This is a genomic window from bacterium (assembly GCA_016708315.1).
Classification (GTDB): Bacteria; Zixibacteria; MSB-5A5; order CAIYYT01; family CAIYYT01; genus JADJGC01.
Genome location: JADJGC010000024.1, coordinates 230,685 through 288,355 on the forward strand (window position 1 = coordinate 230,685; position 57,671 = coordinate 288,355).

At 51.5% G+C, this 57,671-nt stretch carries 38 protein-coding genes (2 of these 38 cut by a window edge); 21 read left to right on the forward strand and 17 right to left on the reverse strand.

The window, feature by feature from the left end; translation table 11 throughout:
* The 8 genes from IPH59_17110 to IPH59_17145 all read left to right on the forward strand — a co-directional run.
* Positions 1–787, forward strand: the 3' portion of a protein-coding gene (locus IPH59_17110) for a hypothetical protein (protein ID MBK7093406.1). It extends 80 nt beyond the left edge of the window; only the last 787 of its 867 coding nucleotides appear in the window; the start codon falls outside the window, past its left edge; the stop codon is at positions 785–787.
* Positions 788–889: 102 nt separating this feature from the next.
* Positions 890–2,161: a hypothetical protein gene (locus IPH59_17115; GenBank protein ID MBK7093407.1), complete on the forward strand. Its 1,272-nt coding sequence runs from the start codon at positions 890–892 to the stop codon at positions 2,159–2,161.
* Positions 2,162–2,591: 430 nt separating this feature from the next.
* Positions 2,592–2,972, forward strand: a complete 381-nt coding sequence (locus IPH59_17120) for a hypothetical protein (GenBank protein MBK7093408.1) — start codon at positions 2,592–2,594, stop codon at positions 2,970–2,972.
* 42 nt (positions 2,973–3,014) lie between these two features.
* On the forward strand, positions 3,015–3,584 hold the full coding sequence (locus tag IPH59_17125; GenBank protein ID MBK7093409.1) for a hypothetical protein: 570 nt from the start codon (positions 3,015–3,017) through the stop codon (positions 3,582–3,584).
* Positions 3,585–3,664: 80 nt separating this feature from the next.
* Positions 3,665–4,723, forward strand: coding sequence for a hypothetical protein (locus IPH59_17130; protein ID MBK7093410.1), 1,059 nt, complete (start codon positions 3,665–3,667; stop codon positions 4,721–4,723).
* Positions 4,710–6,383 (forward strand): peptidyl-prolyl cis-trans isomerase, encoded by a 1,674-nt coding sequence (locus tag IPH59_17135; protein ID MBK7093411.1) that lies wholly within the window; start codon positions 4,710–4,712, stop codon positions 6,381–6,383. Before IPH59_17130 ends, IPH59_17135 begins: the two co-directional genes overlap by 14 nt.
* A 34-nt stretch (positions 6,384–6,417) precedes the next feature.
* Positions 6,418–8,409 carry a cytochrome c3 family protein gene (locus tag IPH59_17140; GenBank protein MBK7093412.1) on the forward strand — a complete coding sequence of 664 codons (1,992 nt, stop codon included), beginning with the start codon at positions 6,418–6,420 and terminating at the stop codon, positions 8,407–8,409.
* Positions 8,409–9,629 carry a cytochrome c3 family protein gene (locus IPH59_17145; GenBank protein ID MBK7093413.1) on the forward strand — a complete coding sequence of 407 codons (1,221 nt, stop codon included), beginning with the start codon at positions 8,409–8,411 and terminating at the stop codon, positions 9,627–9,629. Before IPH59_17140 ends, IPH59_17145 begins: the two co-directional genes overlap by 1 nt.
* A gap of 81 nt (positions 9,630–9,710) precedes the next feature.
* On the opposite strand, the gene IPH59_17150 is transcribed toward IPH59_17145, so the two are convergent.
* The 11 genes from IPH59_17150 to IPH59_17200 all read right to left on the reverse strand — a co-directional run bounded on the left by IPH59_17150 (position 9,711) and on the right by IPH59_17200 (position 20,918).
* Positions 9,711–10,139: a DcrB-related protein gene (locus IPH59_17150; protein MBK7093414.1), complete on the reverse strand. Its 429-nt coding sequence runs from the start codon at positions 10,137–10,139 to the stop codon at positions 9,711–9,713.
* Between the two features lie 29 nt (positions 10,140–10,168).
* Complete coding sequence (locus IPH59_17155) at positions 10,169–11,386, reverse strand: hypothetical protein (protein MBK7093415.1); 1,218 nt, start codon at positions 11,384–11,386, stop codon at positions 10,169–10,171.
* A gap of 52 nt (positions 11,387–11,438) precedes the next feature.
* On the reverse strand, positions 11,439–11,576 hold the full coding sequence (locus tag IPH59_17160; GenBank protein ID MBK7093416.1) for a hypothetical protein: 138 nt from the start codon (positions 11,574–11,576) through the stop codon (positions 11,439–11,441).
* A gap of 26 nt (positions 11,577–11,602) precedes the next feature.
* On the reverse strand, positions 11,603–14,749 hold the full coding sequence (locus IPH59_17165) for a hypothetical protein (protein MBK7093417.1): 3,147 nt from the start codon (positions 14,747–14,749) through the stop codon (positions 11,603–11,605).
* 16 nt (positions 14,750–14,765) lie between these two features.
* Positions 14,766–15,860 (reverse strand): PAAR domain-containing protein, encoded by a 1,095-nt coding sequence (locus tag IPH59_17170; GenBank protein ID MBK7093418.1) that lies wholly within the window; start codon positions 15,858–15,860, stop codon positions 14,766–14,768.
* 153 nt (positions 15,861–16,013) lie between these two features.
* Positions 16,014–16,562: a hypothetical protein gene (locus IPH59_17175; GenBank protein ID MBK7093419.1), complete on the reverse strand. Its 549-nt coding sequence runs from the start codon at positions 16,560–16,562 to the stop codon at positions 16,014–16,016.
* A gap of 179 nt (positions 16,563–16,741) precedes the next feature.
* A complete protein-coding gene (locus IPH59_17180; GenBank protein ID MBK7093420.1) occupies positions 16,742–17,092 on the reverse strand; it encodes a VOC family protein in 351 nt (116 codons plus the stop codon).
* A 40-nt stretch (positions 17,093–17,132) separates the two neighbouring features.
* Positions 17,133–17,498, reverse strand: a complete 366-nt coding sequence (locus IPH59_17185; protein MBK7093421.1) for a hypothetical protein — start codon at positions 17,496–17,498, stop codon at positions 17,133–17,135.
* 69 nt (positions 17,499–17,567) lie between these two features.
* Positions 17,568–18,611, reverse strand: coding sequence for a serine/threonine protein kinase (locus IPH59_17190; protein MBK7093422.1), 1,044 nt, complete (start codon positions 18,609–18,611; stop codon positions 17,568–17,570).
* A complete protein-coding gene (locus tag IPH59_17195; protein ID MBK7093423.1) occupies positions 18,608–19,351 on the reverse strand; it encodes a sigma-70 family RNA polymerase sigma factor in 744 nt (247 codons plus the stop codon). The genes IPH59_17190 and IPH59_17195 overlap by 4 nt, the downstream gene beginning before the upstream one ends.
* A 133-nt stretch (positions 19,352–19,484) precedes the next feature.
* A complete protein-coding gene (locus tag IPH59_17200; protein MBK7093424.1) occupies positions 19,485–20,918 on the reverse strand; it encodes an aldehyde dehydrogenase family protein in 1,434 nt (477 codons plus the stop codon).
* A 234-nt stretch (positions 20,919–21,152) separates the two neighbouring features.
* On the opposite strand from IPH59_17200, the gene IPH59_17205 reads away from it, so the two are divergent.
* The 4 genes from IPH59_17205 to IPH59_17220 are packed head-to-tail and all read left to right on the forward strand — an operon-like array spanning position 21,153 to position 25,005.
* Positions 21,153–21,950 (forward strand): DUF3473 domain-containing protein, encoded by a 798-nt coding sequence (locus IPH59_17205; protein MBK7093425.1) that lies wholly within the window; start codon positions 21,153–21,155, stop codon positions 21,948–21,950.
* A 2-nt stretch (positions 21,951–21,952) separates the two neighbouring features.
* A complete protein-coding gene (locus IPH59_17210) occupies positions 21,953–22,630 on the forward strand; it encodes a methyltransferase domain-containing protein (GenBank protein ID MBK7093426.1) in 678 nt (225 codons plus the stop codon).
* A gap of 12 nt (positions 22,631–22,642) precedes the next feature.
* A complete protein-coding gene (locus tag IPH59_17215; protein ID MBK7093427.1) occupies positions 22,643–23,656 on the forward strand; it encodes a glycosyltransferase family 2 protein in 1,014 nt (337 codons plus the stop codon).
* On the forward strand, positions 23,653–25,005 hold the full coding sequence (locus tag IPH59_17220) for an MFS transporter (protein MBK7093428.1): 1,353 nt from the start codon (positions 23,653–23,655) through the stop codon (positions 25,003–25,005). Before IPH59_17215 ends, IPH59_17220 begins: the two co-directional genes overlap by 4 nt.
* A 51-nt stretch (positions 25,006–25,056) precedes the next feature.
* On the opposite strand, the gene IPH59_17225 is transcribed toward IPH59_17220, so the two are convergent.
* The 3 genes from IPH59_17225 to IPH59_17235 all read right to left on the reverse strand — a co-directional run bounded on the left by IPH59_17225 (position 25,057) and on the right by IPH59_17235 (position 30,679).
* A complete protein-coding gene (locus IPH59_17225; protein ID MBK7093429.1) occupies positions 25,057–26,448 on the reverse strand; it encodes an acetyl-CoA hydrolase in 1,392 nt (463 codons plus the stop codon).
* A gap of 160 nt (positions 26,449–26,608) precedes the next feature.
* Positions 26,609–29,698 (reverse strand): efflux RND transporter permease subunit, encoded by a 3,090-nt coding sequence (locus IPH59_17230; protein ID MBK7093430.1) that lies wholly within the window; start codon positions 29,696–29,698, stop codon positions 26,609–26,611.
* 12 nt (positions 29,699–29,710) lie between these two features.
* Complete coding sequence (locus tag IPH59_17235) at positions 29,711–30,679, reverse strand: efflux RND transporter periplasmic adaptor subunit (GenBank protein MBK7093431.1); 969 nt, start codon at positions 30,677–30,679, stop codon at positions 29,711–29,713.
* 748 nt (positions 30,680–31,427) lie between these two features.
* Between IPH59_17235 and IPH59_17240 the strand changes: the two genes are divergently transcribed.
* The 6 genes from IPH59_17240 (at position 31,428) to IPH59_17265 (ending at position 49,118) form a co-directional block, all read left to right on the forward strand.
* A complete protein-coding gene (locus tag IPH59_17240; GenBank protein MBK7093432.1) occupies positions 31,428–34,382 on the forward strand; it encodes a VWA domain-containing protein in 2,955 nt (984 codons plus the stop codon).
* Positions 34,369–37,983 (forward strand): T9SS type A sorting domain-containing protein, encoded by a 3,615-nt coding sequence (locus tag IPH59_17245; protein MBK7093433.1) that lies wholly within the window; start codon positions 34,369–34,371, stop codon positions 37,981–37,983. Before IPH59_17240 ends, IPH59_17245 begins: the two co-directional genes overlap by 14 nt.
* Positions 37,984–38,741: 758 nt before the next feature.
* Positions 38,742–44,555: a right-handed parallel beta-helix repeat-containing protein gene (locus IPH59_17250; GenBank protein MBK7093434.1), complete on the forward strand. Its 5,814-nt coding sequence runs from the start codon at positions 38,742–38,744 to the stop codon at positions 44,553–44,555.
* Between the two features lie 69 nt (positions 44,556–44,624).
* Entirely contained in the window at positions 44,625–45,362 is a 738-nt protein-coding gene (locus IPH59_17255; GenBank protein ID MBK7093435.1) for a hypothetical protein, read from the forward strand.
* A gap of 14 nt (positions 45,363–45,376) precedes the next feature.
* Entirely contained in the window at positions 45,377–46,078 is a 702-nt protein-coding gene (locus IPH59_17260) for a hypothetical protein (GenBank protein MBK7093436.1), read from the forward strand.
* 409 nt (positions 46,079–46,487) lie between these two features.
* A complete protein-coding gene (locus IPH59_17265) occupies positions 46,488–49,118 on the forward strand; it encodes a carboxypeptidase regulatory-like domain-containing protein (protein ID MBK7093437.1) in 2,631 nt (876 codons plus the stop codon).
* Between the two features lie 188 nt (positions 49,119–49,306).
* Here IPH59_17265 and IPH59_17270 read toward each other — a convergent pair whose 3' ends face one another.
* The 3 genes from IPH59_17270 to IPH59_17280 are packed head-to-tail and all read right to left on the reverse strand — an operon-like array spanning position 49,307 to position 51,551.
* Positions 49,307–50,584, reverse strand: coding sequence for a DUF3570 domain-containing protein (locus IPH59_17270; GenBank protein MBK7093438.1), 1,278 nt, complete (start codon positions 50,582–50,584; stop codon positions 49,307–49,309).
* Complete coding sequence (locus tag IPH59_17275; GenBank protein ID MBK7093439.1) at positions 50,581–50,814, reverse strand: DUF4266 domain-containing protein; 234 nt, start codon at positions 50,812–50,814, stop codon at positions 50,581–50,583. The genes IPH59_17270 and IPH59_17275 overlap by 4 nt, the downstream gene beginning before the upstream one ends.
* 23 nt (positions 50,815–50,837) lie before the next feature.
* Positions 50,838–51,551: a hypothetical protein gene (locus IPH59_17280; protein MBK7093440.1), complete on the reverse strand. Its 714-nt coding sequence runs from the start codon at positions 51,549–51,551 to the stop codon at positions 50,838–50,840.
* A gap of 621 nt (positions 51,552–52,172) precedes the next feature.
* Between IPH59_17280 and IPH59_17285 the strand changes: the two genes are divergently transcribed.
* From IPH59_17285 to IPH59_17295, 3 genes are all read left to right on the forward strand, one after another.
* A complete protein-coding gene (locus IPH59_17285) occupies positions 52,173–54,713 on the forward strand; it encodes a hypothetical protein (GenBank protein ID MBK7093441.1) in 2,541 nt (846 codons plus the stop codon).
* A 690-nt stretch (positions 54,714–55,403) separates the two neighbouring features.
* Positions 55,404–57,326 carry a putative Ig domain-containing protein gene (locus tag IPH59_17290; protein MBK7093442.1) on the forward strand — a complete coding sequence of 641 codons (1,923 nt, stop codon included), beginning with the start codon at positions 55,404–55,406 and terminating at the stop codon, positions 57,324–57,326.
* Positions 57,327–57,442: 116 nt separating this feature from the next.
* Positions 57,443–57,671, forward strand: partial view of a hypothetical protein gene (locus IPH59_17295; protein ID MBK7093443.1) — the 5' portion only. The gene runs 1,859 nt beyond the window's last position; the window shows 229 of its 2,088 coding nt (coding positions 1–229); the start codon lies at positions 57,443–57,445; the stop codon falls past the right edge of the window.

Below are 57,671 nucleotides of genomic sequence, written 5' to 3' on the forward strand. Positions count from 1 at the left end.
TGGTAACTTTGTATTCCTTATGGAAGACAATATTAACGACGGTCGTAACGGCAATCTTCCTGCCAATTTCATTCCCGGCAGAGCAGCCGGTCATACGGTCAATGCCCCGTCGAAAGGCGTCGGCCCGGACGGAACGCTTATCACCTCTCCTGGTGGTGCTTTCCCGGCCAACAGACTTGAATGTTCGTCCTGCCACGACCCGCATGGCAATCAGAACTTCAGACTGCTCTACGGCGTAGGAATGGTCCAGGACGGCGCTGCGTTGTTCCTGAATCCGGCTCCGATTGCCGAAGGTATTGATGTTCATGCTGTTGGCGCTGGCGAAACGAACGCCAACCACACCGCTTATAAGAGCGGCATGGGTGCCTGGTGCTGGAACTGTCATGGTGATTTCCATAACAACAACACCAAGCTGATCCACAAATCCGGCGTGACCCTTGGCGCATCAATCGCCAACGCGTACAATGCGTACATGGGCACTGACAACCCGAACGGTGGAACCCAAGCGACAGCCTATTTGGCTGCTGTTCCGTTCGAAGATCCGTCTGCTACCGTGACTTCAACTAACGGCCCGACGGCTGCTAGCCAAGTTAGCTGTATCTCCTGCCACAGAGCCCATGCGACTTCAGCTCAAAATGCCGGTCGTTGGGACTTCACACAGCAGTTTGTTGAAAACGACGGTTTGGTTTCCGGTTCGTACAAGATCCCGAATCCGTACGGTGTCAATCAGCGCTCGCTGTGCAACAAGTGTCATGTGAAGGACGCAGGCGACGCCCCGCGCCCGTAATTAGAATGACGGTCATATTCAGTGACCTTTGAGCCCAATAGGGCAAAACCAAAACGCCCGGCCCTCATGGTCGGGCGTTTTTTGAGAAAGCAGGATGCGGAGATGAGAAAGAAAGGCATCAAAATGAGTGGAATGGTCGCATGGTTGACCGCCTCAATCATCTTGATGACTCTTGCATCGACTCCGCTCATTGCAAGGATTTCCAACAACGTTACGGCAGAAATGCGTCTCGGCTACAGTCTTGCAGAACAGGACAGCGCATCTCAAGAAAATGTTGACCAAGAATATGTAGTGAGTTGGCAGAAGCGGATTCTGCGCGAACTATCATCGACGGCTTCGTTGCGATATTTTAATTTCGGCGGTAACGAGACAGCAGGCGCAAATTCATGGCGCAGCGAATTGCAGCCCTCCGGTGAGCTGCATTGGAATGGGCGCGGACTGAGCGCATCCTTGCAGGGCATTCGCCGCGATTCCCGAAGTAACGATCAATCCTCGCACCTAATCAGTGAGAGCGCCGGATTTTCGGTTACATCACAAATGGTCGGATATCCCTGGATCAGAGCCCGAGCACAACAAGACCTCCTTTACAACAAAGCTAATCTTGCGGACCGCGACACTCGCGACCGCTCTCTCGGAGTCGGTGTCGGGTATTCCAACAAGTCAACCTCGGTAAACTACAACTACTCATACCGCACCACGCTTGATCGCGCCCAGCAGGTTGAACAGAGCAACAATGCACACGACATACGATTTGATCACACGCGTCTGTTTTATGACGGCAAGATTCGATCGACAGTCAGTTACGGCCTGACATACAGAAATGACAGCGACAGGAGTTTGGCATTTGATCCGTTTCCGCGCCCGATACCGTCGTATTTCGGCCTTTACAGCAATGACGCCACACCTGAGGTCGGATCACTGGATACAGTGAACACTCTGATTGACGGCAACCTTGCATCGCCGGCAGATCCGTTGATCGATATCGGCGACAATAATGTGAATCAGAATATCGGAAGCGACCTTGGGTATCTTCGCGAGGTTGATATCCTATATGTCTATACAGACAGGCCTTCGGGCAATAATGTTCGCTGGGACGTTTATCGGTCTGACGATAACACAATCTGGGAACCAATTGCAGGCGCAACTTCGACATATAGTCCGGGGTTCAGCCGCTATGAGATCAGTTTTCAGCAGACAAAAGCCCGTTATGTCAAGGTGCTCAACAAGGGACTAAACGAGAATGATACGGTCTATGTCACCGAATTTGCAGCGATGATGCGAGTATCAGCTGCGGGAACGACGAGCAGAAATCAGACAGTTCACACGGCCAATCTGACCAACAATATAACACGGCATTGGATTGCGAACGCCTAGTAGTCTCGCTACGCCGAGACGCCGGCGGATCGTCGAGCAGGCACGGGATGAGACGTACTATTCCTTGTAAACTCGGAATCAATCAACTGACTTCCCATAATGGACGAATCCAAATTGGATTGTAGGTACTATGAAGTTATCAAAAGTCGATATCGACAAGATTTTCTCGGGAAACTATAATATTCAGTACAAACCCTCTGGAAACTTTGAGTTTTCCGTATCCTTGATCCATCGTGACAACTATATTGCGTCGGTAAAATCCCAGGAGATCAATTATGGAACGATGCGGTCCCGGGGAAACCTGTTGCCGCGACTGGAAGTGGTGCAAGAAGTGTCAGGCGGAAGGAACACGTCGATGACCGGGAATACAGGATTTGATTCATGGAGCTATCGGGTTCAACCTGCACGGAAGGGTTACCGGCGAAGATCGATGCGACCACGAGTTATCCTCATCAGAGAATTCCGCGATTTGAGCAGCTTTAAGCGCAGCAAGAATCAATACAACTTTACCTTTGGCTATGCGGTGACTGATAATATTCAGATCCGGGGCAGTTTGAATCTGACCAATGATGGCCAGACGCGCTTAATCAGTCACGACTATTCCATCTCCTGGGCTCTTTCAGCCAAGATCAGCACGAGCGGGACAGTCTCCATCACTGAATATCAAAACGGTACAAGTTCGCGAAGTGAACGGTATAGCGCGCAAGTGGAATATTCGTTGTCGCGCCGCACTTTCCTATCTGGCGGCTACAGCGAGAACGACTTGCCGACAAGCAGCGGAACTCCGGCCGTTCGGTTCGAGTCGGTTTGAGAACAGGATTGTAGAGGTCCGAATGGGATTGGGAAGACTGGATTGAACAGACCGGATTGGCGACGCCAACTCGCCGCTCTAATGGTTCTCGCCGGTTGCTCCGGAATGGGCTCGACAGTGTTCGTCCACCGCGACTATAATTTCAATTTCGTCGAGAAGGTGGCAGTCATTCCATTTGAGAATTTGTCGAACGATCAAGGCGCGAGTGCACGAGTTACGCACCTATTTATCACCGAATTGCTCGCAGCCGACGCTTTTGATGTGGTTGAGCCGGGAGAAGTGTCGCTTGCCCTTTCGAAGATGAGTTTGACACGTTCAGACATGATTTCGGAGGATCAAGCTAAGCAATTGGGAAAGGCGCTTGGGGTCCAGGGTCTGATTCTCGGAGCAGTGAATGAGTCATCGGGATTGCGGAGCGCAGGTAACGGCGAAACAGTTGTGACTTTGGATGTTCGCATGGTTGAGACCGAAAGCGCTCAGACTGTCTGGTCGGCGACCCATACCGAAGGTAGTAAGGGGTTTTTCTCTTCACTCTTTGGAACGAGCGAGAAATCGCAGAGCGAAGTTGCCCGCAAGTGTGTCCGCAAAGTTATCAAGACCCTGGTAGATTAATCGATATGACCTCCCAAGCAAAATCGTCGCGGAGCCTTCTGGCAATACTAATGATGTTTTGCCTTTTTGGTCCTCTATCGATGACAAACGCGGAGGCAAATGATGATCTGCCAAAGATCGCGATTGTCCCGTTAGCCAATTACTCCAATAGCCTCAAGGCGCACGATTTGGTGACGAATTTACTTCGCGAGAACCTCTCTGAGATGGGTTATGATCTGGTGGACAATGACAGCTTGCGAGCAGGAATGCGCGCTACACGACTGCGCTTGGTGGGCGAAATTGACAGCGCCGGTTCAGACCAGATTGCGGAGCAAGCAGGGGCTGAGATTTTGATGACCGGGTCATTGGACATATATCTGGAACAGGTAAATCCGGAGGTCTCAGTAAGTTTTCGCGCCTACGATTGCTCGACTCACAGAGTAATCTGGGCGGGTTGTATCTCCACAACCGGCGAGGATCAGGCAGGATTGTTTGGAGTGGGACGGCTGACAAACATACAGGAGCTTACGGCCAAGGTAGTGAAGACACTCATCGCGAAGATGCCGGAGCTTTCGGAACAAGGTCGCAAGCCGAAACACAAGCCGACCAAGAATGACCTGAAATTGATGCAGGAAGGCAGAATCGCTATCGTGCGTTTTGATAACAGCACGGACGTACCGAATGCTGACGCAGTTGTTACAAATGCAATGATCGAAGAAGCATGGCGGCGCGGATATGACGTTGTAGAGCCGGGCGAGTTGTCACGGATACGGGCAAGACTTGCCGCAGATTTTCAGGGCGGCACCAGCGACAGTGCATTGGCGATTTTAAGAGACGAATATGGCGTGGCAATTGTTGTTACCGGCACAGTGACCCGATTTCTACCGAATCGCGGCGTTTCGATTGAAGCTGTGCCCGAAATTGAGTTTACGATACGAAGCATAAATCCGAACAGCGGAGAGGTCATGTCCTCTCTTTCAATAGAGCGCGATGGCTCGGCACGCGAGACAATATTCGGCGCAGGCCGGGTATCGGCAATTGGCGAGGTTGCGCGTCAAGCGTTGAGAGATAGCTGGGATGAACTTATCGCAGGCTGGTTTGCAAAAACACCGGCCGCGTTACAAACAGATACGGATGGAGATCAGAATGCAAAGAGATAGATGCCGGACTGGCAGCACGGTATTGCTGCGACTGCTGACGGCAATAGCGGTGTTTTCGGTATTGGCTGTGAACGCACAGGCTCAAGTGAAATCCGAACGGGCGGTATTGTCGATCGTGAATGGCGATTCGATATTCACATCGGATATAGACGCCGTTTTTGCCAAGATGCACTCGGCGATGTCAACGGCCGACAAAGGCGCATTTGATTATCACAAGCTGTTGAACAAGCTGGTCAATGACAGACTGATTGTTCAGGAAGCTGAAGCGCTCGGTATTGACGATGACGAGTATGTTACGCGCCTTCTTTACGAGCGCAAACAGAATTGGGTGCGCAATGTCTATATCCGGAACAACTTCATCCCGGACACGACAGTGAGCGACAAGAGCGTGATGAAATATTTTGCGGAGAACTACCACAAGGTGCGGGTACGCACGCTGTCAGTTGAGGGCAAGGCGCAGGCTGATTCATTGGCGCAACAGATTCGCCAGGGCACGCCAATGGACAGTCTGGCGAAGCTGTACTCGGTAGACATGTTCAAGTACGTGGGCGGTTTTCAATCGATGAAATATTGGATCACTGTCGAGGAGGAACTGCGGAGACATTTGAATGATGCCGGCTCCGGCGAGTTAATCGGACCTTTCCCCTATCGCGCGGTCTATTGCATAATGCGAGTGGAGGAAACCGCACCGGCAGACACAGCCGAACTGGCCGGAATGCGCGGGTACATCGAAGCAATGCTTCGCGATACGAAGAAACTCGATGAATGGAATAAGCTCGTCCAGAATCTGGGCGGTAAGTATGGATTGGAAGTAGATAGTACAGCCATGACAGAGATTGCGCGCAGCACAGCTTCGGTATTGGATTCGACCTTTCAGCGCGGCAGTGATCGTCCAGTGGCCAAGTTTTCGGGCACACCAGTGGTGTCTGAGTTAGAGCTTCGCCAAGAGACAGCGCACTCGGCGATGTCGCAGGCGACAACGGCAATCGACACGCTTCTTTACAAGTCGCTGAATAAGCTGGTAGAAGATCAACTTTTGTATCGTGCCGGTCTCGAGTCCAAACTGGACACCTTGTCTTCGATTAACAGAAGATTGGAATCGACAAGGGATAGCGTGCTGATAGAGGTCTATTTGAAAGAGACCGTAGCTTCGCGTATCAAATTCAATCACGATGAATTCCAGCAATACTATGATGAGAATCAGGATAAGTTTCGCGAGCCTGATCAATTGACCTTGCGGCAGGTTCTCATTGACGGGCAGGAGCGCGCCGACAGTTCGGTAGCGCTGCTCAAGGATGGGGCCGATTTTGACTATGTTGCCGACAAGTTCCGCAAGGGAGCAAAAGAGATGGCCGAGCAAAGCATCGACGCGTCGATGGATGCTTTCCCGAAGTCGATACAAGCCGACTTGGCGAAACTGACTCCCGGGCAAAGCTCAAATGCATATCCGACTTCGGAGGGCTGGGTCATTTTCAAGGTGTTGGATCGCAAACAAGGCAGGTTGAAGACTCTTGAGGAAGTCGATATAAACATCCGCGAAGTGATGTTCCAGCGCAAGTTTTCGACCTTGCTCGATGAGACGCTGGCACAACTTAAGGCGAGTTCGGAAATTGTGATGTTTGACGAGGCAATCGAGAAGTATCTCGGCGCCGAGAATTAAACATATGGGTTGCGGGCAGAATGAGAGAAAGGTAGTGAAGGAAGTAAATTTCATAGAGCGGCATCTGGCTGTTTTCAGATACACGGCTGCGATTCTCTTGTTGGTGTTGGCCGGGTCTTCGGCGTTGACAGATGTCAATGCGCAGGTAAAACGCGGGAAGCGATTCTCTTCGGAAGGCAATTGTCTCGAATGCCATTCGACCGGCGATTTCAAGGGGAAACTGAAACACAAGCCGTTCGATGACAAGGATTGTCTATCGTGCCACAAACCGCACGGACTGGTGGGAATGTTGCGTCTCAAGGAGACGGGCGCCGCGCTATGCTATCAGTGTCACAACAAAACTGAATTGGGAATGGAAAAGGCGGTTATTCATGCTCCGGCGAAGACCGGAGACTGTTCGGTTTGTCATAGTTCGCATGCCGCCGACCACAAGGGATTGCTGGTTAGCAACGCCAAGGAGCTGTGCTTCACCTGTCACAACCGCAGCGAATACGAAAAGAAAATAGTTCATGCTCCGATGAATCAGGATTGCTTTGTTTGTCATGAAGTTCATGGAAGCGATCACAAAGCGCTACTTAAGAAAGACCAGTCGACTCTTTGCGCGGATTGTCACGACCCGAAAACGCCGACTTTTGCGGCGGCACACGGAGAGTATCCGGTTGCCGACAAGGACTGCGGGCTTTGCCATTCGCCGCATTCATCGGATTCACCGAAGTTGTTTGCCAGCTCGATACACGCGCCGGTTGAGGGTGGAGAGTGTTCGACGTGTCACAACGCGCCGACAGACTCCAAACCGTTTGCCACTACTGATGACGGCAATGCCCTGTGTGTGACGTGTCATGATAAAAGCGAAGTAGCACCGCCGGGGAGTCATCCTCCGGTTGCCGAGGGCGAGTGCATGACTTGTCACAATCCACATGGATCGTCGCAGAAGATGCTGCTGACAGCCAAGGAATCGACGTTGTGCATGGAGTGTCACGACGATGTGCAAGCGCAGGTGCGGGGAGTATCCTCACATAAGCCGGTGATGGAAGATTGCTCAACATGCCATACGGCACATGGAAAAACCAAATCGCATCTGTTGACGAAAGAGACGAATACGCTATGTCTCGACTGTCACAGCGATTTGAAAGCGCTGGCAACAGCGGCGAGCCCGCATGCTCCGTTTACTGATGGACTTTGCACTGATTGTCATTCGCCGCATGGGTCGCTGTATCCGAAGCTGGTCAAGACAAATCAATCAGAGTTGTGCACAAGTTGTCACAGCGACGTCAATGAGTGGCTGGGATTAGCCAGTGTGCACATGCCGATTAGAACGGGCGACTGCACGAAGTGTCACAATCCGCACGGATCTGCGATTGCGCCGTTGTTATCGGCGACGCAGGATCAGTTGTGCGGGACTTGCCATCAAGCGGTCATTTCCGACAGCACCAACACGGTGATTCATCCGCCGTTCGAAGAGGGCACATGCAGTTCGTGCCATGCGCCACACGCGACGAAGTTCAAGGGACTATTGACCGCGGCTCCGGCCGAATTGTGCGGCGAGTGTCACTCGGATGTCATCGCAGCGAATGCAGTGAGTAAGCATCATCCGGTGGTCGCGGGCGAATGCTCGAGCTGTCATAAACCGCATTCCGGCAAGATTAAGAATCTGCTGCTCGACAAGGAACCAAGGCTTTGCCTGGGCTGTCACAAAGATATCAACGAGTTGGTCACAAAGGGAGTGGCACACGCGCCGGCAAAGGATGAATGCAGCGGCTGCCACAGCTCGCATTCGAGCGGATTCGTCAGCCTGTTGACCGAAGGGATGCCAGCGCAGTGCCTGACCTGTCATGACGGCGACGATACGGATTTCAAGTCAAAGCATCTCGGACTTGCGGGAAGCCAGATCGACTGCCGGAAGTGTCATGATCCACACGGCTCAAAGGATGAACGATTGATTCAGAAGAATACTCATGATCCCTTCTCCAGCGGTTCGTGCGACGCTTGTCACACAGATGTTCCGCAGGACGGAGGCAAGAAGTAATGAAAAAGATACCTTTCCTATTGGCCGTATTCTGCGCAGCCTCTTCCCTATTGTTCGCGCAGAGCGTTAAAGTCAATGAGCCGGATGTGTGCTACACCTGCCATGAAGATGTCAAGGATGAGCACGCAAAGAAGAGCCAGCATACTGCATTTGCCGGCGGGAAATGTTCGGATTGCCACAATCCGCACGCTTCGCGTCATGCGACGCTGCTCAATGATAAAGTCGATAAGTTGTGTTTGAGCTGTCATGAAGACCTCAAGGGACTTGACGAATTGGCGGCGAAACATCAGCCGGTGATTAACGGCGAGTGTCTTTCGTGTCACGATCCACATGCTTCCGATTTCGGAAATCAATTGGTGCAATCGCAGGGCGCTCTCTGTATGAGCTGTCATCCGGCAGTCACCGAGTGGCTGAAGCAGACGCGCGTGCATTCGCCGGTTGCCGGTAAGGATTGCATGAAATGCCATGATCCGCATGGATCAGCCAATGCTGGTATTCTCGCCAAGGATGTGCCGCAGCTTTGTTTTGATTGTCATCCGCAGAATGCGCAGTTCACAGCCACGCACAAGGGATACAATCTATCGAGCGCCGATTGCTCGACGTGCCATGATCCGCATGCGTCGTCTAACAAAGGTCTGTTGATGGCGAATCAACATGCTCCGTTTGAAGGCGGCGAGTGCTCGGCTTGTCACGCGGCGGGAGCGCAATCGGGCGGTTCGTTTGCAATTGCCGGAGGGGTAGCTAACACCTGTCTGACTTGCCATGAAGATCAGAAAGCCGACAAGAAGGCGGAGTATCACGCACACTTGGAGGGTGAGAACTCCTGCACCAATTGTCATAATCCGCATGCTTCGAATGTCTCTGCATTGCTGAGCTCCAGCCAGCAGACGATGTGCACCAAGTGCCACTTCACAGATGTACCGGTTAAGGACAAGGCGAAGTTCATGACACATGTCGATCAAGATTGTTCAATCTGCCATTCGCCCCACGGTGCAGATAATGAGCGGTACTTGGTCAACAAGGATGCTATGGCGCTTTGCAGGACCTGCCACGAAGATGTGCATAAAGGTTCGCATCCGATGGGTGGAGAAGTAATTGACAAACGCACCAATTCGACGCTGGATTGCCTAAGCTGCCATAAGATGCACGGATCGGGACAGGAATTCTATCTTGCCTTCAATCCCGATATGGATTTGTGCATTCAGTGTCATAAACGCTGACGAAGATTCTCGCAATAACGCAAAAAGAAGCGCCGCCTTGGAAATCGAGGCGGCGCTTGGTGTTTTGCTACTAATGCAGTCTTAGGTTGTCGCCGGAATAAACGAGGCGATGATTTGCTCGACCTGACCTGCGAGTAGTTTGAAGGACATTTTTGAGTAGACTGCTGAGAAGGTATAACCGCGCTTGTCGATGACGGCGTAAATCTGTTGGTGGAACTGAGCTTTGCCATCGACTACTACGGTTTTATAGATCCACTCGTGCACCGGTAAACCACTCGGTAATGTACGGGGAGCATCTTTGAGCGTATCGGCACTGCCGATTGAATGCTGGGTGAGTTGGATGCGTTCGCGAGCATAGGTGTCAACAGTGTGGTCACCGACATTCTTGTCGATTGTAAGATTGAGCATGTGACGGACACCATGGCTATCGGGACCGAGGAACGTGAAGATGGAATTGTCCTCCCAGCCATCAGGCAAGGATATCGTGAATTGGAAGTTTGACTTTGACATAGTTCATTGCTCCATTGCGAACGATACGATTATCGGAGGCAGAGGATTCCCTGTGTGCCACCGAGGAAGACTCGTCCCTGATTATCGACCAGTGGACGACAAGTGAATTTGCCATCGAAGACGCGATTGACAATGGCCTCGCCGTGCTCGGAAAGCCGCGTGAAAAGTGAACCGCAGACGACCAGGAGTGAATTGTCTGAACAGGCAGTCAAGAAGATCTTGCCTGCGGTCGGGATCGTATACTCCCAAATCAGATTCGCTTCGACATAGTGATAGATGGTGTTGCCGACGGCGATCCAGGTCCGTGCGCCGGGCGCCGAAACAGGCGGCTGAGCCAGTTCGCCTTGGGTCTTGAGGAAAACAGACCAGATCTCTTTGCCGGCCAGATCAAGGCAGCGCATACGCATTTTGTCTTCGAAGTCGTCGACGGCGATAATCTTGTCCTCGTGATTGATGGAAACGCCGTGGAGATTAGTCACTGGCAGTGAATTGAACTTGGTACTCGAATCAGCGTTTGCCGGAAAGATGTCGATGAAATTGTAGGTTCCGAGACAGACGGTTGCGCCATCGGAAGTCAAACGAGCACCGCGAGATTGACCGGGGCGTTCGAAGAACCAAAGAAGTCGCTCGTCTTCAGGGCGATAACGCGCATAGACACCAGCGGCTTCGATCGGCGTACCGGTTGGGCCGTGAACCGGGACAGACGCCGAGGCGTAAGCGTATCGAGTTTCGGCGGAATCAGCGATAACCCAATTCAAGTGCGTGCGTTCGCCAAGGAACGGTAGGAATACGCCTTCGATAAGTTTGGAATCATAAGTAACAGTTTGATAGTAACCGGCAAAATTGCGAGTGAGAACGCCGTTCGGAAGTGCCTGACAATCGACTCCGAAATGAACCTCGCGTCCCCAAATTAAACTGCCGTTACCGCGTTCGCGCAGTTCGAGATAGTCGGAATAGCGAACAAGTAGCTTTTCGTCGACAGAGGAAAAGCCAATCGGTTGTCTGGCTTCGGCAGAGACGACGGAGTCTTTCGGCCAGACGATGAGAGCCGCCTGCGCCGGAACAAACGGCAGATAGGAAGTCGCCCTTAGATCGGAATAGTCGAAAGCATTGAATATTTTCGCATTCGTCATGGCAGTGTCCTTAAGCGCCTTGGGTGCCTGTGCGACCTCTGCTGACCCGCATCCGGGGGTAAACAGCGAGATCGTCAACAATGTGCACGACGCAATTATAGTCGAGATACGCATTTATCACCTTACAAATCCTTCCATGACAGAGTGAAAAGTGACTTTCATTGGATTAGATTCGCTCCAGCGTGAATGTGTCACTAAGCTGGTCATTGACCCAAACTCGCACGAATTCAAGTACGTCGAGTTCATCCTGACCAGCGCTCATATTGAGCAGGAATCGTACCGTCTCGGCTGCCGTAGCGTTCATTTTGATTCGCAACTTGTTCGAGCCGATCAGCGGATTGTGGATGAATACCTTGGGATCACCAGCATCAGCATTGTCGTGATGAAATTCAGTAATGTAGTTTGTCTTGGCATCGCTGGCGTCAGTGAAGCCGGGCACGAAATGTAGAAAGACGCGGGCAATGCCGCGAGTGCCGCCGACAAGGCGATACTTGCCTCCCCAGTTAAGCCAGGCGGTTTGTCGGTTGCGCCGGGGATATCGAAGTGCTCGTCGATGGCTTGCGGAAGCGCGAAGTCGTTGTTCAACGTATGTGAGCCAAGAGTATGGCGACGCTGGCCAGAGGCGTTTATGGTCAGATTTCCGCGATGATAAGTTAGGTCTTGTCCGCCTCTGACAAGCTTGACAACGAAGCGGCGTGCAGCGGGGTGGAATGTGGGCCAGTTGTTGCTCGCAACCTCGAAGTTGACTTTGTAGAGAATGTACCAAAGATGGTGATTTCGCGGCGCGACATTGCCCTTCATCATCGAGGTTGAATTGGCGGGCATGGAGTAGCACTCGAAATCGCGGCGATAGCTGCCGAAAATTCGGCGATGGTGTCCGGCAGTATCATCGTATTCGATCACGAATTCCTGATAGAAGTATTCGTCTGGTAATCCGATAGCGTGGCCGATTTCGTGTGCCAACGTAAAAACTCCGAATGTCTGACCTAGCTCTGTCACGGTTGAACCGACACCGCCGACGGAACCGACATCCTCGTAGGCAGATTTGTTCATCATGAAGAACGAATAGGTTCTACCCCACAAGCGGCGTTGATGCTGATAGGCACGTCCATAGCGGCTACCGGGATCATCACGGCAAATACAGGCCAAGAATCGAGACTTGCCGCCGAGAGCTGCGGTTCGAGCGGCTGTTACCTTGGGATGTTGGAAGAGCGCTTCAGAATTGCTTTCGGTATCGAAGTCAACTCCCGTAGGCGTATCAGCATCGGATATGACAAAGGTTTCGCGTTCGTCGTAGAAGTAAAAGGGCTTGATGCGCTCCGAGGTGGCACTTGGCGTCGCTTCATCGAGGAAAAACTGAATCATGTTCCAGCGATCCATCGCATTGTAGCAGCCTTCGTCGACAAATTTCAAGACGTCGGCACCGGTCGGGATCGGTGTTGGGTCATACTGCGGAGTGACAGCGCGGGTGTCGCGCATAAATGAGATTGCTATATAGTTGATCGTATAAGAGATCGGGTGCTGGTCTTCGAGATGCAAGTGATGGAAATAGAAGAACTGATAGTCACCGCTGAAGCTGAATTCGCGGTTGACATTCGTTCCGCCCATATCGAATGAGCGCATACAATCGGGGTCACTGCGCAACGCGGCGCGGGCTCCGACGACGAAGCCGTTGGTTTCCCAATTGGCGGATTCGACAGTGCGTCGTGAGCGAATCGGGTAGAAGCCATCGCGAAAATGAATGATGGCGGCGGTCTTGGTATCTTCGAGTTTTTCTGTGATCAGGTTCTTAGCGAATGGTATTCGGGCAGATTTGGCATCAGCTCCGCGTTTGAAGAGCTTGAGAAATCCATTGGCGGGATCGACGACGAGTATTTTCACCCGCGACTGCGCCGTTAGATTCTTGGCAACCGGCGGAAGGCTGTGATCGGCATCTTTGATGTCTTGAGTGCCGCCGACTGCATCGAGCAGAACGATGTCGTCGAGCGAGAATGTCAGCGGCGTATTAGGATCACTGAAATTGCCGCCAAAGGGCTTAAGGCCGCGATGGGTCTGCATTACGACACGGAAACGATCGCCAACATCGAGATCAGATTGGTAGCGAGTCCAGTAGTTGACTGACGACCACTTGGCCGGCAAGTCGTAATACTTTGTTCGAACAGTGAGCGGCATGGCTGCGATTGCGTCGGGCAGTTCGGTTCTAATCTCCGGCGTCGCCGTTTCGTTTTCGGTGAAGATATACTTGTTGGTGTTTTCAAAGGTGAAATGCAAGTCGGTACGCGCCGGATTGTCCTGAACCTTCAGGGTATAGACTCCATTGGCGTAGGAAATGCGGGCAGGTATCTCGGTCGTGCCGTTTTCGAATACCTTTATTGGTAAGCCGTCAGGGACTTCTTTGATTGCTTTGGCGATCCGGTCATAGTAGACAAACTTCAGATGATAGGCGACGGCGTTAAGATCGTTAGGGTCAATGTAGACTGCCGAAAAATGCCATTTGTGCCAGAGCGGGCATTCCGCTGGAGTGTGGATTGCATTGGTCTGAGCCGGGCAGTTCAGAACAGGAATCTCTGCTTGATCGAAGAAGAGTATCTCGACGCGGCGGTTGAGCTGGGATTTGTAATTGTCGCGGCCGGCGTTGTCGAGCGGAAATGACTCTCCGCAGGCGACCATTTTCTTGAGATCGTCAGCAAACGCGAGCAGGCTTCGATACCGTCCCATATTGTCGCGCGTTACTCCGAGATTAGCGGCAATTTCGTCATTATAGATGTCGTAGACTGCGCGCCACATTTCGATCGGCCATTTGTGTGTGCCGGAATTCTTGATTCGATTGAAGACATCAGGCGGCAGTTGTAGACTTCCCGCAGGGGCAAGTCCAGCAAGAACCCAGTTGTTATAAGCGGCGATAAAGCGCTCTGTGGCGCCTTTGGTGTTGTCACCCCAAGTATTGTCAACTTGAATGGGGTCGCAATCCCAGCCCCAGCGAGTGCTGAGCTTGATAAACTTCATGATCTGCTGATAGTCTTCAATACGGTGGCGTTTTTCTGAGATAGTCGCCCATTGTTCGCGATCGCCTTCAAGCAGGAATTGGATGTTTTGCGCGCGCTGTGCTGAAAGTTCGAAGTTCATCTTCGCCTGACCGGAAGTGTCGGTATGACCGGCTATCAGCAGGCGCTTGTTCGGATCGAACTCGAATTGCTTGAAGCAGATTGCCAGCGCTGCCAGACCGGAGACCTGGTTCTGTTCCTGCTGAGTTCCGGCATCGGTGGCATCGTCGCCGGTGCCGTCGGAAGACGACGACCCTTGCGGAGTAGCGGGCATCATTACGGCACTGTCGAGATGGAAAAGCACATCCTCCATTTCGAGAATATGCACAGTGAGCAATCGATGATAGAAAGTGTTGGGAGTGCCGGTTATTGCTCCGATGCGACTGAGGAAGTCGCTGAAGGTTCCGATGATGTTATCAAAAAAAGACGGCATTATTACTGATTAAACCTCAACTCCATGATTCATCGCGCACGTCGAATGCGACACGCACTCGCCCAGCTGGGACATCCGTTTCCTTGGCATAGCCACTTCCGTCAAGTCTTCCCTGCCGGACCTCGCCGGTAGGCAGATATAGTTTGTATTTCTTATCCGGAACGGCGTTGCCGTCTTTATCCTTGAGTGTGATCTCTACATCGTCGGTTACGGTAAGCATACCGGAGCGCTTGGAAAAGCCCTTTGCGACAGCGATGAAGTAGTAAGACGGCGACGAGTATTGGCCGATTTTTTCTTTATCGTCTACAATTTGTATGAGCGAATCGCTGATCTCGATTTTCCAGTCGCCTTCGATCTTGTTGCCGCTGACTTGCGTTTCGACACAGGTAAGCATGCGGGTTGAATAGTTGGGGTCGTGAATCCAGACTTCGAGGCGGGCTTTGGTTCCATCGTCGATTCCGGCGGTCTCTGCAGTCATTGTGACTGTTTCTCCAACTTTGGCGCTGGTCTGAGACCATACTGTGCTGATTATTGAATGGAGGCCAATCTCATAGTTTCCGGGCTCAACGCCTGTTCCTGCGACACCACCGCCGAGAATACCGCCGCTTTCATTGCTGTTGGGATCAGTCATTGAGTACTGGCAATCGGTAATGGGGTTTCCAGCCGAGTCAGCGAATTGGACATCAAGAAAGTGATCTTCAGTCTGTTCGCTTGATTGGGAAGTCTCAGATTGACTCTCGCCGATCTCGGTCATTTCTGCGGTTTGACCAGGGGCATCAGCTGAGCCGCCGCCACCGGATCCAGAACCTCCACCACCACCGGCACCGCCATCGCCGATCAAGACTTTAGTCGCGCCTTTGATGATCATATCCGGTGGTCCGACACAGGTGCACTGGTCCATGACACGAGCGGCCGGCATGTTTCCAATGAGGACGCCCATCGAGCCTTTGAGGATCGGTCCGCCGACATGCGGTTTGGGACCGTCGAACATCGGGCAGACGTGCATATCGGTGACACGGGCTGCCGGCATCCCTTCGATGAGGACCATCGGGAAGCCTGAGACGATTGTTCCGCCGTGAGCGGTGGAATCACCCATACGGGCTGCTGGCATCGGGGACATTAATAGAATCCTCTCATAGTATTACAACTGAATTGTCGGCTGGAGTCGGATGTCGTTCAATGTTTCTTGACGACAGCGACTGAGGTGAATCTATTGCGCTTTTGGAATTGAGTCAATCGGGAATTGTCGGGAGATCAAATGATTCTAATCTTCGGAGCGGGTAAACTTGGCTCCACAAAAGGGACAGTCGGTGATTTTGCGACTAATCCATTCGTGACCGTGACTGCAGCGTTGGAGCGCCGTATCGGGATCGATATAAATCGTATCCCAGTCTTTGAGAACAGTGTACTTCAGATTGCCTTCGGAGATGCGCATGGAAAGGGTGAGCTGTTCGACCTTGTAAACCATGTCGCCCTCGCAATCAAGCGTGAATTTGAGCGAGTCGAGCGATACCTGTTTTTCTTTCATCGTGCGAGAATTGCGTTCTACGATACGGCTTTCGACGCAGATCTTTTGTCCCGGGCGCTCACCGCGATAGTAAAGGGTCTGTTCGGTAGTGATCGTGTCGATTGTCATTTTCCACTGAGCAATCATGATATTGGGACGTGCTGTAAATTCGACGCCGCCCTCGTAGCGTTTACCGATACTGATCCGTTCGGCGGCATCAAGTTGATAAATATCAGTCGCGCAGACAATAGCGGCTACGATTAGAATCACAGCCAAGCGAACGAATTTTTGCGCGACGTTAATCAACTATAGTTCCTCCAATTGTATTATCGACCAGATAAGATAATGTTCGGAGCAGATGTCTGCAATTGGACAAGTTGACTGATTTCTGAGCGGGAATGTGCAGAATTCGGATAGGGATAAAGCTGGCTATTGCGGAGCCGGAGTGATCCTCCGACTCCGCGAAGCCATTGAATTAGCTGCGATTAGCCCTTGAAAAGGCCAATGACAATACCGTCCGGATCGGCAAACAGCGCACAAGCGCCGATTCCGGGAATTGGCGTCGGGGGCAGGATTGTTTTGGCGCCAAGTGATTCGGCTTTGTCGAGGGTTGCCTGCAGGTCGTCGACGCCGACATAGAATGTGACAAATGGTTTCTGTCCGCCTTGAGTAGCGCCAATACCGCCGCCGATGGAATTGTTGCCTGCCGGCTCGACTAGAGAATAATCGAATCCGGGAGCGGCGCTGGTTTTCCAGTCAAATAGCTTGGAGTAAAAATCGACGGCCTTTTCGCGATTGGACGCGGAGATTTCAAAGTGGATTACAGGTTGAGCCATATTGACCTCTAAACTGTTTGTATGTGATTGATCTACTTACTTATCGAGTCGCCTGACTGGGTAGTTTTCCGTAGCGCTGGGTCAGGAATCCAAGAATCAAACCGACGAGAGTGCCGGGGATGAGGATTTCAACCCAATAGTGTCCGCCCTGCTCGTTGGGCATGGCGGCAACCAAGAAGGCGAGTGCAAAGCCGACGACAAGGCCAACAATGATCCCAATTTTCATTGATTGATATTTGCGCGCCACAAATCCGATGATTATGCCGGCGAGCAGGCCCTTAACTGTCGAACCGATGACGATACCGGCGATCGCCGGTGTAGTTTCGGGCGCTGAGAACAAGGCGGTTAGCCCATCGATGGCACCAAGGACTGCCCCCAAAAGCAGCCCCAGAACGGGTTTTGACATTGCGTGTCTCCTTTCAAAATCTATCAAATCAGTCTGTTGTTTATCTATTGCATGGAACGAGGCTTTTCTTTAGATACTCGCGCGCAAATAAATCAGGAATCGTACCAGCATATAGCCAATGACTATCAGCACAATCACCTTATTCCTGATGATCCAACGGGTGACTTGTTCAATTGGATTTTCTCTGTAAGCTGAAACTGGCAAATGGTCGAGGAAGTTGGTGATTTCCTGCGACAAATGGCTGCTGGCGTGATAGCGGGACTCAGGCGTCAACGACATCGACTTCAGACAAATTGCGTTGAGCGCCTTAGGCACATCGTGATTTGATTGGCGGGGAGCGGCGAAGTTTCCCGACATGACGGCAAGGCGGATTGACTCGGCAGAATTGCCGGCAAAGGGTGCTTTTCCGGTAAGAATAAAGTACAACAAAGCGCCAAGAGAATAGATGTCGGTTCGATGGTCAATTGAAACGTTGTCGCCGCGTGCTTGCTCAGGCGACATGTAGGCGGGCGTACCCAAGATTGTGCCATGTGCGGTAATTTCGGAGTTTGTCCCCATGGTTGTACTCGACGAAGACTGCGCGATTGGCTCATTTCGAAGCAATGCGGCGATTCCCCAGTCCATGACCAAGACCGCACCAAACTCGCCGATCATGACATTGGCTGGTTTGAGATCGCGATGGATTACGCCGCGTGAATGAGCAAAGGAAATAGCATCACAGACTTTCTGGAAGATGCGTAACAGATCGGCGCGATTGGTGTTTTGAGCGACAAACTCTTCGAGTGTGACACCTTCAACGTACTTCATCACGTAGTAGGCCCGGCCATCGGGCAAGGTTCCAAAGTCGTGGATCGGGACAATACCGGGGTGTTCAAGACGAGCGACTATTTGGGCTTCGCGAGTGAGCCGTGTTATCAGTGTTGTGCTCGATTCGGCCAGAGAGACAACTTTGACTGCGACCAATCGATCAAGCTGGCAATCGCGGGCAAGAAAAACCGATGCCATACCGCCGGAACCGAGTTTGCGAATGAACTCGTACTTTGTGCCTTCGAAATCAGGTTGGTCGATTAAACGCCGGAGATGATTGAGATTGTCGTCGGAAAGCTGGGTCACAGATCGACTCCAAGAATGCTGCGGACCTCCTCGCGATACTCTTCATCATTGGCAGTCATTTCGCGAATCTGCTCAAGGACGATTCTGCGGAAGTCTCGTCGTGCGGCTGCAAGGTAGTTAGTAACGGTCTCGACGGAGATTTTGTACTGGATCGCTAGTTCCTGATACGAGGTCTTGTCATTTGAGTCGAGTGATTGGAGATCATAGCACTCGAACAGCTTGAACTGGGTTGACTTGCCCGAGTTTTCATAAATCTCTTTTAGACAAGTGACCGCAGTGCTGAGAAGATTGCGAATCCATTCCTGCTCAAAAAGCTCTTCCGGCGAGAGGTTTTGGGCGTTCCTTGGCGTGACGAGGTCGCGCTCAATAAAATCAAAGTCAGTAGACAGGTGCTGCACATCGCCTCCGCGTTTGATGCGCGAGGCTGACTGGTGTTCCTTGCCGACGAAGCGATCAAGACAGAGCCGCAAAAACGTACGGAAACGCGCCTTCGCCGGGTCGAAATCCGCGAGGAATTCCTTTTCGAGAGCCAGAAGAAAGAAGCTCTGAGTCAAATCTGCGGCTGCGTCGGCGTCCTTGTGCCAGTGCAGACGCAGGTACTTATAGACGGCTGGCCGGTAGATTTCGATAACACGGGCAAGCGCGATTTTGCGTTGTTCAGGATCTCCCTGCTTGAGTGCGACGATTGCAGAATTTCGAGTGAGTGGAAATCCGCCGGGCGAAAAATTCTGATCACTCACAGTAGATTACCTGATCGGGGCGTGAAACGTTGATTAATGGAGTCATTTAATACACATTGAATCGGATTTCTGCAAATATATTGACAGAGTACATACGAAGGAAATCAGGAATTGTCAATAACTACGACAACAACTATGCCGGCGGAGTGCGGAGCACCATCAAGCGAAGCTCAGACATATCTTCCATTGCCCAGCGGACACCTTCGCGCCCAATGCCGCTTTCCTTGACACCGCCATACGGCATATTATCGACCCGCCAGGAAGGGACATCTCCAATAACCACACCGCCAACTTGCAGAGTGTTCCATGCATTGTGTGCTTTGTAGATGTCGCGGGTGAAGATACCGGCCTGTAAACCGTAGCGACTGTCATTGACTTCGTTTAGGGCAGAGTCAAAGTCGGAGAACTTCGATAGGATCGCGACGGGCCCGAAAGCTTCATGGGTGCAGAGGATTTGGTCTTTGGGGACATCAGATAGCAGGGTCGGTTCCATCATTGATCCTCTGCGGTGGCCGCCACAGAGGATTTTGCCGCCAGCGGCGACCGCGGCACCGATCCAGGTTTCCAAACGGTCAGCTTCGCCTTCAGAGATCATGGGACCAATGAATGTTGACTCGTCACGAGGATCGCCGAGTTTGAGTTGCTTCGTGGCGGCGACAAGTTTCTTGGAGAAGTCGGAGTAGATTTGCTCATGAACGATGATGCGCTGAACACTTATGCAGCTCTGGCCGGACTGGTAGAAAGCGCCGAAGACAACGCGCGCGACTGCGTCATCGAGGTCTGTATCGGAGTCAACGATACAGGCTGCGTTACCGCCGAGTTCGAGAATCACCTTCTTGCGACCGGCGCGCGACTTGAGATCCCAGCCGACGGCAGGTGAACCGGTGAAACTGAGGAGCTTGAGGCGTTCGTCGGTTGTGAACATATCTGCACCGCCGCGACGACAAGGCAGGATTGAGAATGCGCCCTGCGGCAAGTCAGTCTCGGCGAGTATCTCCCCTATCAAGATTGCTCCGATTGGCGTCATGCTTGCCGGCTTGAGAACAAAGGGACACCCTGCGGCTATGGCAGCTGCTACTTTGTGGGCGACGAGATTGAGCGGGAAATTGAATGGCGAAATGAACGAGCAGGCACCTATAGGAACACGTTTCCACATGCCGGTGTAGTCCTTGGCTCGAGGTGTTATGTCCAAGGTCATTACTTCGCCGCTGATGCGGACAGATTCTTCGGCAGCAATTCGGAAGGTATCGATCAATCGGGTAACCTCGCCCCGGCTGTCGCGAATCGGTTTGCCGGCTTCGACGCAAAGTGCCAAGGCCAGTTCTTCGGCGCGCTCTTCGAATCGTTTGACACAGTGGTATAGTATCGCTTGCCGCTGATATGACGGCAAAGCGCGCATAGGTTCTTCGGCAAAGACTGCGGCTGAAATTGCCTGGTCGATAGCGACAGAGTCAGCCAATGCGACGCGGGCGACGATGGCGCCGGAATACTTGTCGGATACTTCCAGATCAGAGTTGGCGAATACAGGTTGGTTGGCTATGTAATAAGGGTACTTGTCCTTGAGCATCGAGTCCTCGAATTGACTACAATAAATCCGGCTGTAATATCATCAATTCATATCGTGGTTGGCAAGTGATTGAATGGTCGATATGCGATTAGGCTTGATTGAAATGTCAATCAAACCTATCTTGTGCACCAAGATTCTCGTGATCGGCAGGAGCGGAGTCGCATTATAAAGGAGCAAAGGACGAACGAAGTTGTTCATGCCCTGACGGTTGACGTCGAGGGATTTGTCGAGGGGATGGCTGAGAGCTTTCCGATTCCGGAGAGGTACTTTGATGATACGGCTGCCGACCGAGAGATTGAAACCAATGTCAATGAGACACTGGAAGGGTTTGAACGGCTTCATTTGAAGGCGACTTTTTTTGTATTGGGCAGAATTGCGAAACGGCTGCCACATTTGATGAAACGAATCACATCGGCCGGTCATGAACTTGGTTCGCACAGCTTCTTTCATAAGCGCATTTTCAATCAGTCGCGCGAGCAGTTTCGCAGCGATCTTAGATCAAGCAAGGATGTATTGGAGAGTGCCGGAGAAACAGCAGTACTGGGTTTTCGCGCACCCGATTTTTCGATTCGACCCGATTCACTGTGGATACTTGATGAGATTCGTGATGCTGGTTTTATCTATGACTCGTCACTTACACCGACTGATATTCACGACGTATACGGCATGTCGGATGTTCCGGCCGGAATACACCGGCTCGCAAACGGACTATGGGAGTTTCCGGGCGGTACATTTCGGTTTCTCGGCAAAACGGTGCCTTATGGCGGAGGTGGATATTTGCGGCTGTATCCGGTGAGTTTGTCGCGGGCATTGATCAGCCGGAGCGCCAAAGCTGGACAGCCGGCAATGATATATAGCCACCCATATGAGCTTGGCAGTCAGATAGTGAAAGTCCAACCTATGTCGGCTTATCGCAGGTTTCGGCACTACTATCACACAAGGAATGGGCTGCGAAGGCTCGAAAGAGTGCTGCGCGGTTTTTCGGTAGACACAGTATCAAACGTCCTGCGTCAGCATGGAATGAAGGAATAGGGATGTCGAATATAGACTCAAGTGATCACAAGCGAGCGGCGGCGTACTTTGATCGCAAGGCAGAGTTGTTTGACTCGTTGTACAGCCTCGAAGCGACCAGCGCGTTCATGCGCTTCATGAACCGAAATTTCCGCAGTGACATATATGAACGCTACCTGATGACAATAAATCATGTCAAGGCGGCTAAGGCAAAGAGTGTACTTGATGTAGGAATCGGCAGTGGGCGTTATGCCACCGGATACGCAGAAGCCGGAGTTGCACGTGTCGTTGGAGTGGATATCAGCAGTTCGATGCTCGAGTTAGCGCGCGAACACGTACAGAAATTGAATCAAACGCAGACGAAATTCGAATTCGTGTTATCGGACATTGATGCCTATCAAACGAGCGACAAGTTTGACGTAGTCGTGGCAATGGGTTTCTTTGATTACATAGATCAGCCGGTGCCGAGTCTCAAGAAACTTCGTGATTTCTGCAATCATTCAGTGATAGCTTCTTTCCCGAGCATTTCGTTCTATCGCACACCGCTGCGAAAGGTGCGTTATGCGATCAAGAAGTGCCCCGTTTACTTCTATCGCGTCGAACAGATTGAGCAGTTAGCCAAGGAAGCCGGTTACTCCGACTGCAAGGTGACGAAGATCAAAGGCGCGGGCATGGATTACGTTGCGATCTTGACACGCTAGCGGCATGAAGCGATGACGAATTCCGATCTCGAGCAATTACCCGGCGTATCGATCATCTTGGCGGTTCGCAATGAAGCGGAGCATCTGGACGACTGCCTGCGAGCGCTTGCGGCACTTGACTATCCAAAAGACAAAATAGAGTTGCTGCTTGTTGACGGAATGTCCGAGGACGGGACGGCGACAATAATCGCTGATTGGGCGCGGCGGGACGACAGAATCAAGCCACTGCAAAATCCACGCAGAACAGTGTCTTGCGGTATGAATATCGGAGTAGCCGCGGCAAAGTACGAGTATGTGCTTTGGATCTCCGGGCATGCAATACTTCAACCGAGTCACATTCGGCAGTGTCTTGCAACGATGGAATCGACAGGAGCCGCGGCAGTCGGCGGGGTGCTGACGACCAAGGGCACGACAACAGTCGGCAAAATCAATGCGTCGGTTCTGTCGACTCCCTTTGGAGTAGGTGGAGGAGCGCACCGAATTGGCGGTCAATCGGGATGGGTTCCGGTGGTGACGATGGCGCTCTATCGCAAGGAAGCAATTGTCGCGGCGGGCGGGTTCGATGAGTCACTTCCCCGCAGTCAAGACAACGATCTGCATCATCGAATGAACAAGCTGGGTCATCGTTCGTATTTGAATGTCGAGATCAATCCGACTTACCTTTGCCGGAACACGTTTGGTGGATTTCTGAAACAGGCTTGGAATAACGGCTTCTGGAATATCATGTTGTCCCGACGCGGCCACGGCGGATTTTCACCGCGACATTTTGTGCCGATGGTATTTGTCGGCGGGCAAGTCGGACTGCTGATTTTGGGATCCTTTCTGCCAATCGGATGGTGGCTTCTCTTTGGAGGGCTGGTATTCTACCTCGTGTGCGCTGTGGCGGTAGCTTTGGCGACGGCGATCAAGGCAAAGATGACCTGGCAGGCATTTGTTCTTCCATTCTGGTTTGCGGCGTTGCACTATACATATGGAGTAGCGTCGTGGTCGGGGTTCATAACTTCGAAGGACTTTGATAAGAAATGACAACTGCGAGTGACGTAACAGTGAAGAAATCGATACTCGATAAGTTCCTCGGGATATTCGCCGAAGTACATGGCGGCGAGGGCGCGCTTTCGCTACTGATGACGTTCAATATCTTCCTTATCCTTACAGCATATTATATCGCAAAGGTGGTCCGCGAACCGCTGATACTTGCCGGAGGCGGGGCTGAAGTTAAAGCGTATTCGGCAGCATTGCAGGCAGTTGTTCTTATCGGTGCGGTCAATTTGTATGCATTTATGGTAGCTCGGTTCGACCGACGCAAGTTGCTAAATACCGTAGTGCTATTCTTCACCGCGTGTTTCGTCGGATTCTACTTCTTGGGAATCGCTGATACGCGTTACCTTGGTGTGATTTACTTCGTTTGGGTCGGAGTATTCAGCTTGACGGTTATCGCTCAATTCTGGTCTTTCGCAAACGACATTTATACACCAGCCGAGGGAAAACGGCTGTTTGCTATTATCGCATTTGGGGGATCAGCCGGCGCAGTATTGGGCGCGAAGTTCGCCGAAGTCCTGATTGATGTTATTGGTATTTACGAGCTGTTGTTGGTATCCGCCGGGCTGTTATTGGCGAGCCTGCTGATCACAAACTTCGTGGAATCGAAGAAGCGAAATCGCCCTTTGCACGATGCCTCAGGCACGGCTCCGACTGTTGCGGAACCGGCGATGTCGAAAGAAGGCGCATTCAAAGTTGTGTTTCGACATCGGTACTTGTTGCTGATCGCTATCATGATACTCCTGACGAACTGGGTCAACACGACGGGTGAGTACATACTCGGCAATGTTGTAAGTAAGGCAGCACAGGTATCGGTAAGCGGAATCTCTGATGTAGAAGCCGCGAAGCAGGCGGAGAAAGTGTTTATTGGCAAGTTCTATGGCGATTTCTTCTTTTATGTCAACCTCCTCGGTTTCTTGTTGCAGCTGTTCGTCGTGTCGCGAATTGTCAAGTATCTTGGCATGAGAGTGGCAATCATGGCGTTGCCGGTGATTGCTTTCGGCGGGTATGCATTGATTGCGTTCACTCCCCTGCTGTCGTTGATTCGCATTGCTAAAACCGCAGAAAACGCCACCGACTACTCCCTCAATAATACAGCACGCCAAATGCTATTCTTGCCGACTACACGCGAGCAGAAGTACAAGGCGAAAGTCGCAATCGACTCTTTTTTTGTGCGAGCAGGTGATGTACTTTCGGCGATACTTATCTATGCGGGCATTCATTGGTTGGCATTCAGCGTGACTCAGTTTGCGCTGGTGAATCTCGTTTTGGTTGCGGCGTGGCTGGTTACGGCATTCTTGGTTGCGCGCGAGAACAAGCAAATGGTGCAGGCGTAACACGCCCATTGTCTGCAAAATCTCACCTAAATTTGTAACAAGGCTGAATTGTTAGCCGAGGCGTTTGATCGCTTCTTCGTAGGGAGTAAAACCGCGAGGATGGCCATTGCTCGATGACTCGGGCTTATGAAAAGCAGGGCTGTCGCTGATGATCTTGAGCAACTTTTCTCGCTCGCTCGGTTTTGCGAGATGAGCAATTCCAACCGCGCGTTCACCAAGGCTAAGCGTACGCGGGTCAAGCGAGCCGTACTCGGTTACGAGGATGACTTTGTCGACTGGAGTTGCTGTGGTCGTGATTCCTGCGGGACAGCGATCGACGATTTTGGAGATGCCATCTGAAGTCTGTGACTTAAGGGCGATGATTGCGACGCCACCCTCGGAATACTGGGCGCCGCGAATGAAGTCGCTTTGTCCACCGACACCGGAGTAGATTTTGCGCGCTTCGAGCGAGTCAGCCCAGACATTTCCGTGCAGATCGACGCCGATGGCGCTGTTGATGGAGACCATCTTTGGCTGTTCGGCGATTTTGAAGACACTGTTTGTGTAGTTGCTTGGGCGGCTCTGAACAGCACTGTTAAAGCTGAGCCAATCGTAACCTTCCTGATTCTCGGAAAGGAAAATCGAAGCGACCGAGAAATTGAGATTTTGTTTCCAGCGATTGGTAGCGATTCCCTTCTTAACGAGTTTGGCCATCGCATCTGCAAATAGTTCGGTGTGGATTGCGAGATCTTTCACGCCCTTCTTGAGAATAGCTTCAGTGACTGCTTCCGGGACCTCGCCAATCCCATATTGGAGTGTGGATCCGGGTTCGGATCCAGAGCCATCGCAGATATAGAGCGCGGCTATGATCTCGCCAATTCGCGTAGCGACGCTGTCTGGTTCAGGAATCGGACTTGATGGCAACGGATAGTCGACATCAATGACGTAATCAATCATGGTTTCAGGCACGGTTGTGCCAAGGACAAAGGGCATCTTGGCGTTGCGTTCGGCGATGACAATTCCGCCGTTTTTGTGGCAAGTGTAGATAGCTTCGAGAACACCTTCGACAGTCGTACCAATGCTGTAATTGCCGCCACGGTCAGGACCGTTTACCTGCAACAGAACGACGTTTGGCTTAATCGCACTGCGAACATAGCGTGGAATTTCGGAGAGATGAATCGGATGATAGTATGCCCAGCCCTTATTGACAGCTTCGCGAGTAATATAGCTATTGAAGATGATTCGATGAGTGAGTGTCTCGCACCGCTTCTCAGTGAAAAGCGGGCGAATTCTCTCGCCAAGCCAGAGCACGCCGTAAGTGTCGACGCCTTTGATGGAGAGGTCAAGTCCGAGTTGCTCCATCAGCACTTGGGGAGTTGCCGCGTTACCGGAAATATAGATCACACTGCCTGGTTGAATCAGGAGCGGATTGATGACTTCTTCTACTGAGTTAACCCTAATCATATAAACAAGATATCGAATTTCTGCCGCGATTCAAACGTTTATTGTTCTATCGACATTTGTTAATGAAACAACACACGCATGTGAGTACTTGACGAATGTCAATATCAGCAGTTGGTGTTACTTATTTAATAACAACGAGTTAAATGGGGGAATCAAGAAGCTAGACGGGATTAACTTCAATCGGTTCTTCTATTGATGCTGTCTCTGAGACTATCTTTCTGGTGGATAGATAAGTGTAGAGGGCCGGGATGACGTAAAGGGTCAGGACAAGAGAGAAAAGCAATCCACCGATGATGACAATACCCATTGAAACTCGGCTCTTGGCAGCGGCGCCAAGGGCGAGGGCGATCGGAAGAACACCAAAAACGGTTGCAAGACTGGTCATCAAAATCGGACGGAATCGCTGAGTCGCGGCATCGATAACGGCTTCGGGGATGGAGAGTCCTTGCAGTTGTCTTTGGTTGGCAAATTCGACAATCAAAATGCCGTTCTTGGTAACAATACCGACGAGGGCGATAATGCCGATTTGACTGAAGATGTTAAGAGTTTGCCCAAAGAGCCAAAGAGAGAGCACCGCACCTGCAAGGGCGAGTGGAACGGTGAACATAATGGTCAGCGGATCGCGGAAACTCTCAAACTGCGCTGAGAGAATCAGGTAGACCAAGACCAATGCCAGTATGAAAGCGAAGAGCAGGGTGTTAGAGCTTTCGGCAAAATCCTTCGCGGCACCGCCCAGACTCGTTGAGAATGATTCATCAAGAACTTCGGAAGCAATTTTGTCCATCTCCTCGATAGCGCTGCCGATAGTCTGGTCGGTCGCCGGTGATGCGCTGAAGGTAGCTGAGACATATCGATTGTAACGATACAATTGTGGCGGGCTGCTGCGATATGACATCTTGACCAAATTGTCGAGCTGGATCAACTCTTCGCGGTTGTTTCGAATGTAAATTGAGCTGAGATCGAGCGGCTCGTCGCGATTGTCGCGGTTTGCCTGGGCAATGACTGGATATTGCTTCCCATTGAGAATGAAGAAGCCGTAACGCTGGCCGCTAAAAAACAACTGCAGCGTTTCGGCAATATCACGAACTGTAATACCCAATGCCCTTGCGCGATCGCGGTCGATTTCGATAGTCAATTCCGGCTTATTGAATTTCAGGTCAAGGTCCACTACTTGAAATGCCTGATTATTCTGTGCCTTGTCCATAAATGGCGGGATGACCTCGCGCAATCGATCAAAGTTTGGTGCCTGAATAATGTATTGCACGGGCAATCCTCGACCTCGAGTATTGCCGATAGTTTGCTCTTGTGTTACGAAGGCGCGTGCGAAAGTCTGATCACGGAGCTTTCGGCTGACCACGTCCGCAATCTGTTGCTGTGTCCTTTCGCGTTCGGTTGGCGGGACCATATTGATTCGGACGAAACCCGAATTGGCGGACGAATTTCCTCCGCCACCGGCAGTAACTGACAGGATGACGTCTCGTTCAGGTAATGTATCAACAATCTGAATCAGGCTGCCAATGTAGTCGTACATCGCCTCGTAGGAGGTTCCCTCTGGAGCAGTGGCGTTGATGACCAGGCGGCTCTTGTCTTCCATGGGCGCCAGCTCAGACGGCAGAATTGAACCTAAGCCAAGGATGATTGCAAGTGAAGCAACCATGATGATAGGCGCCAACCAGCGGCGGCTGACAAATGTGCGCAGTGATCGATTGTACCTTGTGCTGAGGCTGTTAAAAAGATTCTCACTCCAGGTAAAGAATTTGTTTTCGTGAGTCGTTTTGTGGAGAGTGCGGGCGCTCAACATTGGCGTCAATGTGAGTGAGACAAAGGCCGAGATCAAGACTGAACCGGCAACGACAATCCCAAATTCGCGGAAGAGCCTTCCCGTCAATCCTTGCAAGAAGATGATCGGCAAAAACACTGCAGCGAGCGTGATTGTAGTTGATACGATTGCGAAAAAGATCTCCCGTGACCCAGCGTGGCCGGCTTCGATCGGCTTGACTCCGCGTTCGATCTTGCTGTAGATATTCTCGAGGACAACGATTGCGTCATCTACGACAATTCCTGTCGAAAGTACAATCCCCAACAAGGTGAGCAGATTTATTGAGAAATCGGCGATGTACATGATGAAAAACGCTCCGACCAATGAAATCGGAATGGCAAGCATCGGAATAATTGTCGTGCGCCAATGTCGCAAGAAGGCGAATATGACCAGCAAGACGAGCAGAAACGCAATGAGAATTGTCTCGACAACCTCAACGACCGCTTTGCGAATGTTGGCAGTGGTATCGAGCGCTACGGCAAACTGGAGGTCTTCCGGCACGTCGCGGCGAACTTGCTCGACTCGCTTGTAAAACTCGTCGGCAATGGCAATATGATTGGAACCCGGCTGAGGAATGATAACCACCGAGACCATTGGTACGCCGCCGTTGCCGCGCAAGCTCGTTCGTTCGTTTTCAGGCGCAAGCATTGCTTCGCCGACGTCTTTGAACTTGACGACGGAACCTTCGGTTTCTTTGACGATCAGTTCATTGAAGTCCTCGACACCGGAGAGTCTCCCGAAAGTACGAATGGACAATTCGGTAGCGTAGCCTTCAATTCGCCCAGAAGGAAGTTCGACATTCTCGCGATTGAGTGCATTGCGGACATCGAGCGGTGTCAGCCCGTAAGCGGCGAGCCGAGCCGGATCAATCTGCAATTTCATTGAGTATTTCTTTTCGCCCCAGATACGGATTTCGCTGACGCCCGGAATTGTCTGTAGTCGTTCTTTAATGACGTCATTGGCATAAGCCGACAGTTCGAGAAGCGATCGTTTGTCGGTGCGAACCGCGAGAGCCAGGATCGGATTAGAATCGGCATCGGACTTTGAGACTACGGGCGGATCGACATCGGGAGGAAGGCTGCGGATGGATCGCGAGACACGATCGCGAACATCATTGGCGGCGTCTTCCATATCGACACCCAACTCGAACTCGACAGTGATAGAACTTCTGCCATCACTACTCGACGAAGTCAGCGAGCGAATTCCAGCGATACCGTTGATTGATTCTTCAAGTGGCTCGGTTATCTGCGATTCGACGACGTCTGCGTTGGCGCCGGTATAGTTGGTTTGGACCGTGATAACAGGCGGATCGACGGAAGGATACTCACGGACACCGAGGAAAAGGAATCCAATAGCTCCGAAGAGAACGATAAGAATTGAAAGTACTATTGAAAGGACGGGGCGTTCGATGCAGATCGAGGAGATATTCATCAATTCACCGGCCTAGTCAGACTTTAGTGACTGGATCTTGACGCCCTTGCCATCAGCCATTTGGAGAAGGCCGGTTACGATTAGAGTATCAGCTGCCGAGAGTCCGCTGGTGATCTGTATGCTCTTTTCGGTGCGGATACCAGTCTTGACCGGGATAGCACGAGCCGTACCGTTCTCGCAGACAAAGACCTTTTCGCCATTGATTTCGGGAACAACTGCACTCGTCGGAATGACTATGGCATCGGCGATTTCCTGTAGAGTGATTTCAACCTTCGCGAATGAACCCGGCATCAGCAACTCGGAGTTGTTGGGAATCGTTGCGCGCGCCTTGATGGTACGTGTACCCGGGTCGATCTTGGACTCGACTGCATAGACAATGCCCTTAGAAATGTCCTCTGACTCACCTACGCGCACCATAATCTCTGTGCCGTTTTTCATTTGTTGAGAATACTTCTCCGGTACTGAGAACTCGACTTTCATTGGATCGAGGTCTTGCATCGTAGCGGCAAGCATGTTGGGTGAAACATAGCCGCCCTCGCTGACATAGCGAAGACCAACCACGCCGTCAAAGGGAGCACGGATCTCCGTTTTCGCCAATTGCGATTCGATGACTTCCTTTTCAGCTTGGATGAACTTAAGTGCGTTGAGGAACTTATCGTATTCTTCCTGACTGATAACATTGATTTCGAAGAGTTGACGATTTCTGCGTTCCTGATCAGCGGCTTGTGTCTCTTCGAGCTCTTTGCGCTTGTGCTGTGCGAGCAGCTCCCGGTCATTGATCTTCAACATTAGCTCGCCTTTTTTGATGCGACGACCTTCATCGAAGTAGACGCCGGTAATCCGACCGGAAATCTCAGGGCGCAATTCAACCTCTTCGTTGGCGAGCAAGGTTCCAGTTGTAAATATCTGATTGCGAAGCAGTTGAGGCTTCACGAGGATGGCTTCGACAGCAAGAAGATTGGCGCCTGCGTCTCGATTCATTGGCTTGCTGCTACTTTGGCCACAACCAACTATGAGCAGAAGACCGGTGGAAATCGCGAATAAGAGGGTGGTTTGGGTGCAAAATCTGGAGCTATGAATATTCATTAACTATTTAACCTCATACATTTGAAATGGTTCCACCCTGTATGTAAGACAATGGGAGTCGTTTTGACCATGCGAAATTTCGATTTTTGAGGTTGGATTGCTACATTATATATGCTGCGTATTGGCGATACGCAGTATCTACGCGATTTTATACCGAAGTTTGGTCTTGACGTATTGACATCAATCAGCGATTTTGAATCGAATTGGTCTGCTATAGTATATCGGATTTGACTGATATACAAAGAAGTGAACTTTGGACCAGTTTCTACATCCTTAATCTTCGCACCAGACCTTACTCGCACGTCAGTGTGGGACAAGCAGGTTTGGTTATCGAGGCCGGATGTAATCGTCGAACCTCTCCCGGCGATTCAGTCCTACCGGCATGAGGTTCATCGACAGACAAAATTTCTGGCGTATTTGCTAGATAGCAAGGCTTTGTTATTGATCGCATTTCTTGCGTGTCAATACGGGCCTTATTCCAGGGTTTGGGCATGGGTCGGATTTTTCATCTTGAAGCGCATCTTTGAAGTGTCTATGCTCGGATCTTGAGTAGCGTTTGAAATGAACGTATCAGTTACTTTTCGATAATTTAGTCTAACATTTGAATAAGTGTTCGAACCTTTTCTGCACTTTCGGGAGGGATATGAATCAAAGGCTATTGTTGGTATTAGCGTTGACGCTAATGCTGGTCTCTTCGGCTGCCGCTCAGTACATTGTCGTCGGACCGCCGGATGATCTAACCTATATTGATACGACGTATCAACCTGGGCCATCGATTAAGCCGTTGCCTCTGATGACGAGTCTTGGCGCGATGACTTCCCTTCCAGTTGACACAGTTAACATTACTCAGCTGGATTGCTCGTTATTTCCTCTTATTTGCACCTACGTTGAGGCGCTTGATTCGCTCGGAAATCCGATTGGTGGGTTGACCGCCGATAGTTTCTGTGTTTATCAAAACGGCGTTTTGATTACCCCCGGCAATTTTACGGTTCAGGAGTTGAGCGTAGATTCCTGTATCACTTCGATATGTTTGGTCGTTGACGTTTCCGGCAGTATGACGGAAAGCAATCGCCTGAACGACGCCAAGAGTGCGATGAGACGATTTGTTCGCAACATGGATTCTTACGATCGTGTGGCAATTGTCTCCTTTGCGAACTCGGTAACAACAGTGCAGACGTTCACGAGCGACACTACGCTGTTACTAACAAAGATCAATGGTTTGGTTGCATCGGGCAATACCGCGGCTTTTGACGGTGTGTGGCAGGGTGTCAATGTGACGGTCGCGGAATTGGGCAGCAAGGCAGTTATCGCATTCACTGATGGACTGGAAAACCGCAGTCATATTACACCACAGCCCCCCAACGGTGTCGGTAGTCCAGCGACACAGCCGTATACAGATGATTCAACGCTGATATGCAATTTTGCGAATGGCGCGAGTATACCGGTTTACACATTCAATCTTGGGCCAATCACGAACACTTATTACAACACGGAAGCAATGGAGGCTTTTGCAAACGGCACCGGTGGATTCTGGCGTCATGCACCGTCAGGCGCTTTGATTGATTCGGTATATGATGAAATCAAGATCAGAATTTGCAGTCGGTACAAAATCTGTTACACGAGCCTCGATACCATTCAGGATGGCACAATACACGTAACCAAGATATGCCACAAAGTAGGCGGCAATTGCGTAGGTTGCGATGAAGCTTCGTGTCAGGAGCAGGCACCTCCGGTCATCGTCCGCACCCCTCCGACGATTGATTTGAGCGATACCTGCCAAGTGCGGACAGATCCCCTGCAGATTTGCGTTAAAGTCACCGATGAGGATACTCCACCCGCTTCATTTACGGTCCGACTGTTCTATCGATTGGTAGGCAGTCCGGGTTATCCAACTTACACTGATGTTGGAATGACGCAGTTGGGAGGTCCAAATGACAGCATATTCTGTTACACTGTTCCAGCCAATCTGCTGAATTGTCGCTCGGCATTCGAATACTACATCACGGCCTCGGACGGTCAGTACACCTTGTCGAATCCGGCAGTAAATCCGCAGACCTCGCCATATTCGGTTGCGATTTGTCCGAATCTACCGCCGACGATCAGTTGTATCCCGGACACCACAATGTTCGTCTGCACATTGGCCCCGATCTGCTTGAACGGATTCAATGCCGATGATCCTGACGGCAACTTGGCGACAACGACAGTTTCGATCGGCTCGATTCTTGAAGACGAGGTTTGTTTCACTCCAGTTGCTGGTCCAAATGTGCTTCAAGTGATTGCGACTGATTCCTGCGGTTTGGCAGACACTTGCGTGACGACTGTCAATATCATACTGAATTCTGCTCCGATCGTGCAGTGCCATGCGGACACAACAGTGGCATTTTGCTCGCCGGGACAGGTTTGCGTTGATGGTTTTGTTGCTACTGATGTTGATAATAACATATCGACCAAAACGGTTTCACTCGGCACCTTAACTGGAACAACGGTTTGCTTCAATGCTCCGACAGCTGGTGTCTATAGCATCACGTTTATTGCGACGGACGCTTGCGGCAAGGCAGACACTTGCGTAACAAATGTCACGGTTACACTCAATGACCCGCCAGTTGCGAACGCTGGAAGCGACTCGACTTTGTTCCAATGCACTGCCGCTCCGATTTGCGTGACTGCATCCTGCAGTGACCCGAACGGCAATCTGTCGACCTGTCAGCTTGTCTCTGGTCCGGGCACTTACAACGGCTCAGCAATTTGCTTCACACCGGCGGCATCTGGTTCATACACCTTCGTGTTGAAGGCGACGGATGCTTGCGGACTGACGGACTTCGATACGTCCGTAGTCAATGTGACTTTGAACCAGGCACCAATTGCAAACGCGGGTAATGACTCGACTCTCGCGCAATGCACACCGGCGCCGATTTGCGTGACTGCATCGTGCAGCGACCCGAACGGTAACCTGTCGACCTGCCAGTTGGTCTCTGGTCCGGGCACTTACAACGGCTCAGCGATCTGCTTCACACCGGCAGCGTCAGGTTCATACACCTTCGTGTTGAAGGCGACGGATGCTTGCGGATTGACGGACTTTGATACTTCAGTAGTCAATGTCACACTCAATCAAGCTCCGGTTGCGAATGCGGGCAACGATTCGACACTGTTCCAGTGCACACCGGCACCGATTTGTGTGACTGCTTCCTGCAGTGATCCGAACGGTAACCTGTCGACTTGTCAGCTTGTCTCTGGTCCGGGTACTTATAATGGCTCGGCGATTTGCTTCACTCCTGCGGCATCAGGTTCATACACCTTCGTGTTGAAGGCGACGGATGCTTGCGGTCTTACGGACTTCGATACTTCAGTAGTCAATGTGACACTCAACCAAGCACCAATTGCGAATGCGGGCAACGATTCGACATTGTTCCAGTGCACACCGGCACCGATTTGTGTGACTGCTTCCTGCAGTGATCCGAACGGTAACCTGTCGACTTGTCAGTTGGTTTCCGGTCCGGGCACCTACAACGGCTCAGCGATCTGCTTCACACCGGCGGCATCAGGTCAGCTACACCTTCGTGTTGAAGGCGACCGATGCTTGCGGGTTGACGGACTTTGACACATCGGTAGTCAATGTCACACTCAATCAAGCACCGATTGCGAATGCCGGCAACGATTCGACATTATTCCAGTGTACACCGGCTCCGATCTGTGTGACTGCATCCTGCAGTGACCCGAACGGCAACCTTTCGACCTGTCAGTTAGTCTCAGGTCCGGGTACCTACAACGGCTCAGCGATCTGCTTCACTCCGGCTGGTGCTGGTGTCTTCACCTTCGTTCTGAAGGCGACCGACGCTTGCGGAGCAACCGACTTTGATACTTCAGTAGTAACTGTAACACTCAACCAGCCGCCGGTAGCGAGCATGGGCAATGACTCAACGCTCTTCCAGTGCGGTGCAGCTCCGATTTGTATTCCGGCTTCGTGCTCTGATCCGAACGGTAACTTGTCGACCTGTCAGCTTGTCTCAGGTCCCGGTTCCTACAACGGCTCTGATGTCTGCTTCACTCCGGCTGGCGCTGGTGTCTTCACCTTCGTTCTGAAAGCGACCGACGCTTGCGGAGCGACGGACTTTGATACGGCAGTCGTGACGGTAGCACTCAATCTTCCGCCGGTAGCCAATGCGGGACGCGATTCGACGCTGTTCCAGTGTGCTCCGGCGCAGATCTGCATCACGGCTGGCTGCAGTGATCCCGATGCCAATCTTACCAATTGCGAATTGACTTCCGGTCCGGGAACGCTTAACGGCGGCGGCATCTGCTTCACGCCGGCAGCTTCCGGAATCTATACCTTTATAGTGAAAGCGACTGATGCTTGCGGTTTGACCGACTTCGATACCTCGGTAGTCAACGTCACGCTGAATCAAGCTCCGGTTGCGACGGTCGGAAACGACTCGACGTTGTTCCAGTGCACACCGGCTCCGATCTGTATTGCTGCAGCTTGCAGTGATCCGAATGGTAACTTGTCAACTTGTCAGTTAGTCTCAGGTCCGGGCACCTACAATGGCTCGACGATCTGCTTCACACCGGCATCTTCGGGAAGCTACACCTTGGTTCTCAAAGCCACGGATGCTTGCGGATTGACGGACTTCGATACGTCGGTCGTCAATGTCACACTTAACGTGGCACCGATTGCCAATGCTGGACGCGACTCGACGTTGTTCCAGTGTACACCGGCACCGATTTGCATTGCGGCTTCGTGCAGTGATGCCAATGCAAACTTGTCGACCTGCAACTTGATCTCCGGACCGGGCACCTACAACGGTTCGCAGATTTGCTTCACACCTGCAGGTGCAGGCACGTTCACTTTCGTACTGCAAGCAACCGATGCTTGTGGAGCGACTGATCTTGATACTTCGGTAGTGACGGTGACGAGCAACTCAGCTCCAGTTGTTACCTGTCCGGGCAATCAAACGCTGTTTGTCTGTAATCTGAATCAGATTTGCATCGATGGTTTCTCGGCAACTGATGCCGAAAATAACATCGCTTCATATCAGGTAACTGGCGGTACGATTCAGGGCAATCAGCTCTGCTTCACGCCGGTAGCTGGTCCCAATATGATCAGAGTAATCGCGATTGACGCTTGTGGATTGGCTGACACGTGCGTTACAACTGTCACAATTACTCTTAACACTCCGCCGGTTGCGAACGCCGGAGCGGACCAGAACTTGAACTGCCGCACTTCCGGCGATCCGATTTGTTGGAATGTCTCATGCACCGATGTCGACGCAGGAACTCTCACGTGTGAGTTGGTGTCGCCGGTCGGTACTTTGAGCGGCAATCAAATCTGTTTCGCGCCAACGGCGTCGGGAAGCTACACCTTCATTATGAAAGCGACCGACCAATGCGGCGCTATTGATTACGACACTGCAGTGGTTACGGTACGTCTCAATGTCGGGCCGGAGATTGCCCTTCCAGCAGGCGATACGACCTTTGCGTGCCTTGATGAACCAATGATCCCGTGGTGCGTGCCGTTCACCTACTCCGACCCCAACGGCAATGCAAGCAATGTTGTAGTGACGGGATTGCCGGGAGCAGTTCTCAACTACTCCAATGGCAGCGGGACACTCTGCTTTACGCCGCCTGCGGTCACGGCACAATATGATTTCACATTGACAGTCACCGATAGTTGCGGACTAACGGCACAGGCGCAGCATCAGCAGTTGGTCGCGATGATTGACTGCGATACGGCGACCTGCTTCGTGATGCAGATTGAGAAAACGCACAATTCGCTTCAGGGCCAGTACGAGTTCGTCTCGGTGTTTATCGAATCGGAAGCACTCGAAATGGGCGGATTTGATCTGCTGATCAAGTACGACAATTCGGGATTGAGCTTTGTCGATGCTAAACCGGGACAGCTTTTGACCTCCTGCGGTTGGGAGTACTTTACCTACCGTTACGGAGCAATCGGAAATTGCGGCGGTCCGTGTCCGAGCGGATTGTTGCGAATCGTGGCAGTCGCTGACGCTAACAACGGACCTAACCATCCAAGTTGTTATGGTGCGCCTGATAGCGATCAGCATGAGATAGCGGTATTGAAATTCCTGGTAACAAATGACCGCACTTTTGAGTGTCAATACTTGCCGGTAACGTTCTTCTGGATCGACTGCGGAGATAACGCGGTGTCGACAGTAACCGGTGATACTTTGTACATCGACAAGCGCATCTACTCATTCGAAGGTCAGATGCTTTGGGATGAACTTGATAACGCGCTGTATCCCGATGCTTCCAGACCGTTTGGTCTTGGTGCCGGCGACTATTGCTTGCTCGGAGACAAGTACTACCCGATTCGCTGCATCGAGTTCATTGAAGGCGGTATCGATGTGGTATGCGCCGACTCGATCGATGCGCCGGGCGACTTGAACCTTAACGGCATCGCCTACGAAATCGCAGATGCGGTATTATATACGAACTACTTCTTGTATGGCATAGCGGCACTCGATCCAGACCCGACGCGTCGCGAGGCTCAGATTGCGGCATCCGATGTAAATCAGGACGGCACTGTTCTGAGTGTCGGCGACTTGGTTTACTTGTTGCGCGTGATTATGGGCGACGCCCTGCCGTTCCCGAAGCTTGCACCATTTGCTAACTCGGCGAGCGTTAAGTGGCAGAGCGGTGAACTGTCGATCAATTCAAGTACCGATATCGGCGCGCTACGGGCTAAGTTCCGTGTGGGCGACTCGTATCAGCTTGTTGGAATGAGCGGCATGGAAACTCTCTCGCATGAAGAGAATGGCGAAGTGAGTGTGCTGATTTACTCCGGTCTTGCGGATATGGGCCGGCGAATTGCAGCCGGCACAAGCCAGGTGCTGCACATTGTCGGCGATGCTGAATTGATTGAAATTGAAGCGGCGGACTTTGAGGGCAACATGCTGAACCTCAGTGTCAGTAAGTCTTCACTGCCGACCGAGTTTGCGCTTGGACAGAATCGTCCGAATCCATTCAATCCGAATACACAGATCGAACTTGACCTTCCCTCAACTTCTGAGTGGAAGATCGAGATCTTCAACATTACTGGACAGTTGGTGAAGACGCTCTCTGGAAGCGGAGTTGGCCGAGTAGTTGTGGACTGGGATGGTTCGGGTGCACCGTCGGGAGTCTACTTCTATCGTGCGACTGCCGGCGCATTTAGTGAAACCAGAAAAATGGTTCTCCTTAAGTAGATTGCACTACTGGTAACCGGGATGAGGCGGGAGGAGCGTTTGCTCTTCCCGCCGCTCGGGAGAGATTCAAGAACAAGAGCTTCAATGAGTTCAAAGTTGCGAATTTGCGTTTTTCGATTGTGGAGCATAACATCAATGTTGTTTGTCGCAAAGCATTGGCAGAAGCAATCGAGTTTGCGACTACGTACGTCGAGTACGAAGTACGTGCCTATTTTTAGCATGAATAGCAGAGTTGACTCTTGGTGATTCGATAGGTAGGTTTGAACATACTCGTGGTCTCACAGTAAGGGCAATTTGAATCAGATTTAACGGTAAAGCAGGTATTTAGTTCAAGGGCCGATCAAGCAGGCTTCTTGATTTTCAGTACTCTTCTATACTTTCATGAAAATGCGGAGGGCAAGCGACTTAATTTATCTAACAAAACTTGGGGGCAAGTTAGTCTCAAAGCGCAGGCTTTTGGGACGGACGACACAATTCCGGGAATAATCGTTTGATTCGCAATTTTGGCGATCACGATCTGGACAAGTTGGCAGGAGGTGATGTCGTAGTCAGTGGTGTGAAGGCACGCACGCTTTCGTATCGAACGCATGCGGATGACTTGGACAAAGGAGCGGGCACTCTGGCGAGATTACAACATTCACGAGTTATAGCAGGCAGTAAGCGGGACACAGATATGCGCGACATAAGCTCGGCGCATTCGCGTTCCATTTGGGGAATTCCTTTCGGAGGATGTTCAAATCTATTGGAGGAATGAGATAATGTTCGAAAGACGTAAACTTATTATTGGTCTCATGCTCTCGTTTTTGCTCTTGCTCGCAGCTTCGATGCAGGCAGCAACGATCGAGATCAAGACGTTTGGCGATTACGGCTGGCGATCAGACGATACGCGCAACAGCGCGGGTACTGACCTTGTCGGAATCAACTTTACTAATGCCGGAAAGCCGGGGCAGACACCTACAGCAGCAGACGATGCCGCAATAGCGCAACAAATCAAGTTCGCTGGCGGACCGCTTGGTGCGACCTACGGCGGTGTTGTGTCGATGGACGGTACCCTTGGAAACAACGGCAAATCGAACATCAGCACGATTAACACGACTTCGTTCTTCGCCCCAGCATCTGATCTTGTCGGCGGTAGCTTCACAGCGACTTATGGCTGGTACATGCAACCGAATCCGACGGTGCGCACGCTGGCGTTCAAGATTGGCATTCAGTCAATCCATTGGGGAACAGGAGTTGGTCAATCGCAGAACGGTTATACAGCCTTGCGATCAGGCGAGTCTGAATGGGACTTAGTCCTCGTTCATGTTGATGGCGCACCGGTGGCGAATGCTTGGAACACCCCTACCGTTGACCTCAATAACGGACAGTGGTATCTTTATCGTCAAGCCAGCAACGCAAATTGGGTCGGAATTGCGGGCTCTCTTCCTCCCGCTGGCCCAAACACCCTTGCAGGCTGGCAGGCTGACGGCGTCTGGGGACCGATCTTATTCGGGGCAGGCGCAAACATCAGCAGTATCCAGTTCGGGCTGGGCTCCTCGCAACGAGACTGCATTGCTCACCTTGATTATCTCCAAACTTCCATTTACAATGGCGGAGACTTGGTGAATTTCGTCGGGCCAGTCAAGAATATCAATACTGGTGAGACTTTTGCGGGGATTCAGGAAGCGATTGATGATGCTCAGACACTTGCAGGGCATACGATAGAAGTTGCTCCTGGAACTTATCTTGAAGATGTCAACATTACAAAGGCGTTGACGCTCCAAGGCGCAGGTATTGACGTATCAACAATCGTTGGACTCAAGACGGGCGCCAATCTGGCGACAGTGCGAGTCGCGACAGCCGCCGGCGTAATTGTCGATGGATTCACGATCACTCGTGACGGCAATAATGTAACGGACTGGAACACAAACGTCAAGTCTGTCGGCTTTGCCGTTCAAGGAATGTCTGGGAATGCCGAATTGCGCAATTGCAAGATCACCGGCAACCGTAACGGTATCGACCTGAACTTCACCTCCGGCAACAACATTCACAACAACATCATAGACTTCAATCGCACAGGTATGATTTTCCGGAATCAGTGTCCTAACAACACGATAGTCGAGAACTACATCACGAATAACTGGACTGTGGGAGTTCTCTGGTTGGCATTTTCAACTGAGGACGCGACAGGGACAGTCTTCTTCAACAACAAGATCGAAGGCAACTGGTACACTGAGATCGAAAATCGCAGTCTGACTGGTGGAGTCAAGAACTTCTCAGGTAACTGGCTGGGTTCGGCGACCTTAACTACGGCCAATACTAATGGCAGTGAGCCGGGATACAGTCTGCAGATTCCAGTTGAGTATGGTGGTACGTCAACGCCTCCGGGAGGCGCAGTCTCAGTACGAGGTGCTGGAATCTCCGAGATAGACTTCACGCCGTGGCTTGGTCTTGGTACTGATACCGATATCAGCACAGGAAACGGCATCATTGGATTCCAGGGTGATTTCTCTGAGTTGTATGTAGATGACGATTACGCACAATTGGGCGCGGTCGGTCGAATTCAAGAAGGCATAGACTTGGTTTCGGGAAGCACTGTGAATGTGATGCCCGGTACCTATGTGCTTGCGAGCACGGTCAACGTGAACAAGCCAAACGTAACGATTGACGGCGCGGGTGCAGGTCTATCAATTGTGCAGGTATCCGCAGCAGTCGGATACGCTTTCAATCTGTCTACGGCGGGCGTGACATTACGGGATTTGGAAATTCAGAAGACCGACCTGGTGACGAATCACGCTCTGATTTACGTCGCGGCCAATAATCTTTCGATTCTGAATAACCTGATCTACGGTCCCGATCCGGGAACACCCTGGAGCGTGAACGGAATCGTCAGCCGTGCAATGATTGGCACAGGCGGGTTAAGTGGATTGCTGATCGACGGCAATACTATTCACACTCTTCGTCAGCCGGGCTATTTCAGCGGGCCGACGACAGGAACGATTTCCAATAATGCGGTATCTGGTACTCGCGGCTGGGTAAATGAAGGTGCGAATCTGACGTTTACCAACAACAGCTGGCCGCTGCCGCCGAATCAAGGGGCGGAAATCGCACTGCTCCCATCACTTGGCGCCAACGGCCCAATCTGGTATCCGGATCCGATGGCATTGAGTCTTGCGAATAACAACGCATATGTCGATGCGCAGTTTACGCCGACCGATAAGGGCCGTGCGGTATCGTACGTTGACGACTCGGCGGCACCGGGCGGATTCGGAAGCAGTCTTGCGCCGCTTCAGACAATCGGTGCGGCGGTATCGTCAGGTGTCTTGACGACTGGAACTGTCAATGTTGCCGCTGGCAATTATGTAGACAACTTAGTTGTAACCAAACCAATGACTCTGCTTGGTGCAGGTTCGGCTTCGACATTTGTTGTGCCGGCATTGTCGGCACCGAATCCAGGCTCAGGATCATTGCCTCCAGGGGCAAGCAATTTGGTACTTGTCCAGGCGAACAATGTTCTGATTAACGGATTCACTTTTGATGGTAACAATCCAGCTCTAACAAGCGGCTTGGTCGTTGGCGGTGCGGATCTTGATGCCCGCAACGGCATCATTACGAATCACCCGCTTGGCGTGTTTAATAATTTGATGGTCGAGTATTGCACTGTTAAGAATATCTACCTTCGTGCGATATACGCCTCGTCAGGTGGAACATTCAATTTCCATCATAACGTAGTTGACAATGTCAATGGCGAATCTAACTCGATTGGCATGTTCAATTTCGGCGGCGGCGGTGTGTTTGACCACAACACGGTGTCCAATTGCAATGATGCAATCGCGTCAAATTGGTCAACTGGTTGTGCGTTCACATACAATACGGTTACTGCATCCGGCAGCGGCATTCATACCGACAATGCCGGAAGTACTGGCGGCAGTACGGCCGACCTGATCGAGAACAACAACATCTCGAACAGCCCGACCAATGGCTACGGTATATTTGTATTCGCGCCATACCTCGCGCCGACAGTTAATCTCAATACGATTACCAATGTTGACGTTGCACTTACTTGTGCGGGTTCGAATGCCGTGGCGATACCCGTTGTGCAGTTCACGAACAACATTGCTGATGGTATGGGCAAACCCAATAGCGCCGGTATCTATGTGACCACCGATATCTGGGGTTATGGTTCGGGCAACGTATCGGTTAATTTTGCCAACAACTCATTTAGCAACTTTGTTGAGGGAGCATACCTCGTAGCCGAAGCCGGCAAGACGGCATTGACGGTCCTTACTGGTAATGAATTCATGCAGAATGCACTGGGTATCAATAATGGTAGTGGCTCGACTTACACCAGCCAGCCCAATATTGGAACGTCGGTAAATGCGACGCTCAATCTATTCGTCAATACCGCCAATGCCACCGACAACAAGGCAGGCAACTTCTACGATCAGAATTGCTGGGGCGACTGGTCCGGTGTCGGAACATACGCCGTTGGCGGAACTGGCGGAAATATTGACGCCAATCCATCCAACAGCTGCGGTATGGACATGACTCCGAATACCATCGTGTACAATTGCGCAGGCAATTTCACCTTTGATGTCAACATTGGCGAAGGTGTCACGATGCTTGATGCCGCCAATATCTGGCTGGAATACCCGGCAGAATTGACAGTGGCAAGCGTTACTGCGCTGGACGGCAATTTCTTCCTTGCCTACTCGCAAGTGTTGAATTCGTCGCCGGGACGAAGCACACTCAAGGTCAATCTTGGTGTTCTGGTAGGTACGACCAGTGGTCCGGACGGATTGTTCACTGTTGCCATGAACGGAGGCACTTCCTGCGTCAGTGGTGACATTACGATGACCTACCTGGATCTGCGCGACAACACGAATGCACCGATTGTTGTGCCGATGGCGTCGCCAGTCGACTTCCAGTCGAATTGTGCTGATCCGACCATCGTCGTCAATTCGCCGGTAACCGGTGGATTCTATAATACGAATCCAGTCCTCAGTCTGACCGCTGGTGATGACTGCGACCTGAGCGCGGTCTATTATCAGATCGATGGTTGCACTCCGGGCGGCTGGTTGCCGATTGCGACTGGTTTGGCCGGAACAGCTTATAACAATGCGGCTTGGTCGATGACAGGTGCGGAGTTTACTGCACTGACGGAAGCTTCGCATTGTATCCGTTTCAAGGTCACCGACGACTTTGGACGTGCAAACTCTGATTCCTGCACCTATACTTGGTGCTTCACCAAAGACATTACTGCCCCGCTTGCGCCGACCGCTTTGGTCGCCCAGCCTGGACACAACAAGATTCAGTTGACTTGGACCAACTCGAGTTCTGCAGATGTCGTTGGTGTTAAGATTCAGAGAGTCCCGTGGACGGATTCTCCGGATTACGGCAGTGCTCCGACCCCAACACCGGCGCCGGCTTATCCGGCCAATCAAGGTGTCGGCACGACGGTGCTTACAGCCGCCGCAACTCCGAGTTCGCCAGCGAACCATCTCGATGTAATGGGTCTTAGCAATGCGACCCGCGACATCTACTATTTCGGCGCATTTGCTTATGATGCGGCAGGCAACTACTCAGTAGCGGCTGTGCCGGCACAAGCGCGTGCGACCTCATATTGGCTCGGTGATATTGGTCTCCCGTTTGACGGCAATGTGTACTTCACCGACCTGACAGTCTTCACTTCGACCTATGGTTTGAACGAAGGTCAAGGCGGCTATGTAAATCATGCCGACTTTGGACCGACGCATAACAACAGTCCGAAGGGCATTCCGCTTCCGGACGACATGGTCGAGTTCGAAGATCTGGCGATCTTTGCGATCAATTTCAATAACGTAGCTCCGATGGCGGCGAAGAATAGCCCGACGCTGACTGGAGCGCCGATTGAACAGACTGCCGGTTTGAAGCTGGTGGACCGTTTGACGAATGACGGCTACTACGTTGATCTGTACTTGTCGAACCGCTCGAACGACGCGAAGTCGTTGATCGGTGAGATTAGTTTTGATCCGACGCAGTTAACCTATATCTCTTCGACGATTGGTAATGACCTGGCGAGCCCGAGCTTGCCGATCTTCTACAAACCGTTGGTAGGAGACAACAAGGTATCAATTTCGGCGGCAGTGCTGGGACAAGGTTCGGCATTCACCGGTTCAGGTGTGGTTGCTACACTGAAGTTCCAGACACGCTCGGCGACTGCTCCACGTGCGAGACTGACTCGTGCGGAGATCAGAGACAACGAGAACAACTCGGTTGTTGAGCAGATTCAGATTGTCGAGCAGCCGGAACCGATTTCCGAAGTTGCTCTGCCGACGCGTTACACCGTCGGTCAGAACTCACCCAATCCGTTTAATCCGGAAACCTCGATTTCCTATGGTTTGCCGACGGCGACCAAGGTATCGATCCGGGTCTACAACATTATGGGTCAGTTAGTGCGGACGCTGGTTGATGATTATCAGGCTGCGGGCACGCACGAAGTAGTTTGGAATGGCACGACAGATTCAGGCAGCAAGGTAGCCTCGGGTATCTATTTCTATAGATTCGAGACGGCCGACTTCCAGAAGACTGTCAAGATGACCATGTTGAAGTAACCGTTACAACGAAACCGGGCCTGCGGGTAATCGCCTGCAGGTCCGGTTCGATAGTTGGGATGCACTATTATGATAAGTTACCGCAAATTGCGCCTCTTCCTGTTGTTGTTGCTGACACTGGCAAGCATGGCGCATGGACAGACATCAGATAGTACCGGAAACGTTTTCATTTTTCCGGAGGAGAAAATTGTCGGACTGAACGACACATTCTCGTTGTATATCGCCGTTGATACGGTCATTGACGTGAAGTCGTACTTCTTTGATATCGAAGTTGACACTACGATCATAAAAATGATCGGCGCCGCCAAGGAACCGTTCTTCAACGGACCATCGGGCGCTTTCTTTTTCTGGACTGACACAACACACGTCTTCAGCGGCACACAGCCAACTTACGTGTACGAACTTCTGGCTTCGCTGTTCGGACCACTCGTGAATGTCGATGGACCGGGGAGTTTGTTGAGGATGACGTTTGTTGCGGTTGGACACGGTGCATCGGGCGTCGTGTTTCGGCAATCGGACATACTTGATGAGGTCAATGTAGAAATTGCGATGGATGACTCGCTGAATGGGCTGGTTATCGTCTGCCCTACGGCGTTTATGTTCGGTGATGCGGACTTCAGCGGAATGGTCAATATCTCCGATGCGGTCTACTTGATAAGCTACATTTTCGCCGGCGGACCGGCACCACATCCGATCAAACTGGTCGGCGATGCGGATTGTAACGGCACAATCACGATATCGGACGCAGTTTACTTGATCAACTACATATTTGCCGGCGGGCCCGCGCCCTGTAACCCGTGTGATTAACAAGGAACAGGAAGATGAAGAATAGAATTTTGACCTCTTTGATATTGTTGCTCGTGATGATGATCGCGCCAACGCTGTTTGCCGCACCGGCGATGTATCTCATACCGGATAGCACAGTTGTGTTCCGAGATTCACTTTTTGATGTATTCATGCCGGTGGATGCCGGATCGACAAATCTCAAGGCCTTTTCGGTAGAGATTACCTTTGACCGAAATGTGATTCGAACTGACTCCTTGAGTGTGACGGAAGGCTATCTTCTGCCTACCTCCAGTTTGCCGACTTTTTTCTGGGTGGGGTTCTCACCTGATTCTTCAACGCTCTATATTGATGGTGCAATTTTGGGCGACGGATTTACGGTGTCAGGCAGCGGAGTGCTGGCAAGTATTCGCTTCTACACGATCGGCTTTGGTGAAAGCAATCTGGAGTTTACATCCATTCGTGCCCGTAATGGCGACAATGAACCGTTGACCTATGATCCCGTCAACGGCTGGGTAAAAGTCTGTCAATTCGTGGGAGACGTAAACGCCGACAATCGCATTACAGTCTCTGACGTGGTATATATGATCAACTGGATATTCGGCGGCGGACCGGAACCGATCCCGGATCAATTCGTTGGCGACGTCAACTGCGATGCAACAGCCAACATAAGCGACGTTGTTTACCTGATCGACTACATCTTTGGCGGCGGACCTGCGCCATGCGGTCCATGCTATTAGAGGGCAGAGCGAGTTCTTGATTTATTGATTGAGTTTCGGGCACTGCCAATTGCAGGCGGGCCGCCAAGAATCTTCGCTCTGGAATGGTGCACTCAAATGTCGGCTTAGCCAGTTACAATTGGCGAGCGCACTGGTACCGGCCCTCGAACGACGATTGCAATTTCAGGGTTGTCCGCTCGTGTCCGGATGACCTCTTGGTATTAGTGCGCGGCGAATAATCGACCAATCGATATCCGAAACCTCCTTGTCTAGCGGTTTGCCCATCAAGCTATAGTTATACTGCCTATCTCCTTTCGCCCTTCGGCTTGACATTGTGGATGTTTTTGTTTATTATCAAAGTGCAAACACACCTTTGAATTTCATTTCTTACTCGCGCCTGGAGACTCCATTTTCTTGAGGTGAGGAATCTATGTGTTCGATTCGAGTTTTTGTTCGCGCCGTGGTCTATATGGCGATCCTGCTGGGATTCTGTGTTCATTGTTCAGACGACAATCCTACTACGCCGACCAAGAGCGAAGTCCAGATGAACGGGACTCTTGTCTTTCCTGGTGCAGTCGTCGCTGCAAACGAGATAACTGTGAGTTTCGGCTCGAACGTCGCTACCGTCGACACGAACAGGAGCTTTTCCATTGTTGGAAATGCACACATTGCCGGGCTGGCGATGGCTTCGGATCAGGACGGCAAAGTACTTCTCATGCAGATTGTCGCCGATCCTGAGACGGACCTGAAACTGAATCTCGATGCCACGTCGACTGCGAAGGCACTGGTGTTCCTGCATCCTTTTGTCTGCAACTGTGATCATTCCGACGCTGAAGCAATTTTAGACCGACTTGATTCGCTGGAGCAGTTTGTCTCCTTGCACGATTATCTGGTCAGCAAGATGGAAGCAGATGCCCGGACGTTGAGTGTTTCCGACCCGCTTCTTGATGCACTTGTCAGTGAGGTCATTCGCGCCTATGTCGAATCGTTCCCGTCACAGATTCATAAACTCTTCCCGCTGATCGGTTGTGACAAGCCAGGAACCGAGCAGAAGTCGCTCGATTCGCCGCCGGAGATAGTTCCGAGTACGGAAAAAGGTGGTTTGCTGCTGACTTCGGAGGGAGGCGACAGATTCCGGATTCAGAACTCCTATTGCCGGTGGGCCTATTGCACGACTCCGACTGATTCGTTCTTTATTTTCCCGAGCGGAGATTTTCTGGACATGATCAAGTCACAAGGAACGCCGTTTCCACCGTCGCGGCGCGACTTTACGCATCAACTCGTCCCTGGTGGAGACACGCTGAGGTTAAATGTCTACGGTTACGGCTTCCTCATGATCGATGCTAACCGTTGGCATAACTTGTCAATGGACGAAAGAAATCTGGCTCACATGGCTGGCGCCATGACTGCAATCTGGGAATTGGGTCGACATACTATGTCGGTGGTCGCCAATGTGGTGGTGCCTGCTGGTTCGGACCGAATCGCGGATTTGGTGAAGAACGATATCAAGCTCGTTTCCTTTGTCTACACCGAGTTAGCGAATCTGCAGCGCTTGAACGCCTATGTTGAGGCCAATGATCCTTCAGGCGCGTCCTATTGGATCGTCAAACAGTTTCTTTCTCGCATAGTGAACTCTGATGACTATCGCCAGGCGTTTTACGCGGTAAGCGGAGTCGCGATTTCCAGTCAGGCATTGCAGGCACTCGGCAAATGGATTGCAGTACCGGTCAAAGCTGCGCTGGCGTTCAACAGCGTCACCCAAGGATTCCGCGCCGTACTCGGGTTCAATTCGAGCATGTTTCGAACGAGCTTCGTTGCATGGAAAGAATATACAGACTTCGGCGCCGTGCAGGGATACGTAGGCGACAAGCAAAGCGGTCTCGGAATTTCCGGAGCAGTAGTGCAACTTCTCGGGGATGAAAATAATCCAATGCACCCTGCTCACCAGCAAACGACTAGTAACACCGGTTACTTCCACTTCGAGAATATTGGTGTCGGCGAAAAAAGCCTGCAGGCGACCAAGAGTGGTTACAAGACGGTGACAGTAGGCATCATGGTCGTCAAGAATCAGACGATAGATCAGAACATCATTCTCGAGAAGCAAACTGGTGGACTGAGCGGAATGGTCTTGAATCAGATTCTGCAGTATCACGGTATCACCCCCCCTTACTTTGCAGACGACGCAGAGATTGAAGCTAAACAGATTGGCGGCAATCAACAGTTACTGCGGACTTCGTCCAGTTCCGGAGCCTACACGATAAGTCTTCCAGTGGGTAACTGGTGGGTAGTGGCATCACACGAGGATTACAAAGCAGATTCGTTCCAAGTGAGTGTGCAACAGGCGGGCAACATCACGGCTCCTCGCGATTTGATCCTCGTGCCAGACCCGTCCATGACTGGAACAGTCTATTTTGACATGGACAATAACGGCAATTACGAGAGCAGTAACCAATTGAACTTCCCGCAAGTCGGGCTGCGCAAACCGGCTCTCTTTGCTGATCAATGCGATTTCGGCGGAAGTCCGTTAATGACGATGTTAGGTACGGGAGTCCGGGGTGCTTCCAACTCAGACTTCGACTTTGTCGAGATAGGACTGACAAGTTCACTAATCGAGGAAGCAGGAAACTATCCGGTAGGCGGAATTGAGTATTGGGGATGCTCGGCCTTCGACGTAAAGTGTGCTGTGTTGTTTGGTACGACTTTACGACTATGCCGCTATGAACAGACAATTGATGCGCCGATGGTATTCAGTTTCTATCAGGACCCTGATGCCCTCGGGTGCAATTGCGGGGTAACTGTGCCGGGCGATATATTTTTGACTGAATGGGGCACCGAGCTTGGCGATGTTGTAGCGGGTGCCATAAACCTTGACTTATCCGGTTGGAAGACTTGTGACTGTTCGGGCAGTGATTCAAATGATGATGGCACGAACGACGAATGGGAGGTTGATTGCGCCAAGGTGCGCATTAGTATCGATTTCCGGTTCTTGGTCGGAACAGATTATCTGATCGAATTCAGACCTGGTCAATCCAAGGGAAACATGACTCCGCTGGTGAATTGACAGTAGATATGCTTCGCTGATTGGCTGGTATGCGAACAGCATCCATCGTAAGGGAGTTCTCAGTCGCGGTAAAAAGGCAGCGAGGCTGATTACCCAGCCTCGCTGATATCGCACGTAGGGATCATTTGGGAAAGAGCGAGTAACATCAGTGCTCCGATTCGACCCTGTGTCTGACTTGCCAGTTCAACCTAATAGTCCCGCTCGTATCCCACTCGGAGCATTATTACATCCAACTTGGGGAACAGGTCGAAGGTAAGCAACGAACCGTATGCTTCCGGCGGGCTGCTGTCACCACGTTGTGCGTAGTATTCAGCTGTCAGATTTAGACGAGAGCCATTCTTCACAGGAACGCTGTATGTCATACCAAAGGTATAGGCATCGAACGCGGCGAGTCTGCTATCGGAAGATGCATAAGCGGGCAACGGTACGCCTTGGACCAGGAATGGCTGGTAGACATCGGCTTCCGACTGGTGGTACCAGCGAACGCGCGGATGGATAGCGCCTCGCTTATTGAAGTCGAAGCGCATTGTTGCGTCGATAGAATGAGCCGCGACACCCCAGCTATCCCAAAAGTATCGATATTGCAGACCGGCAGTGCTTCGACCCAGGTTGCGGCGGAGTTCGGCGAAGACCGCGTTTTTGCTGCGACTGTCCGGCCGATTCTCAAAAATGCTCGTCGCCGGTTCGCCGGGATCTTCACCGTCCGGAGCCTGGACTACGCTGATGATCTTGTATGGATCGGTGAGGTAGCCGTTTGCTCGATTGAGCGAAAGATTGAGCACGAGCAAAGTCTGTCTGTCCATTACCTGAGTCAGACTGACAATGACGTCATAGACATTTCGTTTCTTGCCCGAGAATCGTTCAAGCCTGGTCTCGCGATCATCTTCGATTTCGGCGTCAATATCTGAAAATGGCTCGTGGTATCCGCCGACTGGTTTGGAAACATCGCGAGCAATTGCCAATGAAAGTCCAATAGTGGTATTGCGACGATTGAAGTCGCGTGCAATGCCGCCGTTGATACCGAGCGAAGTATAATCGTGCTCACTGGAGGCATGAGCGCCAAACGACAGTGTATTTAGCCGACCCAGCGGGCGCGACAATCCGGCTTCAGCGGCGAAGCGCGTATCCTTGAATGAATTATCCACCGGGTGCTCACCTGCTGGAACGCTGATGGTCTTGCCGCCAGAGGCACGAGTAATTGTCTGCGCATACTTCGAGGGTGAAGCACCGGTCGGTGTAGCGCCGGTAAGACCGTCGTAAGTGAGTCGTAGATTCAGTGTATAGTCGTTTCTCAGCATTTTGCTCAAAGTGAAATTGCCTTCGGTAGCGCGGATTCGATTCTTTTCAGAGTAAATCAGAATCGAAGTCTCCTGGTGATTCTGCGCAGACGCACCGGTCACCGTTGTACCGAGTAATGCTGCCGTAAGTGCAGCAACTGACTTGCTTATTGACTTTGAGTTCTTCAATTGCACCCGCAACCACCGCCACCGAATCCACGACCTCCGCTGGCGGCTTCCTTGCTGAAGTATATGTGATCGTCGATCGTGCGATTGTTGGCCTGATGATTAAGCTGCATTTCCGGTTTGGAAAGAACGTCGCGTTCCCATACTTCTACTCCCACGGAGGCGCAACCTCCGGGAAGACCGGAAATCATGAGACTGACAATCGCACGGGTTACAACTCTTCGAATCTTCATTTCCTACCTCGTCCCGATATCCCTTAGAAGCGATATGCAACACCAAACATGATGCGTGAGTTCAGGTTGGGTTGGGCTACTGCTTCATCAGCGTCTTTGTATGTAAAGTCTTCTTTAGCATTGAGGTCGTCCCCATTGGGGCGATAGTAAGTATCGTGTCCGGTGAGCAAGCTTCGGAAGTAGTAGTCTGCTCCGGCAGTGACGATCATATCGACTCGCGGGCTGAGTGCAAAAGAGGTTTCAAGACCGCCGCCAACGCCCCAAGGCTTGCTGATGACGTCAAAGGTCTCGTTGCCGCCGATGTACTCGAAGTACGCAGTATAGGATGCCTTGCGAGGGCCAAAGAAGAGACGACTGCGCTTGAGCGAGAATAGCTTTATCGGCATAAGTATGTCGACGCGAGCGTCCCACATCTTGCCGTGACCACGAGGCGACCCATTCGTGTTCTGGTCAATAAACACCCGGCGCGCTCTCATCGCATCGCCAGTCGGCACCCAGGCATAACCGAGGCCGAGGCGTAATTGGAACGGGAATCCGTCGGCGAAATGATTGACGGTCGCAGCCACATGCAGTCCGACACCTGCAAAGTAACCAGTATACACTTCACCGGTGAAGTATCGGTTTTCATACAGAATGTGCCCGGTCGATACCTTCTCTGCCTGTTGTTCGCTCTGAGCCAATGCCGCCGAACTGAGTGCGGTCATCAGCATCAAGGTAGCAATTACAGTTCGTTTCATATCGGTCTCCTTTCAACTAATAAACACTCGTTTGTGACATTGCTGTCAATTGCGGATTCTTCACGAAAGTTATCTACTGGTCTAGTCTATCTTTCGACCTTGAAAATGGCGAACTTTAGAAAAATGACGTTGAGGCCAAAAATAGTGACTGACATGCGGATAGGACGGTGTGCAAGAATGGCTCATGGTGTTGCGAAGAATGAGCACTCCTGTCGGAAAGCCGCACGAAGAACTGCATCATCCTGCCGAAGCCCTTGTAGCAGAGCGGCCCCTGCAAATGGACGCGAATCTTGTTGGGAATCTGGCATCAGGAAGGCGCTCTCTTGGTGCGCTTGCAGTTGATTCTCATCAAGGAACGCAACTTACGATTGACATTTGGAATAATCTGTCTATATTTAGGTGGATGATATTCGCTCGTTATTCGAGCCCAAGTTGAGCGATTCGTTCCAGATCTTCCACACTTAACTGCAACCGCGAACAATCGTCAATTGGTTACTGCGTTTATACATTGATCTATCCGAAGAGTCCTCGATCGTGATCGTCACTACCGGGAGGCAGACTACTTCGTTCAGTACTTGAATGATTTCAGATGGTTGGTTACAATCAGAAGGGAAACCTGTCATGATCCGGTGGTCCTCTCTACTCGCACTTTGTTCACTTGCTTTTCTGCTCTTCTCTGGAATCGTTGGACAGAAGAGACAACTAGTCCGCATCATGCCTTTGGGCGATTCGATTACCTGGGACATCACATTTGGCGACACCAGGCCTGACGGTCTGCGTACAGGCTATCGCCAGCCGCTGTGGTTAGCGCTTCAGGCTGAAGGGTTCGACGTGAATTTCGTCGGCAGTCTCGTTGCCGGGCAGGATGCAGTGCCGGCTTTTGATCCAGACAATGAGGGGCACTCGGGCTGGACGGACGCACAGATTGCGGCAAACATCTACGACTGGTTAACATCCAACCCGGCGGATGTGATACTTCTGCATATTGGAACCAATGGTCTTGATGCGAGCCCCAACGATGTGGCCAGTATTCTCAATGAGGTTGACCGCTATGAGGCAGATCACGACATGCCGATCACAGTGTTTATTGCCCGCATAATTCAAAGAGTACCCTACAGCGCAACAACAACGCAGTTCAATGATAATGTCGAAGCAATGGCGCTGGCAAGAGTGGCAGGTCAGAACGATCGCCTTGTGATGGTTGATATGGAAGACGGCGCCGGATTGATATATACGATTGATACTTCAGGCATGACCGGCGACATGTATGACTATTTGCATCCAAACTCTCACGGGTATCCGAAAATGGCAGCACAGTGGTTTGCGCATTTGCGACCGTTTCTTCTTGAAGGCGGATGCCCAAGCGGTATCAGTCACTATTGGAAACTCGACGAAGCCGGTGGTCCCCCCTATTTCGATTCATATAGTACTGCTGATGCCGTGTGCAGCAGTTGTCCGGGTGCAACAACTGGCGTTGTCGGCAGCAGTCTCTTGTTCTCTGGTGCCGTTTCAGTCACTGTCCCGACGCAAAGCAGCTTCGACTGGTCGGCATCGAGTGATTTCTCAATAGAACTGTGGTGCAACGCTACGGAAGTCAATGGAGCGAACGTTGGATTAATTGGTCGCGCAGGCAGCGGTTCGTTTACGGCTTGGTCATTGGGTGTGAATTCTGACGGCAAAGCGAACTTTCACCTGCAGGACAATGGAAGTACAATAGACTTAGTATCTACGATCACTCTGGTTCCGGGGCAGTGGTATCATTTGTCTGCGACGCGAGACGGCAGTAGTGGGCTGACCCAGCTTTATGTAAACGGCAATCAACACGCTACAACGAGTGCGACCTTTTCACACGGCTTCGTTTCGACCTCAGACGTTACATTGGGATATCTCGCACTAGAAGTGGGCTCCCATTTCCAAGGAAAGATAGATGAAGTGGCATTGCACAATTCTGCGCTTCCTGCCAGCACCTTGGCGTCGCACTATAGCGCAGGAATCGGAGGATTGGGATACTGCGACGGTGAACCGGCAGCCTCGACGATCTACACGACACCGCTTGGACAGGGATTTGTCGGAGATGTGTACAGCTACGATGTAAACGCTTCAGGAAATCCTGCTCCGCACTATGGCCTGCTCGCCGGACCATCTGGAATGAGCATTGAGAGCATTACCGGTCTCGCAAATTGGACGCCGTCGATGGCTGGCACGTTTCCTGTGTCGCTAGTTGCGGTGAATTCGTTTGGCGCGGACACGCAGTCGTTCTTCATTGAAGTCACACAGTTACCTTCATGTCCATCAAATCTGATTCATTATTGGAAGCTGGATGAAAGTAGCGGAAGCGTGTACGTTGACCTGGTGGGAACAAACTCGGCGGTATGTTCGAATTGCCCTCAGGCAGTACCCGGAAAGGTCAACTTCGCGAAGCAGTTTGACCGCATGGATGACGAGGCCACTATCAGCAATGACGGTACCTTCAATTGGAATGCGACGCAGAATTTCTCGATTGAATTCTGGATGAAGCAATCATTGGGATGTGCCGGTCTTACGCAGCCAAACAACGAAGTCGTAATCGGACGTTCTGGTGCAGGCTGGTGGATTGGCGTGATGTGCGAATCGGGTGGGAATGCGGGCAAGCTGCGTTGTTACATTCAAGGCACTGATATTATCAGCAACGCTTTGGTGACAGATGGAGAATGGCATCATGTCGTGTTTCTGCGCGACAATGGTGCCGGGAACTGGCGTCTCTATATTGATGGCCTTCTCGATCGCAGTGTAGCTGGAGCCGGTCATAACCTGTCGGCTTCTGATCCCCTGACACTCGGTTGGTTCAACGGTCCGGATCCGGGCAAGTACCGCTTTGGTGGAGTGCTTGACGAGTTGGCGCTGTACAACGACAAGTTGCCAGTCGTAGTTATCGAACAGCATTACAATCTTGGCTGGGGCGCTACCTATTGCTACAACTGCGGAGATGTCGACGGCTCCGAAGCTGTGACGGTTTCCGATGCGGTATATCTCATCAATTTCATATTTGGCGGCGGCAATCCGCCGCTGGCATCGGAAGCTGCAGATGTTGACTGCAGCGGTTTCATCACGATTTCCGACGTAGTTTTCTTGATCGGTTACATCTTTGCCGGTGGTCCAGCGCCGTGCGAACAATGCAAGTAGTACCGGTCGGGCTATAGTAGGTATGGAATAGTAATCGTCTGTACGTACTGCCGCTACCGCCGCAAATTTTGCGGCTTGGATGTGGAGGCGAACCACATTTAGCACGACTGATTTTTGCGGAAAGATCCTCCATCCTTACTGAACATGGACGTGATTTTCCTTGACAAATTTATCCCTGTTGTTATCTTTGAATCAACATTGGTCTACCTATTCATCTTAGTTCGGACTCCGAACTAACTGCATTCGAAGTGAATTCTTAACATGCCGGCAATCGGCCGAAAACAATCGCACAGTAGTCTGCTGTGAAGAGAGTACCTGAGATTGCACGCGTAGTCCTCGCGGAGTCCATCTGACGGCGCTCGCGCTCTTGCATAGATAGCAGAGACTTTTGTGCGTTCAGAATAGTTGGAGAACGTTTGTGAGTCGTATCTGCATTTTTGGATCACATTTACTTGAAAATGGTATTGGGGTAACTAGAATCGAGAATTAAGGCGGAGGCAGCCTCGAATATTCGAGGACAAGTTAATCATCTTTGTTTTCAACAATCTACTTTCCGCGCCAATAAGAGAGAGAAAGTCGGAACATGATGTCAGCGAATCGGCAACGTGAGATCCGTGCGCGTTCGCAAAATTCGACATTACGTAAACTTCGGCCCGGATGGGCCAATACATGCCAATTTGGGAGGTACCAATGAAATCAGTGTTCACGCGGGCAAGCTTCCTCAGTTTGCTCTGTTTAATGACGACTGCCCTTCTGCTCCTGGGAGCCACGACAGTTGGAGCGCAACCAAGCGGTTGCCCGACCGGGATGACCGGCTTTTGGAGGTTTGATGAAAGCATTGGTGGACCGTACGACGATTACTACGGCATTAATGATGCAATCTGCACCAACTGCCCGGCAACTGCCACGGGAAAGCTCGGCAATGCTATTGATTTTGACGGCGTCAACGTTCGAGTGGACATTCCTGATGACGGCAGCTTCGATTGGAGCGCGACGACAAGTTTCACGATCGAGTTCTGGATGCGGTCAAACGGATGCAGTTGCACCCAAACGGGATATGACTGCAATCAGGTAATTGCCGGTCGCGTCGCCGCTGGATGGTGGATTGGTGTCAACTGCCAGACCGTTCCGGCAGGAAACACGAATAAGCTGCGCTGTTACTTCGGAACCAGCGGGGCTGATTTGTACAGCAATGCTTCTGTCAATGATGATGTTTGGCATCATGTCGTCTTTGTATTTGACGCAACAGCTGGTGAATACCGTCTGTTCATTGACGGCGTACTTGACAATAGCGTTTCGGCAGCTGGCGGCAATCGTGTTGGTGCCGGACCGCTGCAACTGGGATACTACTCAACTGCATACCAATATGCCGGGCTACTGGACGAGTTTGCGCTTTATAACAGTGCTCTCACAGACTTAGAAATAGAGAATCACTTTTCAGCCAGTGCTACCGGCCAAGGTTATTGTGACGCTCCGACGCTCACCGCAATCGTCTCTACACCTGTAACAGCAGCAACCGTTGGCACGGTATACAACTACGACGTTGATGCCGTTGGCTCGCCGATACCGACCTACTCGTTGCTGTTAGCCCCGACAGGCATGACAATCGACGAAACCTCAGGAGTGATCAGTTGGACACCCCAGTATGTTGGGACCTTCGATGTCCAAGTGCGGGCGAGCAATACTGAAAGCAGCGATGAGCAGGCGTTTTCGGTCAAGGTAGACCCTGCCTGTTTCTGCACACCTGGGTTAACGCACTATTGGAAGCTTGATGAGATGACCGGCAACACTTTCGCAGACTGTCAGGGTGGACACAATGCGAATTGTGGCAACTGTCCTACCCCAATTGGTGGACATATTGGAGGCGCTCAGGCATTTGACCGGACAGATGACGGACTGAGTGTACTGGACGACGGCAGTTTGGATTGGAGCGCGACGGACAGCTACTCAATCGAATTCTGGATGAACGAATCCTCTGTTTGCGGCGGTACAGTACAAGCCAATAACGAAGTCATTGTCGGGCGTTCCGGAGCCGGATGGTGGGTCGGCGTCAATTGCGAGTCGCCGCTGCCGGTGCAGAGGATACGCGCTTACTTGCAAGGGACAGAGCTATTCAGCACCACAGTCGTAAACGATGGTCTGTGGCACCACATCGTATTCGTTCGCGACGCGGTCGCTGGCGCATTCACGCTCTATGTTGATGGAGTTGCGGAGGCGACGCTGGTTACGGCGGGAAAGAACCTTGTCGGAAATGATTCCCTGACGATTGGTTACTTCAACGGTCCGGCACTGGGCAAGTATCGCTACGGCGGCATTCTTGATGAACTGGCATTTTACGGCAATGCGCTTACTGAACAGACAATTGATGAGCACTACAACCACGGCGTAGGCGGCCGCTACTGCTACGGTTGCGGTGATGCCGACGCGAGCGGGGCTGTTACAGTCTCTGATGTTGTGTATTTAATCAACTTCATCTTTTCGGGTGGAAATGCCCCACAGCCACTTGCCTCTGGCGATGCTGATTGCAGCGGTTTCATCACGATTTCGGATGCTGTCTATTTGATAGGATTCATTTTTAGCGGTGGGCCCGCGCCCTGTGCTACGTGTCCATAAATGGCGGTTCATGACAAAAGCAAGGACGAGGAAGCTGATCAAGAGATCATCTTCCCTACCCGATTCGGGGTCGCCGGGTCATGTCCCGGCGTCTGCATTGACGTAAGGAGAAAGAAATGACAATTGGTAAATGGTTTTCTTGGTCGATCTGGATCAAAGTATCGGCAATTCTTCTGACTATTCTGGTATTCGGCCTGGTGGTCCCGGCTGTCGCACAGCCGAGCGGATGTCCCACCGGGATGACCGGATATTGGAAGTTTGACGAAGTGTCAGGTGGGCCTTATGACGATTTCTTTGGCAGCAATAATGCCACCTGTACAAACTGTCCGGCAACGGTGATAGGCA

What these genes read in the sequence shown, in the direction of transcription:
- IPH59_17115 (MBK7093407.1), top strand. Translation starts at nt 890, where the DNA reads ATGAGAAAGAAAGGCATCAAAATGAGTGGAATGGTCGCATGGTTGACC.
- IPH59_17120 (MBK7093408.1), top strand. Translation starts at nt 2,592, where the DNA reads ATGCGACCACGAGTTATCCTCATCAGAGAATTCCGCGATTTGAGCAGC.
- IPH59_17130 (MBK7093410.1), top strand. Translation starts at nt 3,665, where the DNA reads ATGACAAACGCGGAGGCAAATGATGATCTGCCAAAGATCGCGATTGTC.
- IPH59_17135 (MBK7093411.1), top strand. Translation starts at nt 4,710, where the DNA reads ATGCAAAGAGATAGATGCCGGACTGGCAGCACGGTATTGCTGCGACTG.
- IPH59_17145 (MBK7093413.1), top strand. Translation starts at nt 8,409, where the DNA reads ATGAAAAAGATACCTTTCCTATTGGCCGTATTCTGCGCAGCCTCTTCC.
- IPH59_17150 (MBK7093414.1), bottom strand. Translation starts at nt 10,139, where the DNA reads ATGTCAAAGTCAAACTTCCAATTCACGATATCCTTGCCTGATGGCTGG.
- IPH59_17155 (MBK7093415.1), bottom strand. Translation starts at nt 11,386, where the DNA reads ATGCGTATCTCGACTATAATTGCGTCGTGCACATTGTTGACGATCTCG.
- IPH59_17160 (MBK7093416.1), bottom strand. Translation starts at nt 11,576, where the DNA reads ATGAACGCTACGGCAGCCGAGACGGTACGATTCCTGCTCAATATGAGC.
- IPH59_17165 (MBK7093417.1), bottom strand. Translation starts at nt 14,749, where the DNA reads ATGCCGTCTTTTTTTGATAACATCATCGGAACCTTCAGCGACTTCCTC.
- IPH59_17170 (MBK7093418.1), bottom strand. Translation starts at nt 15,860, where the DNA reads ATGCCAGCAGCCCGTATGGGTGATTCCACCGCTCACGGCGGAACAATC.
- IPH59_17180 (MBK7093420.1), bottom strand. Translation starts at nt 17,092, where the DNA reads ATGGCTCAACCTGTAATCCACTTTGAAATCTCCGCGTCCAATCGCGAA.
- IPH59_17185 (MBK7093421.1), bottom strand. Translation starts at nt 17,498, where the DNA reads ATGTCAAAACCCGTTCTGGGGCTGCTTTTGGGGGCAGTCCTTGGTGCC.
- IPH59_17200 (MBK7093424.1), bottom strand. Translation starts at nt 20,918, where the DNA reads ATGCTCAAGGACAAGTACCCTTATTACATAGCCAACCAACCTGTATTC.
- IPH59_17205 (MBK7093425.1), top strand. Translation starts at nt 21,153, where the DNA reads ATGGCTGAGAGCTTTCCGATTCCGGAGAGGTACTTTGATGATACGGCT.
- IPH59_17210 (MBK7093426.1), top strand. Translation starts at nt 21,953, where the DNA reads ATGTCGAATATAGACTCAAGTGATCACAAGCGAGCGGCGGCGTACTTT.
- IPH59_17215 (MBK7093427.1), top strand. Translation starts at nt 22,643, where the DNA reads ATGACGAATTCCGATCTCGAGCAATTACCCGGCGTATCGATCATCTTG.
- IPH59_17220 (MBK7093428.1), top strand. Translation starts at nt 23,653, where the DNA reads ATGACAACTGCGAGTGACGTAACAGTGAAGAAATCGATACTCGATAAG.
- IPH59_17225 (MBK7093429.1), bottom strand. Translation starts at nt 26,448, where the DNA reads ATGATTAGGGTTAACTCAGTAGAAGAAGTCATCAATCCGCTCCTGATT.
- IPH59_17230 (MBK7093430.1), bottom strand. Translation starts at nt 29,698, where the DNA reads ATGAATATCTCCTCGATCTGCATCGAACGCCCCGTCCTTTCAATAGTA.
- IPH59_17235 (MBK7093431.1), bottom strand. Translation starts at nt 30,679, where the DNA reads ATGAATCGAGACGCAGGCGCCAATCTTCTTGCTGTCGAAGCCATCCTC.
- IPH59_17240 (MBK7093432.1), top strand. Translation starts at nt 31,428, where the DNA reads ATGAATCAAAGGCTATTGTTGGTATTAGCGTTGACGCTAATGCTGGTC.
- IPH59_17250 (MBK7093434.1), top strand. Translation starts at nt 38,742, where the DNA reads ATGTTCGAAAGACGTAAACTTATTATTGGTCTCATGCTCTCGTTTTTG.
- IPH59_17255 (MBK7093435.1), top strand. Translation starts at nt 44,625, where the DNA reads ATGATAAGTTACCGCAAATTGCGCCTCTTCCTGTTGTTGTTGCTGACA.
- IPH59_17260 (MBK7093436.1), top strand. Translation starts at nt 45,377, where the DNA reads ATGAAGAATAGAATTTTGACCTCTTTGATATTGTTGCTCGTGATGATG.
- IPH59_17265 (MBK7093437.1), top strand. Translation starts at nt 46,488, where the DNA reads ATGTGTTCGATTCGAGTTTTTGTTCGCGCCGTGGTCTATATGGCGATC.
- IPH59_17275 (MBK7093439.1), bottom strand. Translation starts at nt 50,814, where the DNA reads ATGAAGATTCGAAGAGTTGTAACCCGTGCGATTGTCAGTCTCATGATT.
- IPH59_17280 (MBK7093440.1), bottom strand. Translation starts at nt 51,551, where the DNA reads ATGAAACGAACTGTAATTGCTACCTTGATGCTGATGACCGCACTCAGT.
- IPH59_17285 (MBK7093441.1), top strand. Translation starts at nt 52,173, where the DNA reads ATGATCCGGTGGTCCTCTCTACTCGCACTTTGTTCACTTGCTTTTCTG.
- IPH59_17290 (MBK7093442.1), top strand. Translation starts at nt 55,404, where the DNA reads ATGAAATCAGTGTTCACGCGGGCAAGCTTCCTCAGTTTGCTCTGTTTA.